Source organism: Maribacter thermophilus, assembly GCF_001020565.1.
Lineage (GTDB): Bacteria > Bacteroidota > Bacteroidia > Flavobacteriales > Flavobacteriaceae > Maribacter > Maribacter thermophilus.
In genome coordinates this window covers 3,108,607-3,166,277 of the sequence record NZ_LDAS01000001.1, presented here as the reverse complement: position 1 = coordinate 3,166,277, position 57,671 = coordinate 3,108,607, and the positions used below count along the sequence as shown (strand labels likewise).

General features: G+C 39.1%; 61 protein-coding genes and 1 riboswitch (2 of these 62 only partly in view). Of the genes, 35 read left to right on the top strand and 26 right to left on the bottom strand.

What is annotated here, in order from left to right; translation table 11 throughout:
• Positions 1 to 779: the 5' portion of a universal stress protein gene (locus AB657_RS13675; protein ID WP_047247001.1), read on the bottom strand. Its footprint begins 19 nt before the window's first position; 779 of the gene's 798 nt are visible here — the first part of the coding sequence; the start codon lies at positions 777 to 779; the stop codon falls past the left edge of the window.
• A gap of 51 nt (positions 780 to 830) precedes the next feature.
• Between AB657_RS13675 and AB657_RS13670 the strand changes: the two genes are divergently transcribed.
• The 6 genes from AB657_RS13670 to AB657_RS13645 all read left to right on the top strand — a co-directional run bounded on the left by AB657_RS13670 (position 831) and on the right by AB657_RS13645 (position 5,398).
• Positions 831 to 1,331: a GNAT family N-acetyltransferase gene (locus tag AB657_RS13670; protein ID WP_047247000.1), complete on the top strand. Its 501-nt coding sequence runs from the start codon at positions 831 to 833 to the stop codon at positions 1,329 to 1,331.
• 7 nt (positions 1,332 to 1,338) lie between these two features.
• A complete protein-coding gene (locus tag AB657_RS13665) occupies positions 1,339 to 2,673 on the top strand; it encodes an MATE family efflux transporter (protein ID WP_047246999.1) in 1,335 nt (444 codons plus the stop codon).
• 21 nt (positions 2,674 to 2,694) lie between these two features.
• Positions 2,695 to 3,468: an enoyl-CoA hydratase/isomerase family protein gene (locus tag AB657_RS13660; protein WP_047246998.1), complete on the top strand. Its 774-nt coding sequence runs from the start codon at positions 2,695 to 2,697 to the stop codon at positions 3,466 to 3,468.
• A 205-nt stretch (positions 3,469 to 3,673) separates the two neighbouring features.
• The gene (locus AB657_RS13655) at positions 3,674 to 4,099 is read left to right on the top strand and encodes a hypothetical protein (RefSeq protein ID WP_157491752.1); all 426 of its coding nucleotides are present in this window, start codon (positions 3,674 to 3,676) and stop codon (positions 4,097 to 4,099) included.
• Between the two features lie 57 nt (positions 4,100 to 4,156).
• Positions 4,157 to 4,606 (top strand): 6-pyruvoyl trahydropterin synthase family protein, encoded by a 450-nt coding sequence (locus tag AB657_RS13650; RefSeq protein ID WP_047246996.1) that lies wholly within the window; start codon positions 4,157 to 4,159, stop codon positions 4,604 to 4,606.
• Between the two features lie 27 nt (positions 4,607 to 4,633).
• Positions 4,634 to 5,398 (top strand): UDP-2,3-diacylglucosamine diphosphatase, encoded by a 765-nt coding sequence (locus AB657_RS13645; protein ID WP_047246995.1) that lies wholly within the window; start codon positions 4,634 to 4,636, stop codon positions 5,396 to 5,398.
• A gap of 238 nt (positions 5,399 to 5,636) precedes the next feature.
• Here the strand turns inward: AB657_RS13645 and AB657_RS13640 are convergent, their stop codons facing one another.
• Genes AB657_RS13640 through AB657_RS13625 form a run of 4 tightly spaced genes read right to left on the bottom strand, consistent with a single transcriptional unit; the run spans position 5,637 to position 9,423 of the window.
• Complete coding sequence (locus tag AB657_RS13640; RefSeq protein ID WP_047246994.1) at positions 5,637 to 6,908, bottom strand: MFS transporter; 1,272 nt, start codon at positions 6,906 to 6,908, stop codon at positions 5,637 to 5,639.
• 3 nt (positions 6,909 to 6,911) lie between these two features.
• On the bottom strand, positions 6,912 to 7,298 hold the full coding sequence (locus AB657_RS13635) for a VOC family protein (RefSeq protein ID WP_047246993.1): 387 nt from the start codon (positions 7,296 to 7,298) through the stop codon (positions 6,912 to 6,914).
• The gene (gene recJ / locus AB657_RS13630) at positions 7,295 to 8,983 is read right to left on the bottom strand and encodes a single-stranded-DNA-specific exonuclease RecJ (protein WP_047246992.1); all 1,689 of its coding nucleotides are present in this window, start codon (positions 8,981 to 8,983) and stop codon (positions 7,295 to 7,297) included. The genes AB657_RS13635 and recJ overlap by 4 nt, the downstream gene beginning before the upstream one ends.
• An 11-nt stretch (positions 8,984 to 8,994) precedes the next feature.
• Positions 8,995 to 9,423 (bottom strand): OsmC family protein, encoded by a 429-nt coding sequence (locus AB657_RS13625; protein WP_047248002.1) that lies wholly within the window; start codon positions 9,421 to 9,423, stop codon positions 8,995 to 8,997.
• A 59-nt stretch (positions 9,424 to 9,482) separates the two neighbouring features.
• Between AB657_RS13625 and AB657_RS13620 the strand changes: the two genes are divergently transcribed.
• The 6 genes from AB657_RS13620 to AB657_RS13595 all read left to right on the top strand — a co-directional run bounded on the left by AB657_RS13620 (position 9,483) and on the right by AB657_RS13595 (position 15,843).
• Positions 9,483 to 10,085 carry a carboxymuconolactone decarboxylase family protein gene (locus AB657_RS13620; RefSeq protein WP_047246991.1) on the top strand — a complete coding sequence of 201 codons (603 nt, stop codon included), beginning with the start codon at positions 9,483 to 9,485 and terminating at the stop codon, positions 10,083 to 10,085.
• Between the two features lie 149 nt (positions 10,086 to 10,234).
• On the top strand, positions 10,235 to 10,606 hold the full coding sequence (locus tag AB657_RS13615) for a hypothetical protein (protein ID WP_157491751.1): 372 nt from the start codon (positions 10,235 to 10,237) through the stop codon (positions 10,604 to 10,606).
• Between the two features lie 319 nt (positions 10,607 to 10,925).
• Entirely contained in the window at positions 10,926 to 11,849 is a 924-nt protein-coding gene (locus tag AB657_RS13610; RefSeq protein ID WP_047246989.1) for a hypothetical protein, read from the top strand.
• Between the two features lie 3 nt (positions 11,850 to 11,852).
• Positions 11,853 to 13,838: a TonB-dependent receptor plug domain-containing protein gene (locus AB657_RS13605; protein ID WP_047246988.1), complete on the top strand. Its 1,986-nt coding sequence runs from the start codon at positions 11,853 to 11,855 to the stop codon at positions 13,836 to 13,838.
• A gap of 48 nt (positions 13,839 to 13,886) precedes the next feature.
• Positions 13,887 to 14,750 carry an MbnP family protein gene (locus tag AB657_RS13600; protein WP_047246987.1) on the top strand — a complete coding sequence of 288 codons (864 nt, stop codon included), beginning with the start codon at positions 13,887 to 13,889 and terminating at the stop codon, positions 14,748 to 14,750.
• A gap of 70 nt (positions 14,751 to 14,820) precedes the next feature.
• Entirely contained in the window at positions 14,821 to 15,843 is a 1,023-nt protein-coding gene (locus AB657_RS13595) for a cytochrome-c peroxidase (protein WP_047246986.1), read from the top strand.
• 6 nt (positions 15,844 to 15,849) lie between these two features.
• On the opposite strand, the gene rsmI is transcribed toward AB657_RS13595, so the two are convergent.
• The gene (gene rsmI, locus AB657_RS13590) at positions 15,850 to 16,521 is read right to left on the bottom strand and encodes a 16S rRNA (cytidine(1402)-2'-O)-methyltransferase (protein WP_047246985.1); all 672 of its coding nucleotides are present in this window, start codon (positions 16,519 to 16,521) and stop codon (positions 15,850 to 15,852) included.
• A 66-nt stretch (positions 16,522 to 16,587) separates the two neighbouring features.
• Positions 16,588 to 17,271, bottom strand: a complete 684-nt coding sequence (locus AB657_RS13585; protein ID WP_047246984.1) for a hypothetical protein — start codon at positions 17,269 to 17,271, stop codon at positions 16,588 to 16,590.
• Positions 17,272 to 17,378: 107 nt separating this feature from the next.
• Between AB657_RS13585 and AB657_RS13580 the strand changes: the two genes are divergently transcribed.
• The 7 genes from AB657_RS13580 to arfB all read left to right on the top strand — a co-directional run bounded on the left by AB657_RS13580 (position 17,379) and on the right by arfB (position 24,640).
• Positions 17,379 to 18,023, top strand: coding sequence for a thymidine kinase (locus AB657_RS13580; RefSeq protein ID WP_047246983.1), 645 nt, complete (start codon positions 17,379 to 17,381; stop codon positions 18,021 to 18,023).
• On the top strand, positions 18,016 to 19,122 hold the full coding sequence (alr, locus tag AB657_RS13575; protein WP_047246982.1) for an alanine racemase: 1,107 nt from the start codon (positions 18,016 to 18,018) through the stop codon (positions 19,120 to 19,122). Before AB657_RS13580 ends, alr begins: the two co-directional genes overlap by 8 nt.
• An 89-nt stretch (positions 19,123 to 19,211) precedes the next feature.
• Positions 19,212 to 19,619 carry a large conductance mechanosensitive channel protein MscL gene (mscL, locus tag AB657_RS13570; protein WP_047246981.1) on the top strand — a complete coding sequence of 136 codons (408 nt, stop codon included), beginning with the start codon at positions 19,212 to 19,214 and terminating at the stop codon, positions 19,617 to 19,619.
• Positions 19,620 to 19,853: 234 nt separating this feature from the next.
• Positions 19,854 to 20,843 carry an aspartate-semialdehyde dehydrogenase gene (locus AB657_RS13565; RefSeq protein WP_047246980.1) on the top strand — a complete coding sequence of 330 codons (990 nt, stop codon included), beginning with the start codon at positions 19,854 to 19,856 and terminating at the stop codon, positions 20,841 to 20,843.
• A 90-nt stretch (positions 20,844 to 20,933) separates the two neighbouring features.
• Positions 20,934 to 23,090 (top strand): prolyl oligopeptidase family serine peptidase, encoded by a 2,157-nt coding sequence (locus AB657_RS13560; RefSeq protein ID WP_047246979.1) that lies wholly within the window; start codon positions 20,934 to 20,936, stop codon positions 23,088 to 23,090.
• 86 nt (positions 23,091 to 23,176) lie between these two features.
• Entirely contained in the window at positions 23,177 to 24,166 is a 990-nt protein-coding gene (locus AB657_RS13555) for an ABC transporter ATP-binding protein (RefSeq protein ID WP_047246978.1), read from the top strand.
• A 72-nt stretch (positions 24,167 to 24,238) separates the two neighbouring features.
• On the top strand, positions 24,239 to 24,640 hold the full coding sequence (arfB, locus tag AB657_RS13550; protein WP_047246977.1) for an alternative ribosome rescue aminoacyl-tRNA hydrolase ArfB: 402 nt from the start codon (positions 24,239 to 24,241) through the stop codon (positions 24,638 to 24,640).
• Between the two features lie 42 nt (positions 24,641 to 24,682).
• On the opposite strand, the gene AB657_RS13545 is transcribed toward arfB, so the two are convergent.
• The 10 genes from AB657_RS13545 to pdxA all read right to left on the bottom strand — a co-directional run bounded on the left by AB657_RS13545 (position 24,683) and on the right by pdxA (position 33,647).
• On the bottom strand, positions 24,683 to 26,011 hold the full coding sequence (locus AB657_RS13545; RefSeq protein ID WP_047246976.1) for a GntP family permease: 1,329 nt from the start codon (positions 26,009 to 26,011) through the stop codon (positions 24,683 to 24,685).
• 144 nt (positions 26,012 to 26,155) lie between these two features.
• A complete protein-coding gene (locus tag AB657_RS13540; protein WP_047246975.1) occupies positions 26,156 to 26,617 on the bottom strand; it encodes a GreA/GreB family elongation factor in 462 nt (153 codons plus the stop codon).
• Complete coding sequence (locus AB657_RS13535; RefSeq protein ID WP_047246974.1) at positions 26,607 to 27,203, bottom strand: hypothetical protein; 597 nt, start codon at positions 27,201 to 27,203, stop codon at positions 26,607 to 26,609. Before AB657_RS13535 ends, AB657_RS13540 begins: the two co-directional genes overlap by 11 nt.
• A 168-nt stretch (positions 27,204 to 27,371) precedes the next feature.
• Entirely contained in the window at positions 27,372 to 28,484 is a 1,113-nt protein-coding gene (locus AB657_RS13530) for an NAD(P)/FAD-dependent oxidoreductase (RefSeq protein ID WP_047246973.1), read from the bottom strand.
• 89 nt (positions 28,485 to 28,573) lie between these two features.
• Positions 28,574 to 29,926 (bottom strand): acetyl-CoA carboxylase biotin carboxylase subunit, encoded by a 1,353-nt coding sequence (accC, locus tag AB657_RS13525; RefSeq protein WP_047246972.1) that lies wholly within the window; start codon positions 29,924 to 29,926, stop codon positions 28,574 to 28,576.
• 71 nt (positions 29,927 to 29,997) lie between these two features.
• Complete coding sequence (accB, locus tag AB657_RS13520; RefSeq protein ID WP_047246971.1) at positions 29,998 to 30,483, bottom strand: acetyl-CoA carboxylase biotin carboxyl carrier protein; 486 nt, start codon at positions 30,481 to 30,483, stop codon at positions 29,998 to 30,000.
• A gap of 30 nt (positions 30,484 to 30,513) precedes the next feature.
• Positions 30,514 to 31,509 (bottom strand): beta-ketoacyl-ACP synthase III, encoded by a 996-nt coding sequence (locus AB657_RS13515; RefSeq protein ID WP_047246970.1) that lies wholly within the window; start codon positions 31,507 to 31,509, stop codon positions 30,514 to 30,516.
• 226 nt (positions 31,510 to 31,735) lie between these two features.
• On the bottom strand, positions 31,736 to 31,933 hold the full coding sequence (gene rpmF, locus AB657_RS13510; protein ID WP_047246969.1) for a 50S ribosomal protein L32: 198 nt from the start codon (positions 31,931 to 31,933) through the stop codon (positions 31,736 to 31,738).
• An 8-nt stretch (positions 31,934 to 31,941) separates the two neighbouring features.
• Positions 31,942 to 32,472 (bottom strand): YceD family protein, encoded by a 531-nt coding sequence (locus AB657_RS13505; protein ID WP_047246968.1) that lies wholly within the window; start codon positions 32,470 to 32,472, stop codon positions 31,942 to 31,944.
• Between the two features lie 128 nt (positions 32,473 to 32,600).
• Complete coding sequence (gene pdxA, locus AB657_RS13500; RefSeq protein ID WP_047246967.1) at positions 32,601 to 33,647, bottom strand: 4-hydroxythreonine-4-phosphate dehydrogenase PdxA; 1,047 nt, start codon at positions 33,645 to 33,647, stop codon at positions 32,601 to 32,603.
• 60 nt (positions 33,648 to 33,707) lie between these two features.
• Here pdxA and AB657_RS13495 point away from each other — a divergent pair, with 60 nt between their 5' ends.
• Positions 33,708 to 34,292 carry a riboflavin synthase gene (locus tag AB657_RS13495; RefSeq protein ID WP_047246966.1) on the top strand — a complete coding sequence of 195 codons (585 nt, stop codon included), beginning with the start codon at positions 33,708 to 33,710 and terminating at the stop codon, positions 34,290 to 34,292.
• Positions 34,293 to 34,313: 21 nt separating this feature from the next.
• Here AB657_RS13495 and AB657_RS13490 read toward each other — a convergent pair whose 3' ends face one another.
• Both AB657_RS13490 and AB657_RS13485 read right to left on the bottom strand, forming a co-directional pair.
• Positions 34,314 to 35,399, bottom strand: a complete 1,086-nt coding sequence (locus AB657_RS13490) for an acyltransferase family protein (protein ID WP_047248001.1) — start codon at positions 35,397 to 35,399, stop codon at positions 34,314 to 34,316.
• A gap of 14 nt (positions 35,400 to 35,413) precedes the next feature.
• Positions 35,414 to 37,225, bottom strand: coding sequence for a sodium:solute symporter family protein (locus AB657_RS13485; RefSeq protein ID WP_047246965.1), 1,812 nt, complete (start codon positions 37,223 to 37,225; stop codon positions 35,414 to 35,416).
• 91 nt (positions 37,226 to 37,316) lie between these two features.
• Between AB657_RS13485 and AB657_RS13480 the strand changes: the two genes are divergently transcribed.
• Positions 37,317 to 38,054 (top strand): sulfite exporter TauE/SafE family protein, encoded by a 738-nt coding sequence (locus tag AB657_RS13480; RefSeq protein ID WP_047246964.1) that lies wholly within the window; start codon positions 37,317 to 37,319, stop codon positions 38,052 to 38,054.
• Between the two features lie 101 nt (positions 38,055 to 38,155).
• On the opposite strand, the gene AB657_RS13475 is transcribed toward AB657_RS13480, so the two are convergent.
• Positions 38,156 to 40,771, bottom strand: a complete 2,616-nt coding sequence (locus AB657_RS13475) for a M14 family metallopeptidase (protein WP_052958711.1) — start codon at positions 40,769 to 40,771, stop codon at positions 38,156 to 38,158.
• A 267-nt stretch (positions 40,772 to 41,038) separates the two neighbouring features.
• On the opposite strand from AB657_RS13475, the gene AB657_RS13470 reads away from it, so the two are divergent.
• The 8 genes from AB657_RS13470 to AB657_RS13435 all read left to right on the top strand — a co-directional run bounded on the left by AB657_RS13470 (position 41,039) and on the right by AB657_RS13435 (position 48,756).
• The gene (locus AB657_RS13470; protein ID WP_047246963.1) at positions 41,039 to 42,127 is read left to right on the top strand and encodes a sensor histidine kinase; all 1,089 of its coding nucleotides are present in this window, start codon (positions 41,039 to 41,041) and stop codon (positions 42,125 to 42,127) included.
• Positions 42,128 to 42,129: 2 nt separating this feature from the next.
• Positions 42,130 to 43,455: a sigma-54-dependent transcriptional regulator gene (locus AB657_RS13465; RefSeq protein WP_047246962.1), complete on the top strand. Its 1,326-nt coding sequence runs from the start codon at positions 42,130 to 42,132 to the stop codon at positions 43,453 to 43,455.
• Between the two features lie 212 nt (positions 43,456 to 43,667).
• Complete coding sequence (locus AB657_RS13460) at positions 43,668 to 44,027, top strand: hypothetical protein (protein WP_047246961.1); 360 nt, start codon at positions 43,668 to 43,670, stop codon at positions 44,025 to 44,027.
• A 333-nt stretch (positions 44,028 to 44,360) separates the two neighbouring features.
• A complete protein-coding gene (locus AB657_RS13455) occupies positions 44,361 to 45,653 on the top strand; it encodes a Glu/Leu/Phe/Val family dehydrogenase (protein ID WP_047246960.1) in 1,293 nt (430 codons plus the stop codon).
• Between the two features lie 16 nt (positions 45,654 to 45,669).
• Entirely contained in the window at positions 45,670 to 46,089 is a 420-nt protein-coding gene (locus AB657_RS13450; protein ID WP_047246959.1) for a GreA/GreB family elongation factor, read from the top strand.
• Entirely contained in the window at positions 46,086 to 46,478 is a 393-nt protein-coding gene (locus AB657_RS13445) for a hypothetical protein (protein ID WP_047246958.1), read from the top strand. Before AB657_RS13450 ends, AB657_RS13445 begins: the two co-directional genes overlap by 4 nt.
• A gap of 58 nt (positions 46,479 to 46,536) precedes the next feature.
• Positions 46,537 to 47,382, top strand: a complete 846-nt coding sequence (locus AB657_RS13440; protein WP_047246957.1) for a universal stress protein — start codon at positions 46,537 to 46,539, stop codon at positions 47,380 to 47,382.
• A 120-nt stretch (positions 47,383 to 47,502) separates the two neighbouring features.
• Positions 47,503 to 48,756 carry a mechanosensitive ion channel family protein gene (locus AB657_RS13435; protein ID WP_047246956.1) on the top strand — a complete coding sequence of 418 codons (1,254 nt, stop codon included), beginning with the start codon at positions 47,503 to 47,505 and terminating at the stop codon, positions 48,754 to 48,756.
• 48 nt (positions 48,757 to 48,804) lie between these two features.
• On the opposite strand, the gene AB657_RS13430 is transcribed toward AB657_RS13435, so the two are convergent.
• Together AB657_RS13430 and AB657_RS13425 are read right to left on the bottom strand one after the other, a co-directional pair.
• On the bottom strand, positions 48,805 to 49,689 hold the full coding sequence (locus AB657_RS13430) for an SdiA-regulated domain-containing protein (protein ID WP_084696433.1): 885 nt from the start codon (positions 49,687 to 49,689) through the stop codon (positions 48,805 to 48,807).
• A gap of 226 nt (positions 49,690 to 49,915) precedes the next feature.
• A complete protein-coding gene (locus AB657_RS13425) occupies positions 49,916 to 50,593 on the bottom strand; it encodes a response regulator transcription factor (protein ID WP_047246954.1) in 678 nt (225 codons plus the stop codon).
• Between the two features lie 392 nt (positions 50,594 to 50,985).
• Between AB657_RS13425 and AB657_RS13420 the strand changes: the two genes are divergently transcribed.
• From AB657_RS13420 to AB657_RS13405, 4 genes are all read left to right on the top strand, one after another.
• Complete coding sequence (locus AB657_RS13420; RefSeq protein WP_047246953.1) at positions 50,986 to 51,372, top strand: MerC domain-containing protein; 387 nt, start codon at positions 50,986 to 50,988, stop codon at positions 51,370 to 51,372.
• Between the two features lie 71 nt (positions 51,373 to 51,443).
• Positions 51,444 to 51,701 (top strand): hypothetical protein, encoded by a 258-nt coding sequence (locus tag AB657_RS13415; RefSeq protein WP_047246952.1) that lies wholly within the window; start codon positions 51,444 to 51,446, stop codon positions 51,699 to 51,701.
• Between the two features lie 276 nt (positions 51,702 to 51,977).
• Positions 51,978 to 52,166, top strand: a complete 189-nt coding sequence (locus tag AB657_RS13410) for a hypothetical protein (RefSeq protein ID WP_047246951.1) — start codon at positions 51,978 to 51,980, stop codon at positions 52,164 to 52,166.
• Between the two features lie 24 nt (positions 52,167 to 52,190).
• Positions 52,191 to 52,514: a helix-turn-helix domain-containing protein gene (locus AB657_RS13405; RefSeq protein ID WP_052958710.1), complete on the top strand. Its 324-nt coding sequence runs from the start codon at positions 52,191 to 52,193 to the stop codon at positions 52,512 to 52,514.
• A 64-nt stretch (positions 52,515 to 52,578) separates the two neighbouring features.
• On the opposite strand, the gene AB657_RS13400 is transcribed toward AB657_RS13405, so the two are convergent.
• The 4 genes from AB657_RS13400 to AB657_RS13385 are packed head-to-tail and all read right to left on the bottom strand — an operon-like array spanning position 52,579 to position 56,147.
• Positions 52,579 to 54,540, bottom strand: coding sequence for a DUF2779 domain-containing protein (locus AB657_RS13400; RefSeq protein WP_047246950.1), 1,962 nt, complete (start codon positions 54,538 to 54,540; stop codon positions 52,579 to 52,581).
• Complete coding sequence (locus AB657_RS13395; protein ID WP_157491748.1) at positions 54,537 to 54,947, bottom strand: GIY-YIG nuclease family protein; 411 nt, start codon at positions 54,945 to 54,947, stop codon at positions 54,537 to 54,539. Before AB657_RS13395 ends, AB657_RS13400 begins: the two co-directional genes overlap by 4 nt.
• Before the next feature lie 32 nt (positions 54,948 to 54,979).
• Positions 54,980 to 55,435: a DUF6884 domain-containing protein gene (locus AB657_RS13390; protein ID WP_047246948.1), complete on the bottom strand. Its 456-nt coding sequence runs from the start codon at positions 55,433 to 55,435 to the stop codon at positions 54,980 to 54,982.
• Positions 55,436 to 55,448: 13 nt separating this feature from the next.
• On the bottom strand, positions 55,449 to 56,147 hold the full coding sequence (locus AB657_RS13385; RefSeq protein ID WP_157491746.1) for a hypothetical protein: 699 nt from the start codon (positions 56,145 to 56,147) through the stop codon (positions 55,449 to 55,451).
• A 577-nt stretch (positions 56,148 to 56,724) separates the two neighbouring features.
• Positions 56,725 to 56,816, top strand: a riboswitch (SAM-I-IV-variant riboswitch).
• 306 nt (positions 56,817 to 57,122) lie between these two features.
• On the opposite strand from AB657_RS13385, the gene AB657_RS13375 reads away from it, so the two are divergent.
• A complete protein-coding gene (locus AB657_RS13375) occupies positions 57,123 to 57,593 on the top strand; it encodes a hypothetical protein (protein ID WP_047246945.1) in 471 nt (156 codons plus the stop codon).
• A gap of 40 nt (positions 57,594 to 57,633) precedes the next feature.
• Positions 57,634 to 57,671, top strand: partial view of a hypothetical protein gene (locus AB657_RS13370; protein WP_157491743.1) — the beginning only. Its footprint extends 496 nt past the window's final position; 38 of the gene's 534 nt are visible here — the first part of the coding sequence; it begins with the start codon at positions 57,634 to 57,636; its stop codon lies off the right edge, out of view.

The window sequence follows — 57,671 nt, the reverse complement described above, 5'->3', positions numbered from 1 at the left end:
AATATCAAAACGGGGATGGGTACAGAAAATTCAGATTTTAAAATGGTGCTCTTTTCCCAAAGTTTTTTGAAGAAACCTCTCTTTCTTCTAAACACACATAACAAATCTGGTTGTTTTGATTGAAAATGTTCTAAAACCCCTAAATAGGTAGTCGCATTTTCAGAAATGGTAAGTTGAGAACTTATATCCATCAATGCCGTATTTACCTTTAGGTCGTCATCTGAATATCCAGGTGTTTTAACTAGTAATAAGTTGACCTCAGATCTATGTTTTCTTGTAATGGACACCAATGGATCCAGTATTCTCTTTCGTTTCAAAATACCCGATTTAAAGGCCACCAATACATTTTTAAAGGTGGTATATTTTGTGCCTTTTGGCACTACAAGTGTTGGTATGTTGGTTTGTTTTACAATTCGACCAGATGTATATCCTAAATACAGTTCTTCTTGTATATCATTGCTTCTAGGGGCCAAAATAATTAAATCGATACCTAGGTTTTTATCTATGTCCTTTAGCCCATCTACCAGCTCCCCGTTAAAAGAGGCTATTTTAATCGCTATTTTTTTAGGGTCTATCTCATTTATGACCTCTTTAAGACGTTCCTTACCGCTAGCTGCTAGTTTTTCTGAAACATTGGACAGGGTTCCTGTTTTTGCCGTAGCGTTAAATACTTCCATTACATACACATTTGCCCCAAAATCGGTTGCAAAATCAACAGCATATTGAAGGGTTGCTTTGGCTTCTTTAGATGTTCCTATTGGTACAAGAATATTCTTCATGATAAATTTGTTGGTTATTACTCTAAATTTACAATTTTAAAATATTATTTTATGATTAGGCCTGCAAAGTTGTCGGAAATTGAAGACATTTTATTAGTTACAGATGCATGTAGAAAACATATGGAGTCTAAAAACATCTACCAATGGACCACTTCATATCCCTCTAAATCGAAATTTATGATTGATGTTGAACGAAATGAACTATATGTTCTGGAACATGAAAACCAAATTATAGGGGTTATCGTAATCTCCACATTAATGGACGAGGAATATAAACATATCTCATGGTTGACCCCAAATCTTAAAAACATCTATATTCACAGATTGGCGGTGCACCCTTCTTTTCAAGGCAAGGGTTTTGCCCAACAGTTAATGACATTTGCAGAAGATTATGCAATAAAGAACAATTTTGTTTCTGTTCGGTTGGATACCTTTAGCCAAAATAAAAGAAACCAAAAGTTTTATGAAACCAGGGGCTATCAAAAACTGGGAGATGTTTATTTTCCCCAACAGAGCAAACACCCTTTTCATTGCTATGAACTTATAGTCTAGGCCTACATTGAAAACTACCGTAAATTTTAAAAACATAAACAACCTGGCCATACCTGCCACTATTGCGGGCATAGCGGAACCATTGTTATCGATCACAGATACGGCCATTGTTGGAAATATTCCCGTAGACGGACTGGAGTCTTTGGCCGCGGCCGGTATAGTAGGCTCTTTTCTATCTATGCTAATTTGGGTACTAGGCCAGACCCGTAGTGCTATTTCGGCAATTATATCGCAATACCTCGGAGCAGGCAAACTAGAGGAAGTAAAAACCCTGCCCGCCCAAGCCATTTTCTTGAACATTGCCCTGAGCATTCTAATATTGCTATCGACCGTTTTTATTATCCGTGAGATTTTCGAGCTTTTAAATGCTACCGGGAAAATTCTAGAATACTGTATCAGTTATTATTCCATTAGGGTATGGGGCTTTCCGTTAACGCTATTTGTTTTCGCCGTAATGGGTATTTTTAGAGGGTTGCAGAACACCTATTGGCCCATGGTAATTGCCATTACCGGTGCTGTATTAAATGTACTCTTTGACCTTATATTGGTGTACGGCATAGAAGGTTTTATAGAGCCCTTATATTTAGATGGTGCCGCTTATGCCAGTTTAATTTCGCAAGCGATCATGGCCATTATGGCCTTTTGGCTTCTATGGAAAAAAACGGATATAAGCTTGGTGCTTACCTTTCCGTTGCACCCAGAACTGGGCAGACTTGTTGTTATGAGCCTGAACCTTTTTGTACGGGCCTTGGCCTTGAATACCGCTCTTATCCTCGCTGTTAGAGAGGCAACGGCCCTTGGCGAAAAATATATCGGGGCACATACCATAGCTATAAACCTTTGGCTCTTTTCCGCATTTTTTATAGACGGGTACGGAGCCGCAGGAAATATCATGGGAGGAAGACTTCTTGGAGAAAAAAATTATGACGGTCTCTGGCTCTTGGCTAAAAAAATAGTGACTTATGGGCTTTATGTTAGTCTCGTATTAATGCTCACTTCATTTATATTCTACAAGCCCATAGGAGCACTATTTTCTAATGAAGATGTAGTACTAGAGACTTTTTATGGTATTTTCTTCATCATCATAATAGGGCTTCCGATGAATACCATTGCTTTTGTCCTAGATGGTGTTTTCAAAGGACTTGGAGAAATGAAATACCTTAGAAACACCTTATTGGCGGCCACTTTTTTAGGCTTTGTCCCCACCCTGTTCCTCGGTAAATATTTACATTGGGGGTTAACGGGTATATGGGTCGCTTTTACCATCTGGATGTTGATCAGGGGAGGCGCATTGGTCTGGAAATTTAGGAGAAAGTTTCGACCACTTTTACAAAACACTTAATTTTGAATAAAATAAAAGTACATGGGAACAGATAGAGATAACGGTAGCCTTTATACAAAAATCGAGGGTAAGGTGGCAACAATAGAATTTGGCCACCCTGCCAGCAATTCTTTTGTGTCCGAACTTTTGGACAGGCTTACAAAAGAATTTGAAAAACTATCTGACAATGAAGAAGTAAACCTAATTGTTCTTAAATCTGAAGGGGACAGGGCTTTCTGTGCCGGCGCCTCGTTCGATGAGCTTTTGGCAGTATCTACTTTTGAGGAGGCAAAAACATTCTTTAGCGGCTTTGCCCATGTCATAAATGCCATGCGCCAATGCAAGAAAATTATTGTGGGCAGGGTACACGGCAAAACCGTTGGTGGCGGAGTAGGCCTTGTAGCGGCTTGCGACTATGCATTCGCCAATGTAAATGCCTCCATTAAACTTTCTGAACTTAGTATAGGTATCGCCCCATTGGTAATAGCCCCGGCAGTTGAACGAAAAATCGGTGTAGCCGCCCTAGGAGAACTGTCACTTGCACCTACAGAGTGGAAAACAGCATATTGGGCCCAAGAAAAAGGTCTCTTTGCAAAGGTTTTTGAAACAACTCAAGAGCTTGACAAAGAGTTGGACTTCTTTACCCATAAAATGAGCAGTTACAACCCCGAAGGACTAATGGAATGGAAAAAAGTGCTTTGGGAAAATACCGATCATTGGCAATCGCTACTTACCCAACGGGCTGCTATCACTGGTAAACTCGCCTTGTCCGAATTTACCAAAAATGCCCTGTCTAAATTTAAAAACAAACAATAACCGAAACAGCTGGTCGTTCTGTTTCTAAATAAATTTTATGGAGTTCTTTCAATTTTTAAACGGTAATCTAGTTTTTCCTATTCTAGCACTTTTTGTTTTGGTCATCTACTTTGTAAACAGGATAAGGGCCAGACGAAAATATAAAAGGTAACCCGTGAACGTACGCAACTTTTTAAGTTTCGTGTATCTTTATATAAACAATTACATGTTTGCACGACTCTCCTTAACGCTACTTTTTCTATTCATAATGGCCTGCAATGGCCATAAAGAAACTGTGCAGGAAGAATGTGCAATGGTCGTATGCACAGAAATTTACGTTACCCTAACCGTTTCTATAAAAAACACCTCAGGAGATATTATTGCACTCGATAGTTTTGAAGTAATAGATACCACAACGGGCAAAAACCTCACGGTAAACCACAACGATTCTGAGTATCAATATTATAAAGAACAGGGACTCTACCCTATTTTTAGCGACAAGTACCGGGAGCAATATCAAAATTCGGAAACCACTATTTCTTTTAAAGGATATATTTCTAATAAAGTCGTTGTAGACCAAAATTTTGCAGTAGGTGCAGATTGTTGCCATGTAAAACTAATTTCAGGGCCAACCGAGATTGTTCTAGATTAACTTCTTCCCTATAAATCCTTTCAAAGTTTCGCTACCTTTGCCCCATAATTAAATGCTATGAGCAAGATTCGTATTACGAAGCAGTTCAATTTTGAGACCGGACATGCTTTATATGGTTATGATGGAAAATGTAGAAATGTACACGGGCATAGTTATAAGCTTTCTGTAACGGTAATAGGCAAACCCATAACAGATGTATCGCATGTAAAGTTGGGCATGGTAATAGATTTTGGCGACCTTAAAAAAATCGTTAAAGAAGAGATCGTGGATGTCTATGACCACGCTACCGTATTCAATAAGAACACACCCCACATAGAACTCGCCAAAGAACTTACGGACAGGGGGCACAATGTGATTTTAGCAGACTACCAACCCACTAGTGAAAATATGGTCATTGATTTTGCGGCCAAGATAAAAGCACGGCTTCCAGAGAACATTCAGCTTTTTTCACTAAAACTACAGGAAACCGATTCCTCTTTTGCCGAGTGGTTCGCCAGCGACAATTAAGGGTAACATTTGCTATCTTTATCCACCATGACTACAATAAAACTCCCAGAAGGAAAAAAAGTATATTTTGCCAGTGACAACCACTTGGGAGCGCCCACCATGGACAAAAGTTTTCCGAGAGAAAAAAAGTTTGTTGCATGGCTAGAGCAAATAAAGTACGATGCCGGTGCAATCTTTTTGTTGGGCGATCTTTTTGATTTTTGGTTCGAATACAAAACTGTAGTACCAAAGGGTTTTACCAGAACCTTCGGCAAATTGGCGGAATTGTCAGATGCAGGAATCCCTATTTTCTATTTTGTGGGCAACCATGATCTTTGGATGAACGGCTATTTTGAAGAAGAACTTAATATCCCCGTATTTCACAGACCACAGCAATATCTAATTAATGGAGTCTCTTTTTTTATTGGCCACGGTGATGGCCTAGGGCCCCATGACAAGGGTTACAAAAGAATGAAGAAAGTTTTTACCAACCCAGTCGCCAAGTGGTTCTTTAGGTGGCTTCACCCAGATCTGGGCGTACGATTGGCGCAATACTTCTCTGTTAAGAACAAATTGATTTCCGGTGATGAAGACGCCAAATTCTTGGGGGAGGATAAAGAATGGTTGGTACAATATGCCAAACGAAAATTGGAAACGCGGCACTATGACCATTTTATCTTTGGGCATCGCCATTTACCTTTAGAGATAAACCTTTCTCAAACATCAAAATACACCAATACCGGCGATTGGATACATTATTACACCTATGCCGAGTTTGATGGACAACAACTTCAACTAAAGAAATTCGAATAATGGCTTCCTAAATAAAGGCTTCATTTCAATCAAATAACTTGTAATCCTTTTCTTACAACATTTTCAAAGGCTTTCACAACATTAATGCTATAATTCACTATTTAGCATCTACCTTTAGGCTATCATAGAGTTATTATTTATACTTATTTAAAAAGTATTTGGTTATCCAAATCTTAAATTACCTACTTTAAAAAAAGACCCCTTAAAAAGGGGCTTTTTTTATGTTGCAAATATTTTGTTATTCCTCTGTCTCGTGTTCCTCTACATCTTTCTGTAAATCCAACTTTCTAAAGGTAGGCGAAGAAAAAGCGGTAATCCCCACAGTCAGCAAGGTCATGCTTCCTCCAAACACTACCGCGGTAACCGTTCCCATCAATTTGGCGGTAAGTCCACTTTCAAAAGCCCCAAGCTCGTTCGAAGATCCTACAAACATTGAATTTACCGAAGCTACCCTTCCTCTCATATTATCGGGTGTCTTTAACTGAAGGATCGTTTGCCTAATAATCATTGAAATGCCATCAACGGCCCCACTTATGAAAAGGGCCATCACCGATAACCAAAAATAGGTAGACAGGCCAAAGACAATAATACAGATTCCGAATCCGAATATGGCCCACAATAATTTTTTCCCGGCATTTTTATGCAACGGAAAACGGGTAGACCCTAACATGGTAATAGATGCCCCGACCGCAGGTGCTGCCCTAAGAATGCCAAAACCCTCGGAGCCCACGTGAAGTATATCTTGTGCAAAAACAGGTAATAAAGCCACGGCACCGCCAAAAAGAACGGCAACCATATCCAAAGTCAAGGCGCCAAAAACCGCTTTGTTGCTAAATACAAAATGGATCCCCTCACGTAAACTTTGAAAAATAGGTTCTCCTATCTTAGGGTTTAGAATTGGTTTCTTTGAAATTTGAAAAAGTGACACCAAAGCCAAAACAGAAAAACCAAAAATGACACACATAGACCAATGAACACCAATAATACTTATAGAAAAACCTGCGAGCGCAGGACCTAAAACCGACCCTAATTGCCATGTAGAACTGCTCCAAGTAGCTGCATTTGGGTATATTCTCTTAGGTACGATCAACGCTATCAAGGAAAAAATCGTAGGGCCAAGAAAAGCTCGTACAAATCCACCTAAAAAAACCAAGGCGTATATACCATACAATATTGTTTTGGTCTCCAATCTGGTATCCATAGAAGGCCAACTTAAGACAAACAAGCCAAAACTAATGACAGAGAACCCAAAAATACATTTTACTAACAGGTTTCGTTTTTCTTTCTGATCCACGATATGCCCTGCAAAAAGAGCCATACTTACTGCAGGTATAACTTCCATTAAACCGATGATTCCCAGAGAAAGAGGGTCTTTGGTCAATGAGTAAACCTGCCACTCTATCACAATAAACTGCATAGACCACGCAAAAACCATGGCAAAACGAACCAGTAAAAATATATTGAACTCTCTAAACCGTAAAGCCGCATACGGATCAATATTTTTATTCATATGCTAAATGGTAATTTCTATTCTGTTTGCTTCGGGATCCAGTACTACGCTTTCATAATAACCGTCACCTGTGGTTCTTGGGTTACCTGCTACAGTAAACCCATCGTTTCTTAATTGTTCCGTTAAGCTATCCACCCTTTCTTTAGACCCCACAGAAATTGCAAAATGGGCCAATCCAGACAGCTCTTTGTTCGTCTCTAGAGCCTTAAAAATGGAAGGTTTGTACATGAGCTCTAACCTTGCCCCTTTATCAAAAGCTAGAAAATAAGAGGTAAATTCTTTTTTACTGTTATGGTATTGTTCCCCGGAAATAGCATTAAAATACTTCTCATAAAAATTTCTCATCATCTCCAAATCCTTAACCCAAATAGCAATGTGCTCTATTTTCATTGAATATCTTTAAGTTTAAGCTGAATGCTTACATTACCCTGCCACTCATTTTCATCAATGGAGAATACGGCATTAAACGGTTTTCTGCCTGTTACCAATGGCAATTTATGCCCCAGATTAAAACCTATGGCATTTATCTTATGGCTATCATGTTGGGTGACCGATAATTTTAAGTGCGCCCCTTCTTGCCCCACTGTTTTTCCGTAACCTGTATCGGTCAAATTTTCCGCCATAAACACAGGAGACATATTTCCGGGACCAAATGGGGCGAACTGCTTTAAAATACGTAGTAGCTTGGGGGTAATATCCTTTAGTTCTATAATGGCATCTACGGTTATTTCGGGCGTAAGAAGAATAGGGTCTATGGTTTTACGCACTACTTCTTCGAACTTGGACTTAAAAACTTCGTACTGTTCTTCCAACAAAGTGAGTCCTGCTGCATATTTATGCCCTCCAAACTGCTCTATACAATCAGAACAGCCCTCAAGAGCATTGTATACATCAAAACCTTTTACCGAACGTGCCGAAGCTGCCAGCTTATCTCCACTTTTGGTAAACACCAAGGTGGGTCTATAGTACGTTTCCATTAACCGTGAAGCTACAATGCCTATAACCCCCTTGTGCCAGTCTTCTTGAAAAACCACCGAAGTATAACGCTCTTCTTCTTGGTTTTTTTGTATCTGGTGCAAAGCCTCCTCCGTAATTTCTTGATCTAATCCTCTTCTATCGGTATTGAATTTTTCTATCTCAGCCGCAAATTTTGAAGCTTGCAGCATATCTGTTTCGGTCAAAAGATTTACGGCATGTTGGCCATGTTTCATTCTTCCGGCCGCATTGATCCTCGGTGCAATTATAAAAACAACATCGGTAATCGTTAACTCCGACTTGTTTATTTGGTCAATAATGGCCTTAAATCCTGGTCTTGATTGCTGATTGATAACCTGTAGGCCATAAAAAGACAATATTCGATTCTCCCCAGTTATCGGAACTATATCTGCGCCGATAGCAGTAGCCACTAAATCAAGGTAATAAATAATATCATCTATTGTTTCGCCCCTATGGGCACCAAGCGCCTGAATTAATTTAAAACCGACCCCACAACCACATAATTCATTAAACGGATAAGTACAATCTTCCCGTTTTGGGTCTAAAACCGCTACTGCATTCGGTAATGTTTTACCGGGCCTATGGTGATCGCAAATGATAAAATCGATTCCTTTTTCCTTCGCATAGGCCACCTTATCGACCGCCTTAATACCACAATCCAATGCAATGATCAAGGAAAACCCGTTATCCTCGGCAAAATCAATTCCTTTGTAAGATACCCCATACCCTTCATCGTAACGATCGGGGATATACGTGGCCACATTGGGGTAATAAGATTGTAGGTATGAGGAAACCAGGGCAACGGCCGTTGTGCCATCAACATCATAATCGCCATAAACGAGAATATTCTCATTATTGGCTATTGCCTGTTCTATTCGTGTCACGGCAATATCCATATCTTTCATTAAGAAAGGGTCATGTAGATCGCTTAACTGTGGCCTAAAGAATTTCTTGGCTTCTTCGAAATTGGCAATTCCTCTTTGTAACAATAACTGCGCTATCAAATCATCAACCTGTAGCTCATTGGCCAAAAAGTCGATGTCCTCTTGTTTTGGTTTGGGTTTAATAGTCCAGCGCATGCAATCGACTACTAATTATGGTGAAAAATGGTCTTGATATCCAGTTCTGCAAATTTTCTGAACATTTCCATAACACCACAATATTTTTCTACGGAAAGATCTACAGCTCTCTGAAGTTTTTTCTCGTTCAGGTCCTTACCATGAAAATGGTATTCTATTGCCACTTTATCATAATATTTAGGGTGCTCATCGGTAAGATTGGCAATGGTCTCGATATGAAAATCTTCCACATCCAGTTTCATTTTCTTGATAAGCGCTGCCACGTCTAAACCAGAACAACCCGCCAGTGCCGATAACATCAGTGCCTTAGGTCTGTAACCACTACCATCCCCTCCGTCTTCTTTGGCTATATCTATTTTTAATGAATGTCCAGATGGGTTGTTGCTTTCAAAAGCCATGTTGCCCAACCATTTCGTGCTGATATGATTTGTTGTACTCATAATTTTTTGTTTCTTGTAGGTTACAAAAATACTACAAATACAATCTAAAAGCGCATAATATGGCATTGGTAACACCTCTAGACCCGAATCATGATCCAGAAACCAAGAAATTGGCAGAATTCTTTAACGAAACACTTGGGTTTTGTCCCAATTCTGTTCTGACCATGCAGCATAGACCTGCCATTTCAAAAGCTTTTATAAACCTCAACAAGGCGGTTATGGCGAACGAGGGCCGGGTTACTTCTGCCTTAAAAAGGATGATCGCATGGGTCAGTAGTAACGCTACAGGTTGCCGATATTGCCAAGCCCACGCCATACGGGCGGCGGAACGTTACGGAGCTGAGCAAGAACAGCTGGACAATATATGGGAATACAGAACGCACCCCGCGTTCTCAGAAGCAGAAAGGGCCGCACTGGACTTTTCTTTACAAGCTTCGCAAGTACCAAATGCCGTAGATGCAGAAATAAAAGAGCGCCTTTATAAATATTGGGATGAAGGTGAGATTGTTGAAATGCTTGGGGTTATCTCCTTATTCGGATACCTTAACCGTTGGAACGACTCTATGGGAACAAGCATAGAAAAAGGGGCCGTTGAAAGTGCCGACCAATATTTGGGAAAACATGGATGGGAAAAGGGCAAACATGACGGGTCTGTTTATTAGCCAAGTCAATATCCTCTTTTTACAGATGTTAATCTAGTCATAAAACCTGTTATATTCTGTTTTAGGCTACTTTGTTAAGAATCAATTCAAAGGCTATTATAAATCGTTTTTCATTAGGAAAATTTTAAAAAAATACAAACCTTTGTTATGTGAAAACGGCAGCGATCATATTGTCTTTATTCTTGTTCTCCAAGCCATTAATTCCATTTATGGAGTATGTCGCTTTCTACGATTACATTAAGAACGAACTTTGTGTAAACAGGGAAAAACCCGAGTTAGAATGTAATGGAAAATGCTATCTGATGAAAAAATTGGCAGAGGCTTCCGATTCCGACTCCGAAAAGGGCAATGAAAAAAATCATTCTATAGCTACGGAATATTCCATAGTTTACTTTCAAGAAATCAACTCTGACTACATTTCACCTTTCTTAAAAGAACAAAAGGAAAAAATAGCATTTCCGTACAACGAACTGTACAAGTTCGATTATATGGGCTTTGTTTTTCATCCCCCCCTCATTTAATTCCTATTCAGAAAATAGAAGTTTTACAAGCCGCCGTAAATGTGTTTTGCCGAAGATTACTTTTGGTCATATGCGCTTATATACGCTTGTGATAGGCATGTATTAAAAATATATGTATGGTAACCAGACCATAGCGTACATCTGCTTAAGTTTTATGGTGACTCTTTGTAGATTTTCTATTTCCATTTTGTAGCGGTAAAGACAGTATTTTCAATCATTGCCGTCGAAAGGCCCGAACATCCCATTTATTTCTAAATGGGCACTGTTCCCGCACTTAACGCTACCTTTTTTTCAACAGTTTTAATTAAACAGGCAATAGATGAGACTTTTACACTTGTATGTAATTGCAGTGTTTGTTGTGGTTGCTTCTTGCACCATAGACAAAACGGATTATGAGGCTGAAATAAGTACAGAAACCACAGAATATATTGATTTTAAAGAAGTAACCTCTATAACCAGTGGAGATTACACCATTAGTATAGAGGCATTGAACGGTTCTTTATATAAGGGCTATAACGAGATTCACTTAAAGATTACCAATACACAGGCCAATGGTGACCTCGAAAATTCGGAGGTTACTTTTTTACCCATAATGACAGATGTCAACGGCAATAAGGTCTCTTGTCCTCATGAATACAATTTGCCCTATGATGCAACAGAGGAATATTACAAGGGGTATGCCGTGTTTACCGATGAGAGCGATTCAACGGTAAGTTGGCAATTGTACATTGGCTTTGTAGACAATGATCAATCGTACATGATCGATCATACCATCACTGTTGAGGAACAAACGAACCTGAACCTGAACATGACGGCGTTTACGGGCAATGACAACGAGCAATATTTTATTGCCCTGATCTCGCCCCAAAGCCCAAGTGTTGCAGAAAACGACTTGGTTGCCGGTATCTATAAATACAACCCACCCACGGATCCCGCCGGAACTTTTCCCGACCCATCGCAGTTTTCATATTCCATAGTACAAAACCACACCTTACTGTTAGATCCTAGAATGCCGGAACCTTCGATGGGCAACCATTCTTCGCCCAACAATGTGGACCTAACACAACAAAGTGATGGTTTATATCACGGGGTCGTGAACTATACCATGACAGGAAACTGGACATTGAACTTTATTCTACAGGATGAAGATGGACAGACCATCAAAGGTACCGAGGTTTCTACCGAGTTTACTCCAGGCATCGAGGGAGAGAAAAGTGAACTATATATCGACATATTATTTTAAGCAATGAAACGAATAATACTGGCTATATTTTTATTGGGACTATTCGCAAATGCTCAAAATACGCCGATAAAAAAGGACACCTTGAATGTGGCCTTAGATGAAGTAATTGTTATTGCCGCCAAGAAAAAGAAAATTGAAACGGAAATGAAAATGGCCGTTTCGGTCGATGAATTTTTGGCGTCTTCCGACAACATAAGCTTTATTAAACGCGGTGCCTATGCGTGGGAACCATTATTGAACAACATGAGTACCGAGCGTTCTACCGTGACCATTGACGGTATGCATATTTTCGGGGCCTGTACGGACAAGATGGATCCCGTAACCTCGTATGTAGAAAGTAACAACCTTTCCGATATAGACATAAAGTCTGGTCAAGAGGGAAGTATGCACGGGGCGACCGTAGCAGGAAGTATCAACCTTAAAAGGAAGAGTACTTCATTTGGGCTCAATAAAAAATGGAACGGTGGCTATCAGACCGGTTATGAGTTTAACAACGACCAATTTTTTAACCTTGGTAAACTCTCCTACTCTGGCGATAAGCTGGTTGTGGACGGTAGTGTCTCTTACCGAAGGGCGCAAAACTATACCGACGGCAACAACGACGAAGTAGAGCACTCTCAATACAAAAAATTCAATGCGTCGTTGGGGGTGGCCTACAAGACGAGCCCATTGTCATCTGTAAGGGTAGATGCCATTTTTGACAAGGCCAAAGATGTTGGTTACCCTGCACTACCAATGGACCTATCGCTATCAAGGGCGCTTATTACCTCAGTGGCGTATAAGCGTTTTTATGAGGACGGACCTATAAAGGTTTGGGACACCAAAATCTATTTCAACGCCATTGAGCATTATATGGACGACACCACACGGCCAGAGAACCTTGTGCACATGGACATGCCAGGATGGAGCACCACGTACGGCCTTGTTTCCAAGGTCAACTTCAAAAAAGACGATTATGCCTCTGAAGTACAATTAAACGCATACAACAACTTGTCTATCGCAGAAATGAGGATGTACCCTCAAGACCGAAGCGAGCGCACCATGTTCGCCTATAGCTGGCCTTGGGTTACAACAAGTTATGCCGGTCTTTCCATGAGCAATTCACTGGATGTCTCCAACATAAGCCAGTTAAATTTTGGTGGTACCCTTGGGTTAAATTACAACTATTCGAAATATGTGGAATTCAATTGGATTTTTCATCCGGGCGCTCCACAAAAAAAGACCCGATTTCTACCAAATATTTATGCCAGCTATCAACTGAATATGAGCGGTTTCGACTTTTCTGTCGGTGGCGGATACGGGCATAGGGCACCTTCGGTATCGGAGGGGTACGGTTATTATATCTACAACAGTTTTGACCGTTATGATTATATAGGTGATCCGGACCTGAAAAATGAGGTTTCTTACGAAGTAAATGCCAGTGCCGGTTTTAAGAACAAAAGAGCAAGTATACAGGCCAAGGCAAACTATTTCTATATACAAGATTACATTATAGGAAGAATTTTAAGTACAGGTAGCCCCATGAACTACCAATCGGTGGGTGTAAAAGGATACACTTCTTTAGACCACGCCACATTATTCAATTTTTCACTGAACGGTAGTTACGCCATTTTACAGGATTTGCACTGGAAAGGAAGCTTAACCTATGCACGGGGGTTGGATGAGAACAAAAACAACCTACCCTTTATACGCCCGCTAAGCTACCAGACTTCCCTACATTTTTCTTATGGAAAATTCGGGTTTCTAACCTCCTTGAACGGCGATTTAAAACAGGTAGACTACAGTCCGGAATATGGGGAAGATGAAACCCCGGCATACACTAACTGGAATGTGTCGGCCGATTATACTTTTCACATCAAAGATCATAAAACCGTACTACAGGTAGGTGCCGAAAATATATTCAATACTTACTATAGCACTTATGCAGACTGGGGTAATATCCCAAGAATGGGGCGTAATGTTTTTACATCCTTAAAAATCGATTTATAAACATAGATAACAAAAAAGAACAATTATTAACAATTAAAAATCAAAACAATGAAAAACTCAAGAAGGTATCTTTTAATATCCCTTATAGTGCTCGGCTTTATGTCTTGTAGCGATGATGATGTTCCGGTTGCCAATAATGTAACCTTGGAATTCAACAACACTTTTGAGGATAATACAATCGTTCTGGGCGATGCCACTTCATCAGAAGCTACCGTACACACTTCCGATGCAGGTCAGGTACACCACTTTTCAGAATTAAAATATGTAATAAGCAACATTCGTCTTATAAAAGAAGATGGTACCGAAATACCTTATAACGTAAACGATTTGGATAAAGGTGCTACTGTCGTTGACCAATCTAAAGAGGCCACGTTGCAATATGTTTTAAGTGATATTCCTTCTGATGAATATGTTCAGATAAAATTTGGATTGGGTGTAAAAACCGAGTTAAACAACTTAGACCAGGCCAGTTTTCCCGATTTTTATGCCGTTGCCGGAGCGAACGATACCCAAATGCACTGGGAATGGGGAACAGGGTATCGTTTTACAAAAATTGAAGGGTTTTATGACACCGACAACAAAGAACTTTCTATACATACCGGTAGTACCATTGAGGGTGAAGAAGGAAGTTATACCCAAGGTGTTGATGCTTATAGGGACATTACCTTGGATCTTCCTACAAACGCTATTGTAGGTAGTGGTTCTCCCAAAATTAAGATCAAAGCGGATTTTGATTATTTGTTGAGCGGAAATAGCTATACGATCACATTGGTTTCTACAACCGATATTACCAACAATGCCACCCCAAGTGCACATACGGCCACAGAGATGATGAAGTTTGTGGACAACATAGGCGGTAACGGTGATACTGATATTACTGGAATGTTCTCTATAACCGCCGTAGAAAACTAAATATAAATGAAGGCCGTTATGGGCTAAGCTCATAACGGCTCTTTATAGTGGTTTCCAAAATAGATACCCAATGAAAAATTTAATAAGGACTGTTGCTTTTGTATTACTATTGGCATCTTGTAGCAATGATGACAATCTTGAGCTTGTTGCTTTCGACAATCCAGAGGTGTCATTGAATATTCCGTCCGATTTTCCGGAACTGAACAGTGCGGTATATAACAATCTACCAACACAATATGGAATTGAATTGGGCGAGAAACTATTCTTCGACAATAAATTAAGCGCTGACAATACTATATCGTGTTCTACATGCCATATACAGAAAAACGCCTTTTCGGACCATAATAAAAAAGCCATCGGAATCGAAAACAGGATAGGCCTAAGGAATGTTCCCCCTATCCAAAACATGGCGTTTATGCAATTTTATAACTGGGACGGAAGTAAACTTAAGTTAGAAGACCAACCATTGGTACCCATTATTACGCACGAAGAAATGGATTCTTCCATTCTTGAAGTGATAGGCAAAATTGAAGATGATGAAGATTATATTGAATTATTCTATAAGGCCTTTGGTGACGAAGAGATTACCCCTGATAGAATCTACAACAGTATTGCCCAGTATGAATATACATTGATATCTTCCAATAGTAAATATGACAAAGTAAAAAGGGGAGAAGGTGAAACCTTCACCGAAGAGGAAGCCCAAGGGTATGCAGTTTTTAAAGAAAAATGTATCAGTTGCCACAGCACAGAACTCTTTACGGACCAGAGCTTTAGAAATATTGGTTTTCCATTAAATTCGAATAGCGAAGAGGCTGGTAGAAGCAGGGTTACAGGAGACATAAAAGATTATATGAGTTTTCGGGTACCTTCATTACGCAACATTGAGTATACGGCCCCATATGGAAGTTTTGGACAGTTCGCTACCCTAAAAGATCTGTTGGACTATTTAAGCAATGGTGTTCTCGAGGCGGATAATCTTGACCCCATTCTTAAAGATAACGATAATAGAATATCATTAACGGACGAGGAGAAAAATAACCTCATCTCATTTTTGAAAACATTGAGTGATAAAGAGTTTATTGGTCAATAACAATCTTTACTTATTTCCCCCAACAACGATTACTATTTCTCCTTTTGGAGGCTTTTCGGTATAATGTTTTAAAACCTCTCGTACCGTTCCCCTAATTGTTTCTTCATATAATTTGGTCAATTCCCTTGAAACGGAAATAGGACGGTCCGCACCAAAATACTCTTCAAAATTGGTAAGTGTCTTTACCAACTTATGTGGAGATTCGTAAAAAATGATGGTCCGAGGTTCTTCCGCCAATAATTTTAATCGTGTCTGACGTCCTTTTTTTACCGGTAAAAACCCCTCAAATACAAACTTATCGTTGGGTAATCCACTATTTACCAAAGCAGGCACAAAAGCAGTGGCACCAGGAAGGCATTCTACCTCTACATCGGCTTCTACACAAGCACGTGTCAATAAAAATCCAGGGTCGGAAATAGCAGGTGTACCAGCATCTGAAACCAAGGCAATGGATGCGCCTTGTTTTAGTTTATTTACGATATTGGCAACCGTTTTATGCTCATTGTGCATATGATGACTTTGCATGGGAGTACCAACGTCAAAATGCTGAAGAAGTTTGCCGCTGGTTCTTGTATCTTCCGCAAGAATTAGGTCTACTTCTTTTAAAATACGTATGGCCCTTAAGGTAATATCCTCTAAATTGCCTATTGGTGTTGGCACCAAATATAACTTACCCATAGTCTTTTGCTAAAACTAAAAGCCCAACACTTGGTGTTGGGCCTATTTATATTCAAAACTTATACCCTATAAGAACCTCCGTTCTATCAGTTCCATAAAACGTTGTTCATACTCTTCTTTGCCTTCCCAATTATTATAATCGGGCTTAACCATGTTCTTTATGAACGCGACAGAACGCTCATAAGTATCTATGGTATTTAACTGCGATAATACCCGGTTATAATCTTCTGTACTGCCGTTGAACAAATGTTTAATAAACCCTAAACGGTTATTCAAGTCTATCTTTAAATCTTTGTTTACCAAACGGTCGTTCAAAGATTTGGGAGTTTCTGTTTTTACATCTGCCTTACTGGGCGTAAAAAGCTCTTTATCGTTTTTTATCAGCTCAGGTTTGCCCATAAACTCCGTCAACACCTCTTCTAAATTATCGGTACTTGGCATTTCTGACACTATATCCTTAATAGTATCCATACCTGGAATAATAATATCCTCCTCATGCGGATTGCTTTCCGGAACGGTGGCGTTTTCCCTTAACACGGCATTCGCCATTTTTTCAAATTTATCGGCAATTACACTCTTGGATACATCTACTTCAATGTCGTTCAGCTCTTCCTCAATAAATTTAAGAACCGCAATTTTCTCATACAGCCCTTTAGCGGCCTCGTACAGTTTAGCAATGTCACTAATGTCTTCGGCGGTAATTATATCAGTCGACATTTTAACCAATTCAGCCTTCAATTTTTTCTTCATACCTACAAATTAGTTTATTCATCTCTATTTCAACACCTTTTTTCAATAACTTTAAGATTCTATAAAGAAGAACGAAAAAACCTCTTATTTTCGTCTAAAATTACAAAATGTTTCTCGAAAATACCGTTAACCATAAGGAACAATTCGGCTGGATAGAAGTCATTGCCGGCTCTATGTTTTCCGGTAAGACAGAGGAATTGATTCGGAGATTGAAAAGGGCTCAGTTCGCAAAATTAAAGGTCGAGATCTTTAAGCCAATGGTAGATACCCGTTATGATGACGACATGGTCGTCTCCCATGATGCCAATGAAATTAGGTCTACCCCTGTACCTGCGGCTGCCAATATAAGGCTCTTGGCAGACACTTGTGATGTTATTGGTATTGATGAGGCCCAATTTTTTGACGATGAAATTGTTACTGTCTGTAACGATCTGGCCAATAAGGGCGTGCGCGTTATAGTGGCTGGCTTGGACATGGATTATAAAGGAAACCCATTTGGCCCCATGCCCGCATTAATGGCCACGGCGGAATATGTCACCAAAGTACACGCCATCTGCACTAGAACCGGAAACTTGGCCAATTACAGTTATAGAAAATCAAATAACGATAAATTAGTAATGTTGGGAGAAACCAATGAATACGAACCCTTAAGTCGAGGGGCCTTTTACAAAGCCATGCTAAAGGAAAAAGTAAAGGGTATGGATGTTGATGCCAAAGAAATAAAAAACACCAAAGAAGATTCAGATGCGTAAGGCCAAGGAAACAGTTCTGGAGATAGATTTAAAGGCCTTGGAACATAATTACAATTATCTACGTTCTAGAATACGCCCGGAGACCAAATTTCTAGGTGTGGTAAAAGCCTTTGCCTATGGTAGCGATGCGGCCACCGTTGCCCTTAAATTAGAACAATTGGGCATTGATTATTTTGCCGTTGCCTATGTAAACGAAGGTGTGACATTACGTAATGCGGGCGTTACCAAACCTATTTTGGTATTGCACCCCATTGCGGCCAATTTCGAGACATTGGTCAGCAATCGGTTAGAGCCCAGTATCTATTCCCCCTTTATATTAAGTCAGTTTACGGAAACTGCCCAAAAAATGGGTGTGAAGAACTACCCAATTCATATAAAATTCAATACCGGTCTTAACAGATTGGGTTTTACCGAGAATGATATTACCTATTTAGGGGAACAGTTGTTAGGGCAAGATCAACTGAAGGTGGTTTCCATTTTATCGCATTTGGCAGCTTCCGAAGACCATAGCGAGGCCGAGTTTACTAAAAAGCAAATTTCTTCCTTTGATAAAATTGTTTCCCGGTTTTCTGAAGTCTTTAAGTATAGGCCTATTTGCCATATACTTAACACTTCCGGTATACTGAATTATCCGGAAGCACACTACGATATGGTCAGAAGTGGTATAGGTTTGTACGGTTATGGCAACGAAGCTAAATTTGACGCTCAATTAAAACCTATAGCTACGTTAAAAACCATTATCTCTCAATTGCACAAATTGGGACCAAACCAGAGTATAGGCTATAACAGGGGTCATATTACCCAAGAAAATACTGTAACCGCCACTTTGCCCATTGGACATGCAGATGGTATCGGAAGACAATATGGAAAAGGGAAAACATATGTAATGCTCCACGAACAAATGGCTCCTATAATAGGGAATGTTTGTATGGATATGATAATGATAGACGTTACGGGCATTGAGTGTAAAGAGGGCGACGAGGTTATTGTTTTTGGTCCTCAACTATCCGCTCAAGAACAAGCCGAAACGGCAAATACCATTTCATATGAACTTCTTACGGGCATTTCGCAACGTGTAAAACGAACATATATAGACTAAAAACGTCAATTAACATTTCATTAAGACTCTTTTTTTTTCTTACATTGCGACCACATATTAATTTTAATTTTTTTTTAAAACACTAAATCATGTTAAAAGAGTTTAAGAATTTTATTATGACCGGAAATGTCATTGACTTGGCAGTTGCGGTAATTATGGCTGGGGCCGTAGGTCTTGTAGTCAGTGGTTTTGTCAGTGATATTATGATGCCTATCGTAGGTCACTTTGCAGGTGGTCTTGATTTTGCCGATATGAAAATTGTATTGGACGAAGCAGTCTTGGCAGCCGATGGAACTGTCGAGAAACCAGAAAACGCCATCATGTACGGTAAATGGGTAAACGCTATAATCAATTTGATTACAGTAGGTTTTGTTCTGTTTATGATCGTAAAGGCTTACAACAAAACAAAAACTCCACCAGAACCAGTAGAAGAAGCTCCAAAAGAACCTACTGCCGAAGAATTATTGGCAGAGATTAGAGATGCTTTAAAAAAGTAATTTAAAACATACCCTTTCCAAGGGAACCGTTGCACTGCAACAAATTTCAACTTAAACCGTCAACGCTGTTTCGCTAACAACGTTGACGGTTCTTTTTTAGTTCAAAATTGAATAAACCCTTAAATTGTTATTTTTATAACTTTTTGTTATATTTTATTTATTTTGTTGTTTTTATCTTGTCCAACAGACTGTAATAGCTATTTTTGTCCTCAATTTAATTTTAACCATAAATAGATGAAAGTAGCAGTTGTTGGTGCCACAGGAATGGTAGGTGAAGTGATGTTGAAAGTGTTGGCCGAACGTAATTTCCCCATTACGGAGCTATTATTGGTAGCTTCGGAACGCTCCGTAGGTAAAAAACTCTCTTATAAAGACGAAGAACATACCGTTATAGGCTTATCGGATGCGGTTGCCGCTAAACCTGATATTGCCATCTTTTCGGCAGGTGGTGACACTTCCTTAGAGTGGGCGCCAAAATTTGCAGAAGTAGGTACTACGGTTGTAGACAATTCCTCTGCATGGCGAATGGATCCTGAGAAAAAATTGATCGTTCCAGAAATAAATGCGGACTCCCTCACCCCCTCGGACAAAATTATTGCCAATCCCAATTGTTCTACCATTCAGATGGTAATGGCATTGGCTCCATTACACAAAAAATATAAAATGAAAAGGGTAGTTGTTTCTACCTATCAATCGGTATCGGGGACCGGTGTTAAAGCTGTGCAACAACTAGAGAACGAGATTGCCGGAGTTAAGGGTGAAATGGCGTATCCTTATCCAATAGGTAGAAACGCCCTACCTCATTGCGACGTTTTTCTTGAAAACGGCTATACCAAAGAAGAAATGAAATTGGCGCGCGAGCCACAAAAAATATTGGACGACCGTTCATTCTCCATCAGTGCCACAGCCGTTCGTATACCTACGGCAGGTGGACATTCAGAATCGGTAAATGTTGAGTTCCATAACGATTTTGAACTGAACGAAATACGTCAAATATTGAACAATACACCAGGGGTAACGGTACAAGACAACCCAGATACCAACACCTACCCTATGCCCATATATGCGCATGACAAAGACGAGGTTTTTGTGGGCCGTATACGAAGAGACGAAACGCAGCGCAACACTTTAAATATGTGGATCGTTGCCGATAACCTTAGAAAAGGCGCTGCTACCAACGCAGTTCAGATAGCGGAATATTTAGTGGATAAAAATTTGGTATAAACCTCTTATCCATGAATGTTAAAACCTTCAAAACAGGTCTGTTTTGAAGGTTTTTTTATGGTATTTTTATAGTCACCAATTAAAAAGACCATGAAAAGACCATCTTTATACGCGCTTATTGCAATAACTGTAATATCGTGTGAAACTAAAAACAACAAAGAAACTATTACCGTGAATTACCCAACTACTGCCAAAGTTGATACCGTAGACACCTATTTTGGTACCAAGGTCAGCGACCCTTATCGTTGGTTAGAAGATGACCGAAGCCCAGAAACCGAAGCATGGGTAAAAAAGCAGAACGAAACCACTTTTGGTTATCTAGAAAACATACCTTTTAGAAACGACCTTAAAAACCGATTGGAACAACTTTGGAACTACGAGAAATTAGGAGCTCCCTTCAAAGAAGGAGATTACACTTATTTCTATAAAAACAACGGTTTACAGAATCAAAATGTACTCTATAGAAAAAAGGGTGACGGAGAAGAAGAGGTTTTTCTTGACCCCAATACATTTTCAGAAGATGGTACTACCTCATTGGCCGGCCTACGTTTTACCAAAGACGGTTCATTGGCCACGTATCTGATATCTGAAGGAGGAAGTGATTGGAGAAAAGCTATTGTAATAGACACGAAAACCAAAGAAGTAGTTGAAGATACTTTGGTAGATATTAAATTCAGTGGTGTTTCATGGAAAGGAAAAGATGGTTTCTACTACTCTAGCTACGACAAGCCAAAAGGAAGTGAGCTTTCTGCCAAAACAGACCAGCACAAAGTTTACTATCATAAACTTGGTACGCCCCAAAAAGACGATCAACTCATTTTTGGCGGCACTCCTTCCGAAAAACACCGATATGTTGGCGCCAGTGTTACCGAGGACAATAGATATCTTATCATCTCGGCATCGGTATCCACTTCGGGCAACAAGCTATTTATTCGCGATCTAGAAGACCCTAACGGAACTCTAGTTCCGGTTGTTGAGGATACAGAATCTGACAACTCCATCATAGAGAATGTAGGTTCAAAATTATATATTGTCACTAACAGAAATGCCCCCAACCAAAAAATAGTTACCGTAGATGCCAAAAATCCTACACCGGAAAACTGGGTAGATTTTATCCCTGAAACGGAAAACGTACTGAGCCCCAATACAGGAGGCGGCTATTTCTTTGCACGCTATATGGTAGACGCCATCTCTAAAGTTTTTCAGTACGATTATGACGGTAATCTAGTTAGGGAAGTAAAACTTCCCGGGGTAGGAACCGCCAGTGGTTTTGGCGGCAAAAAAGAAGATAAAGAATTCTATTTTTCGTTCACCAATTATAACACCCCTGGATCTTCTTACAAATACAATGTAGAAACCGGCGAATATGAAGAATATTGGAAACCGGATATAGATTTTAATTCGGACGACTACGAATCTAAACAGGTTTTTTACTCTTCAAAAGACGGTACCAAGATCCCTATGATCATTACCCATAAAAAAGGCTTGGAGCTCAACGGTAAAAATCCTACTATCCTATATGGCTATGGCGGTTTTAATATTAGTCTTACCCCATCTTTCAGTATTATTAATGCCGTTTGGATGGAACAAGGTGGTGTTTACGCCGTACCTAACTTAAGGGGAGGGGGCGAATATGGTAAAAAATGGCACGATGCAGGCATCAAAACAAAAAAACAAAATGTGTTCGATGATTTTATTGCAGCGGCCGAATACCTTATAGAAAACAACTATACCTCTAAAGAATACTTGGCCATACGTGGTGGATCTAACGGCGGCCTGTTAGTAGGTGCCACCATGACCCAAAGACCCGATCTAATGCAAGTAGCACTGCCGGCCGTTGGTGTAATGGATATGTTACGATATCACACTTTTACCGCTGGTGCCGGTTGGGCCTATGATTACGGAACCGCCGAAGACAGTAAAGAAATGTTCGAATACCTTAAGGGCTACTCTCCTGTACATAATGTAAAAGAAGGGGTCTCTTACCCTGCTACTTTGGTAACTACCGGTGACCATGATGATCGTGTAGTACCTGCACATAGTTTTAAGTTTGCTGCAGAACTGCAGGCAAAACAGGCAGGTAATATGCCTACTTTGATCAGAATAGAAACAAATGCAGGTCATGGAGCAGGAACCCCGGTCAGCAAAACCATTGAGCAATATGCCGATATTTTCGGGTTTACCCTTTATAATATGGGCTTTGAGGAGTTACCAAATCAGTCCGTTCTCAAAGAATTCAAAGATTAAGGTTTTTACACATCAATAAATAATTGAAAAATCCGTTCCTGTTTAAGAACGGATTTTTCTTTATTTTAATCCTTCAACTTTTCTTTATGCTTAGAGTAGAAAATGTTTCGTTTACCTATAATAAGACTCCGGTACTAGAAAATATAGACCTAAGGATTCAACGAAGGGAACATGTTGCCATTATAGGAGAAAGTGGATGCGGTAAAAGTACTTTGCTGAAAATCATATATGGACTCATGGATTTGGAACAAGGAGAGGTGTTTTGGGAAGACGAGCCTGTACTCGGACCCGCTTTTAACTTGGTGCCCGGAGCTCCGTACATGAAATATTTGTCCCAAGATTTCGATTTGATGCCTTTTACCACGGTATCTGAGAATATAAGCCAGTACTTATCGGTTTTCTATCCAAAGGAATTAAAAGAGCGTACACAAGAGCTTCTAGAAATGATAGAGCTTACCGAATTTGCCGACAAAAAAGTGAAAACCTTAAGTGGGGGACAACAACAACGTGTTGCCTTGGCCAGGGTACTTGCCCAAAAACCTGAAGTTTTATTACTGGACGAACCATTTAGCCACATAGATAACTTTCTAAAAAACAGCCTACGAAGAAACATTTTCAAATATTTAAAGGATAACGGTATTACCTGTATCGTAGCCACCCATGATTATAATGATGTACTGCCATTTACTGACAAGGTGGTCGTTATCAAAGAAAAAAAAATTATTGCACGAGGACGGCCTATAGACCTATATAAAAACCCAAAAAGTCTCTACGTTGCGTCCCTTTTCGGGGAGGCGAATTCCATCGCCATCGACGTTCTAAAATCATACGCAAATACCAAAAGAAAAATAATCGTCTACGCACATGAGTTTAAGGTGTCGGAAACTTCGGGTATTCCTGTCACCGTAAACACTTCATACCCCATGGGCAGTCATTATCTGGCACAAGGTATAACGGACGATGGGGAATCTATTTTCTTTCACTCCGATTCAGAACTGGCATTACATAAAAAAGTTTTTCTGAATGTTTCTTTAGAAACGATCAACCAAAGAATACAACACTCACCAACCATATAATATCAAAGCCTACTATTATCTTGTGCAAGCTTCCCCTATACTTTACTTACCTTTGGGAACAAAGCATTACCATTGAACAAAGAAATTATACTTAAAGAACTTCAATTCAAGGCCGTTAGAAGCAGTGGCCCAGGAGGCCAACATGCCAATAAAGTATCTTCTAAAGTAGAACTCAACTTTGATCTCTTCAATTCCAAAGGTCTTTCGGACACAGAAAAAAAACGGATTTCACTTAAACTAGGCTCCAAACTTACCAAAGAAGGTCTTCTATTATTACAGTGTGATGATGCCCGCAGCCAGCATAAAAACAAAAGTTTGGTGATAGATCGCTTTTTTGATCTGTTGGACAAAGCATTACTTGTTCATAAAAAAAGAAAACCCACCAAGCCCTCCAAATCAGCTATTGAAAAAAGACTTCGGTCCAAAAAAATGTCCGCCGTCAAAAAAGTAAATCGAAGAAGGCCCGAAATCTGATTTGTAAATTAGAACACGATAGCATTAGATATATAGGTAGGCTTAGGCGAAAAAAGAATAAAAAACAAAGACCGTTAAAGCCCCTACCGCACCCAAAACTCCACATCCAAGACTAAACAACCTATACCCGGTTTTAACGTTCATTCCGCTCATTTGGGTGACTACCCAAAAAAAGCTATCGTTAGCGTGGGAAACAACCGCAGACCCTGCACCAATTATCACCACGACCAAGGCTTTTTGAATGTCGGTCTCAAACCCGAGCGATGACATCATGGGCATGATTATGGATGCTGTGGTCACCAAAGCTACCGTAGAGGATCCTTGGGCCGTTTTTAATGCTGCGGCCAGAACAAAGGGTAAAAATATACCAATGTTATACTCTGTCAATAATTGCCCTAAGGTGTCCGCTATTCCTGAATTTTGTAGGATTTTCCCAAAAATACCCCCAGCTCCGGTTATCAAAATAATCGAAGCGGCATCTTTTATAGCCTTACCTACCCAACCCGACGACGAAAGCATATCGTAATTCAGCTTTTTAGGCAACAACAGGCACAAAAAAACACCTATCAACAAAGCAATTACAGGTTCGCCCAAGAAACCGATAAGATCCACAAAAGAATTGTCCAGACCCGTTCTTTTGGGGTTTAATACCGATTTAAGTACAATCAAAAGAATAGGAAGCAATATGGGAACAGATGATTTTAAAGCACTTGGAGCATTTATCAATTCCTTCTCAGCCTTGAGGGCATCCTCCACATCAGGTTCTATTTGCGTTTTAGAGGCATATTTTTTAGCGAAGATAATACCGGAGATCAAGGCAATTATACTTGCCGGAAAACCAAATGCGATTACCAACCCTAGATCCGCATCTAAAATACCGGCCGCGGCAATAGGTCCTGGAGTTGGCGGTACCATAGTGTGCGAGGCCATTAAGCCCACACCCAAGGCTATGGCCGGGCCCGCAATTGAAATACCCGCCTTTTTAGACAAACTTTTATTTAAAGGATGAAGCAACATAAACCCACTATCGGCAAACACAGGAATGGATACCACATACCCGATAATTCCCATAGCCGTGGTAACTCTTTTTTTACCGATCAGTTGCAACACCTTTTCCGCAATGGCAAACGCACCGCCCGTATTCTCTAAAAATGCACCGATTATGACCCCTAGAACAATGATCAACCCTATTTTTCCCAAGGTATCGCCAAACCCATTATTTATGGAAGAAATAATCTCTTGGTAAGGCATACCTGCAAAAAGACCATATAAAATAGAAACAATAAAAAGAGCGATAAACGCATGCACCTTTAACCGGGTAGTCAAATAAATGATGGCCAATACGGCGACCAATAAAAATAATAACTCCATAACCTATCGTAAAACCTTTATAATTTTTAGTCAGGTACAATCTTAAAGCCAAGGCCTATTAATACAAATACCCTTAACCCGTACTTTTTATCAAACTATTTGTACACCAAATGTTTAAGGTAACCAAAAAATTGGAAAACGTGTTCAATAAACCGCTACGATACGGTGGGTCTTGCCGTTAAAGGTAAATTCATCATCTTCCTTTTTGCCCAAAAGTAATTTCCCTACAGGGGTCACTGGAGAAATACAATATACCACCTCGTTACCCATCTTGAATTCACCTGCGGATATTGCGATATAATACTTAGCCTCGGTGGTATACACCAAAGCCCCTAAAGCAATGGAAACTGTAGGGGAATCTAAACGAACTTTGTTCAGTAAACCTTGCATATTTTCGGCATTGGCGAGCTGAACCCCGATTTTCTCCCGTTCTAACTGCAACATGGCCCTACCAGTTTCATGTTTATCTCCTGCACTACTTTTGGTCTCGGATGTAAGTGCCGTCTCTATCTCGGATATTTGCCTTTTTAAACGAGATATTCGACCAAAAACAAACTCTTTGCAATAGGTAAAAGCGGCTTCTTTAATTTCTTTATTATTTTTCAACGTGATATAAATCGGCAAGTTTATAGATCAGAAAGTTAACCATTTGATCCTTACTCTCCCCATTACCATACATTTTTTGAATTGCTTCTCTATTTTCCTTCTTAAAATATGCTAGGTCACCTGACCGGTTTTCACTAAAGATATTCCAAGATTTTAATCCGCTGAGCATTGCTTTATGGGCTTTATACTTTCTTACAACCTCTTCTTTGTAGTTCTTGGATGATGTATCGTCAACAGAAATTTCTTTCAACATATTATATTCTGCGGTAATGCGCGCATCGAGTTTTTCAGCCTCTGTAATAATCTTAAAATATGCCCTGGAAACTAGGGAATGGTACTGTTTTTCGAATACTACACCATTATTAACAAAAGAGTTTTCAGGTTCCAATACAATGGCGTCATCGGCACTCGCATACATAGTGTTATAAACACCTTCTTTTTCGTTGTTCAAAGATTCTTTCCAAACTTGAGATTGAATAATCTCTTTCCATATATCATTATATCTAAGCTGATATTTTGTTTTGCCACTGGAACAAGCTGTAAATAAGATAAATAAAAAAACAAAACTCCCAAACCTCCTTTTCATATTGTATGCTACTCGTAATTAAACACTTTACAAGCAAAGAAGTAGGAATAAAAATTTCAAGGTCTGGGGAACCTATCTTATAAATAAGAAAAACAATATAGGAAGAAAATAGCGGTCTATATATTGTTTTAACATAATGGTTAGAAAAATTGAAAAGAGCAGATTTTTTTAAAAAATATCCGCCAATTGCTCACCCACCGAAGCTCCTATGGCAACACCCATGCCACCCAGTCGAACCCCGCACGCCACATTGTTGGACAGTTGTTTTATGATTGGTCTTTTCTGTGGCCCAACGCCCATTATGCCACTCCATCCATAGTCAATTTTAAAAGGTGTACTTGGCAATATCAATGTAGATAACAATTGTTTTAACTTGTGCCTTACCAAAGAGGTCTGACCAAATTCAAAGGTTTCTTCGGTCTTAAAGTCAAGGTTTCGGCCACCTCCCAATAAAATTCTATCATCTATATTCCTAAAGTAATAGTATCCTTCCTCTAAATGGAACGTCCCTTTTATATGTAGGTTCTTTATAGGTTTGGTAATGATTACCTGTGCACGCGCCGGTCTTACATTCTCTTTAAACAGCTGTTGTGCAAAACCATTGGTAGCCACCAAAAGTTTATTTGTACTAAATTGAAAGCCCTCACATCTGACCTCCACACTATTTCCCGTGTCCAAAAAAGATTCCACCACGGTTGAGTTCAAAATATTGATATTGGCCTTCATTGCTTTCTCCAATAAAGATTTCATCATTCTTCCCGTATCTATTTGTCCCTCAAAAATATGGGTGATATAGTGCTGGTTAACTCCCTCAAAACCAAATTTATTATTAGAAATCTTGAAAGGTTCTTTCTGAAAAACGGGACTCAACAGTTCATTTATGTCACTTATATTATCGTAGCAGTATTGAAAACGATTTTCGTCCTTTTGTAAAAATATTTCATGTCCCCCATTATTTTGATACCCAATAGTCGTGTCGCCCAATAAGCTTCGAAGTAATTGAATCCCCTTCCATCTTTGATCTACCAAACGTACCAACTCCTCTTCTGAATGCTCTTTTAAATCCGCCAAGATTTCTGAAATACTTCCAAAACAAGCAAAACCGGCGTTTTTAGTACTTGCCCCTTGGGGCAATACTCCTTTTTCCAATACCAAAATACCTGCCTTCGGATACTTCTGCCTAAGCCTTAATGCAGTAGTAAGGCCTACGATACCACTTCCTATTACAGTATAATCAACATTGGAAAACCACGATTTATATTCCCAGTAACTTAAATTCATTCCTCTCTTAAAACAATTAAAGGTAAAATAAGTATTATAAAGGTTGTTTAAAACAAAGAACCCTAACATTTCTGTTAGGGTTCTTTGTTTTATTCTTTAGGTGGAGGATCCATCTTAAAATCGTTCATAAAGGCAGTGGTATAATTGCCTGCCAAATAATCGGGATCGTCCATTAACTGTCTGTGAAAAGGAATCGTGGTTTTTATACCCTCGATTACGAATTCGTCCAAAGCGCGTTTCATCTTATTGATGGCTTCTTCTCTTGTCTGTGCCGTTGTGATCAACTTGGCTATCATAGAGTCATAGTTTGGCGGAATACTATATCCGCTATACACGTGTGTATCCATACGCACCCCATGGCCTCCCGGTGTGTGCAAAGTAGTTATTCTACCTGGAGATGGCCTAAAGTTATTATAAGGATCTTCGGCATTGATCCTACACTCTATGGAGTGCAGTTTAGGCAAATAATTTTTTCCAGAAATCGGAACACCCGCGGCCACCAATATTTGTTCACGTATTAAATCGTAATCTATGACCTGCTCTGTGATGGGATGCTCTACCTGAATACGGGTATTCATCTCCATAAAATAGAATTTACGGTGTTTATCCACTAAAAACTCGATTGTACCGGCACCTTCATATTTTATATATTCGGCCGCCTTGACCGCAGCTTTCCCCATTTCTTCCCTTAATTTATCGGTCATAAACGGAGAAGGAGTTTCTTCGGTCAGTTTTTGATGGCGTCGTTGAATAGAGCAATCACGTTCAGAAAGATGACACGCCTTGCCATATTGATCACCAACGATCTGTATTTCTATATGCCTAGGCTCTTCGATCAGTTTCTCCATGTACATGCCACCATTACCAAAAGCAGCAGTTGCTTCTTGTACGGCACTTTCAAAAAGCTCTTCCATCTCATCTTCGCCCCACACGGCACGCATGCCTTTTCCCCCTCCACCGGCAGTGGCTTTGATCATTACGGGATAGCCCATCTTTTTGGCCACTTTTTTAGCGTCTTCAACATCTTTCAACAAACCATCGGATCCAGGAACGCAAGGTACCCCGGCCTTTTTCATGGTTTCTTTTGCCGTAGACTTATCCCCCATACGATCTATTTGATCTCCTGAGGCACCAATAAATTTTATGTCGTGCTCTGCACAGATCCTAGAGAATTTTGAGTTTTCAGAAAGAAAACCATATCCAGGGTGTATGGCATCGGCATTGGTAATTTCTGCCGCAGCAATAATATTAGGTATCTTCAAATACGATTCACTACTTGGAGCTGGCCCTATACACACGGCTTCGTCCGCAAAACGTACGTGAAGACTTTCTTCATCTGCCTTACTGTAAACAGCTACGGTCTTTATCCCCATTTCCTTACAAGTACGGATAACACGTAAAGCGATTTCTCCCCTATTTGCAATCAATATTTTTTTAAACATCTCTTGATATTTTAGTGTAAATCTTAAATTCTGGACATTGGCATATGACCAATGATCTGGGTTAAACCAATTTAAGCTGGGTCTACCAAGAATAATGGTTGATCAAACTCTACAGGCGAGGCATCATCGACCAAGACTTTGACAATAGTACCAGAGACTTCAGATTCTATATCGTTGAATAATTTCATTGCCTCGATAACACAAAGTACATCTCCTGATGAAATCTTGTCACCGACCTCTACAAAGGCAGGTTTGTCAGGTGATGGTTTTCTGTAGAAAGTTCCAATTATAGGGGATTTGATAGTTATATATTTGGAATCGTCCTCTTTCTTTTCCGGCTCAGTAGATTTGGCTGGAGCCGAAGGTGCCTCTTGCGGAGGAGCTGCGTGGGCTACCGGAGCTTGGGCCATAGGTATAGATTGAACATAAGTTGGCTCATTATTACCAAGACTACCCGTTCGTATGGTAATCTTTATCTCATCGGTTTCCAATTTTACTTCGCTGGCTCCAGATTTTGCGACAAATTTAATAAGGCTTTGTATTTCTTTAATATCCATGGTTAAATATGTTTTTCGTTGGTTGTCTAATTAATTATAGGCCCATTTTAAATAAATGGACCCCCAGGTAAAGCCACCTCCAAAGGCAGCAAAAACAAGATTATCTCCTTTTTTTATTTGGTCTTCGTAATCGTTCAACAATAAAGGTAACGTTGCCGAGGTAGTATTACCGTAACGTTGTATGTTCATCAATACTTTAGAATGGTCGAGTCCCATACGGTTTGCCGTAGCGTCGATAATACGCTTATTGGCCTGATGCGGCACCAACCAAGAAACATCTTCATCTGTTAAATTGTTTCTTTTCATTATTCTTTCTGCAACATCCGCCATATTGGAAACAGCGAACTTGAACACTGTTTTGCCATCTTGAAAAATATAATGCTTTCTATCTTTTACGGTCTGTTCGGTTGCCGGCATCAAAGAACCTCCTGCTTCCATACCTAAGAACTGCCTGCCCGATCCATCTGACCTTAAATATTCATCTTGAAGCCCTAGGCCTTCCGTATTCGGTTCGAACAATACTGCCCCTGCACCATCTCCAAAAATGATACAAGTGGTACGATCCGTATAATCTATAATAGATGACATTTTATCCGCTCCTATCAACAAGACTTTTTTGTACCGTCCGGACTCTATATAACTGGCCGCCGTGGACATGCCAAAAAGAAAACTGGAGCAAGCTGCCAATAGATCATATGCAAAAGCATTAACAGCACCTATCTCTGACGCTACAAAAGCGGCCGTAGAGGCAACCATGCTGTCTGGTGTTGCCGTTGCAACCATAATCAAATCTATTTCTGCCGGATCTAATTTCTTTTTTTCGATTAATTGGGTAGCAGCCTTAATTGCAAGATATGAGGTACCTTCCCCTTCTTCCTTTTTTAAGACTCTCCTCTCTTTAATACCCGTTCTGGTAGTAATCCATTCATCATTCGTTTCTACCATCTCCTCCAACATTTTATTGGTGAGGACAAACTGGGGAACATAGCCTCCTACAGCTGTAATCGCTGCCGTAATTTTGGTCATATTTTAATTGCATTCAGGTGAAAACGTTCAAAAACACGTCAAAAGTGGTGAAAATTAGTGATTTTAGTCGACTTTTTTCCTCAAAACAACGGGTTTTTGAAAAATTTAATCCCTTTATGTTAAAATTGATTGTAAAATTTAATGGTCGCCCTATGGCTAGATATAGGTGAAAAAAAACTCCCTACTTCTTGGAAGTGGGAGTTATATATAAGGTCGTGAAGCTATATTAAGCTTCTATTTCTTCGGTTTTATCTACCAATACTTGGCCTCTGTAGTACAATTTACCTTCGTGCCAGTGTGCTCTATGGTATAAATGCATTTCACCTGTCGTTGAATCAGTAGCCAATGTAGGTGCAACTGCTTTATAATGCGTTCTTCTTTTGTCTCTCCTAGTTCTGGAAATCTTTCTTTTAGGATGTGCCATTTATAACCTTATTTATCCGTTAATAGTTTTTTTAATTCGTCCCACCTGGGATCGTTATCGTCTTTATTATTTTTTTTGTCCTTTGGTTGAAGCTCATCAAGCTTGTTCAACGCTTCTGATTTTAATGTGCCATCTAAAATACCGGGGTGAACTCTTTTTTGGGGAACCGCCAGTATAATCATTTCATAAATGTATTGGGCAATGTTCACCTGATGTTCGCCATGCGGCAATATTAATATCTCATCATCATCATCATTGTATTCCTCACCAAACTTTACTACCAACTGAAGCGTTCCACTTATAGGTTGGTCGTACGGTTCGCTCGTAAGATCACAATTAACGTTCACCGTTCCGGCAGCGTCAAAATCTAGCTCCATCATGGTGCTGGTTTTGTTCAGCACAACGTTTAGCTGTACATCTACTGCATCAAATTCGTCGTAACCAAAAGATTCAAAGAACTTATTCTCGATTTTATAATTAAAGTCGTGCTTCCCCTGTTTCAATCCCGAAAAAGGAATGTTGAACTCCTTTTGCTTCATCACTTACAACTCTTAATTTTAAATCATTACCATAAAAGGCGGGTGCAAAGATACTATTATTTTAATAACCGCCAATAGTTATCAACTATTTATCTTCATAACTTATTTTGCAAAGAAATAAAATGGTATTACCGTTTTACCCGTTGCTTTTTTAAGACATTTTTCGTCAGTTCCAAATATTCTGTCCTGTTCTTATAAATTTTTAAGGCCATAAACACCGCTTCTTTAAAAGAGCTATGGTCGGCCTCCCCTTTGCCTGCTATCTCGTAGGCCGTGCCATGGTCTGGGGAAGTTCTCACTTTGTCGAGACCTGCCGTAAAATTAACTCCACGACCAAAAGAAAGGGTTTTGAACGGAATTAAGCCTTGGTCATGATACGCGGCCAATATGGCATCGAAGTTCTTATAGGCATCCGAACCAAAAAAGCTATCGGCCGAATAGGGCCCGAACACCAAATGTCCTGTATTTGCCATTTCTTTGATGACCGGCTTCAACACCTCATCATCTTCTTTTCCGATTACACCATTGTCGCCACTATGGGGATTAATTCCCAATAGCGCAATTTTTGGTTTTCTAATACCAAAATCCATCATCAAGGATTTTTCTATGGTATTAATTTTGTCTCTCACCAATCTGGGCACGATGGTCTTAGATACATCCTTTACCGCTACGTGGTCGGTAAGCAAACCAACCTTAAGTGTATCGGTTACCATGAACATCAGGCTTTCGCCTTCAAGTTCTTGCGCCAAATAATCGGTATGGCCCGGAAAGTTAAATTCTTCCGATTGAATATTGTTTTTATTTATCGGCGCCGTTACCAAAACATCTATATCTCCTTTTTTTAAAGCGTCAACAGCGGCCTTTAAAGACCGTATGGCAAATTCGCCCGCTTCTTTCGTCGCTTGGCCAAATTGAATTTTAGGTACTTGCTTCCATACATTTGCAATGTTCAGCTTGCCCTCTACCACCTTTGATGCATCATGTACTCCATTAAAGGCAATATTAAGTCCCAAAGCCTTTTGTTGCCCTGAAATAGTCTTGTTGGAAGCAAAAATTATTGGAGTGCAAAAATCCAACATTCGGGCATCCCCAAAAGTTTTCAATGCTACTTCACAGCCGATACCGTTCAAATCCCCGATGGAGATACCTAACCTTATTTTCCCTTTTTCCTCCATTATATCTTGTACCTTTGTAATCAAATTTCAATCATCAAAATTACTTAAATTAAACGACACATGTTCACCGGTATCATTGAAACATTGGGCAAGGTTACTTCTATTGAAGCCCATGGAGGTAATTTGGATTTAACTATTGAAGCCTCTATTACCCCAGAACTCAAAATTGACCAAAGTATAGCCCATAACGGTGTTTGTCTTACGGTAGTTGCTATATCGGGCAATAATTATACGGTTACGGCAATCGACGAGACCTTAAAAAAAACCAACCTTGGAAATTTAAAGCCAGGAGACCCGGTAAATCTGGAGCGTGCCATGATCATGGGGTCCAGACTGGATGGTCATATTGTACAAGGTCATGTGGACCAAACAGGTGAATGTATTGGAATAAAAGAAGAAAACGGAAGTTGGATCTTTTCTTTTAAGTATGATGATGCTACCGGAAACCCCACTATCGAGAAAGGCTCTATTACTATTGATGGTACCAGCCTTACGGTAGTAAATTCAGGAAAAAACACCTTTGATGTAGCTATTATTCCGTACACTTACGAACACACCCGATTCAACACATACAAAAAAGGTACTATCGTAAATCTAGAGTTTGATGTCATAGGCAAGTACGTTGCCAAATTAATGCAACGCTAGGTATACAAAACTTTTTGGTCTCTACACTTTTATAAAGATCTTTTTCTTATAAAGTACATAGGCCACCAAACTATAAAAGGCCACGACGGTCAAACCATATAGCAACGATGACAGCTCCATTGAAATGGTATCGTGCACATATATAGTTTTAAAAAGCCATCCGTGCAACGACGTATCCCCCACTTTTATCTGCCCCATTACCTTGGCAATAAAACTAGAAAGAAAGTATACCACAATGGCATTGGCCCCGGCATACCTGAAAATACTTCCAAACTCTATTTTTCTTATATCCGTTAAATAATATATCAAGGCAAGTATAAGATTGGCCCACCCTGCAGTTACCAGCACAAAGCTGCTGGTCCACAATGCTTTGTTTATTGGAAACACCATATCCCACAAATGCCCTATTATTAAAAAACTACCCCCAATACCCATTAAAATGGTAGCTTTTTTTTCTTGTTTTGAGGTCAGTATCAATCCAGTAAAAATTCCTAATAAAGAACTTACGATAGAAGGAACGGTGCTTAGCAAGCCCTCTGGGTCGTAATCGGGCTTATAGTTATGTGAACCAAAAACCTTAACATCCAACCAATTGGCCAAATTATTAGGGGCTCTTTCCAAAGTGGAAGCGACACCATCCACTGGTATCAATGTCATTAATATCCAATATAAAATTAGTAAGGTAATGGCAATACCTATTAGTGTTTTCCATTTAAAATTGATAAACAATATAGAGGCAAAGAAAAAGACTACCCCGATTCTTTGGAGCACTCCCGGAAAACGTATGCTCTCCCAAGCTTTTATAAAAGGAAACCTTATTAAAAAGGCCCCCAAGAAAAGTCCTAGCCCAATTAGCTTTAGGGTTCTAATGAGAATCTTTTTATAAGTATCATACCCAACCTCCCTATTTTGATAAGAAAATACAATAGAGGTGCCAACAATGAACAGAAAAAACGGAAAGACCAGATCGGTAGGCGTGTATCCATGCCAATCGGCATGCAAAAAAGGAGCGTACACATTAGACCATGTACCAGGTGTGTTCACCAATACCATTAATAAAATGGTAGCTCCCCTGAAAATATCTACGGATAGGATTCTTTCTCTCATCACACAGACATTTATTATAGGATATCTTCTTTCATTCTGCCCCAAGCCTTAATGAGCAAAAAGCCTGACACCAAGGCTATTGCCGAAAGAACCAAGGCACTGGTGGTTCTTCCATAAATCCAATATCCGGTTGCGAACATGATGGAATAAATAAGTGTAACCCCCAACAGCATGGCCGAGACACCGGAGGGTACGCTCCATTTTTCCCCAGGTTTTACAATTTCTTCCTGTGCCTTTTCTGCATCGGACACTACTTTTTGCCAACCCGGGCCTCCCGGTTGAATTTTTCTATAAAAAGACCGTAGGGTCGCATCGCTTTCCGGAGGGGTTAAAAATGTTGCCAACATCCAAATAGCCGTAGTTACCACCACAATAAACGGGTAGTTTGCCCACTCGGGAAACACCCCTGTTTCCGGTGCAAAAAGCATATCGCCTAGGCTTGTTTTGGCCAACAATATTACAATAATCCCCGAGGCGAACATGGCCGTAATTTCACTCCAGGCGTTTATACGCCACCAGAACCATCTAAGAATAAAAACCAATCCCGTACCTGCACCAAACTGTATCAACAGATCAAATACCTCAAAGGCATTTTGCAATGTTAGTGCGAACAGGGCACTCAAAACCATAAGTACCACCGTAGATATTCTACCCACGGCAACCATTTGTTTTTCCGTGGCATTCGGATTTACCTGTCTTTTATAAAAATCGAAAACAATATAAGAGGAACCCCAATTCAATTGGGTAGAAATTGTACTCATATATGCCGCTATCAAAGAAGCCAAAACCACCCCTAAAAGACCGCTCGGTAATTTTGTCAACATAGCGGAGTATGCAAGGTCATGGCCCAATTTACTTTCTGCAACATTTGGAAACGCCTCTGCAATACTGGCTATGTCCGGATATACCACCAAAGAAGCCAAGGCCACCAAGATCCATGGCCATGGACGTAATGCGTAATGCATAATATTAAAAAAGAATGTGGCCCCAATGGCATGGTTCTCATCTTTAGCGGCCAACATACGTTGTGCTATATACCCGCCACCACCGGGTTCTGCTCCTGGATACCAAGAGCTCCACCACTGTACTGCGATAGGGATAATAAATAGGGTTATCAATACTTCGGTATTATCAAAATCGGGCAAAATATTAAGCTTGTCCACCACATTTTCATTTGCCATTAAAGCATGTATACCACCCACCTCAGGAATGTTTACCAAATAATATGCAGCACCCACCGCACCGGACATCGCCACAAAGAACAGTAAAAAATCTGTATAAACCACACCCTTGAACCCCCCAAGGGCACTAAAGATAACGGTTATTAACCCTGCTCCGACAACAGTTTCCCAAGGTTCCAGACCCAACATAATACCTCCTATCTTAATAGCTGCCAAGGTAACCGAAGCCATGGTAATTATATTAAAAAGTGCCCCGAGGTAAATGGCCCTGAATTTTCTTAAAAAACTGGCGGGCTTGCCCCCATACCGCATTTCATAAAACTCTAAATCCGTATTTACGTTCGATTTTCTCCATAATTTGGCATATACAAAAACCGTAAGCATACCGGTAATTAGAAAACACCACCATACCCAGTTACCGGAAACACCATTGCTTCTTACAATATCGGTAACCAAATTGGGAGTATCGGTAGAAAAAGTTGTGGCCACCATGGACAAACCCAACAACCACCATGGCATGGTTCTTCCAGAAAGGAAAAACTCCGATGAGTTTTTTCCCGACTTCTTCGACACATAAACGCCTATTCCTAATACAATTGCAAAAAAGACCACAATAAAACTGTAGTCGAGGGTACTTAATTCCATCGTTTGGTTGTTTGTTAGCTTCTAAAGATAAAATAAATTAGGATATTTTTGTTCTTTCATGACGAAACCTATTTCGTCTTTAACAATATAAATGGAAGTTTCTCTCACATCTTGGATATTGGCAAGCTTGGCCGCATTTGTCATTGGTATGTCCAAGGCCGGCATTAAAGGAATCGCGGTAATCAATGTTACTTTTATGGCCTTGGCCTTTGGTGCCAAAGAGTCTACAGGAATGGTGGTACCCCTACTTGTTTTGGCCGATGTATTCGCGGTGATCTATTACCATCGCCATACACAATGGAGCTATGTATTTAAGGTATTGCCATGGATGGTCGTTGGCTTGATCATTGGTGTGTTTACAGGAAAAGACCTTCCAGAGGACGTTTTTAAAATTGGTATGGCCACCATCATTATCATTACCGTATTTATGATGTTTTGGTGGGACAGAAAAAAGGTTAAAACCGTACCTTCACATTGGACCTTTTCAAGTTTCATAGGTATTATTGCCGGATTCACCACTATGGTAGGAAACCTGGCCGGTGCTTTTTCCAATATTTATTTTTTGGCCATGCGATTGCCAAAAAATCATTTTATAGGTACGGCCGCTTGGCTATTTCTAATCGTTAATATCATAAAGCTTCCCTTTCATATTTTTGTTTGGGAAACCATTTCACAGGAATCGTTGGTTCTAAACTTGAAATTGTTGCCCGGTATATTTTTAGGTTTTTTTGTAGGTATCCGTATCATTAAGTTGATAAATGAAGTCTTTTTTCGCAAAATGATTTTAGCCCTTACCGCTTTGGGTGCCATATTGATCATGACAGGATAAAACATTTTCAAATTTTCGCAATAAAAAACCCATCAGCTCCTGATGGGTTTTTCACTAATATAGTAGCAACAAGATTTTTTTAACCTTGATCCTATTTGTTCTTACTCTGCGGCACCTTCGTAGATTGTATTAAAAATTAATTTATACGTGCCTCTAGGCTGTGCCCTAAACTGTGGCCTAAAAGCAAAAAGTACTACGGAGCCTTTTCCGTATTTTGCCTTCACCATGGCAGGCTTTTTGGCTATGTATTTGTTTTCACCCATAGCCCATCCGCTCATTAATAAGTCTTTGGGTGCGTAAGTGGCTATTACTTCTACCTCTGGGGCAGGGGCATCTTTAATGTCCTCGTCTCCACCTTCTCCTTTTTTACGCTGTTTATCTATAACGAACGCACGACTTTTGTTGAACGATACGGCAACGGTATCTTGCATACCAAAAGCCAACGGGTGAGAGGTGTCTATTCCCGTTTTGATCAATGAACCGGGAATAAAGAAACTTTTACTGCCAACCCCTTCTGTTGCATCTTTTAATGGCAATCCAAACTGCTCTATTACATAGTTGCTCGCCTCGTCAAAAGCCATTAAAAGCCCTCCGTTCTTCACATATTTGCTCAAAGCCAAAGAACCTTCCAGGCCTATGCCTCCCGTAAACTTTTCCGGCATTTGTAGTACAGAATGGCCGTGCAGTATAGATTTAGCTCTCTGGGAAGGAAGTATGATTACATCGTACATAGACAGATCTGCCGTTTGAATGTCCCTATCGTGCAAAGTATCCATCTCAAAGGCATATTCATCCATTACAAAACGGGTCCAGCCTTCATCCATATTGGCGACCCAAGATTTATAAAGACCCACCTTTGGCATGTGTAATTTTGTCAACGCTGCCTCTGGTTTAGATGATACTCCCTTAAACTCAAGACCATACTCCTCGGAAAGTGACTCTATTAATTCCTTATCTCCAGAAACAATAAAGGATCCGGCAGCAAATGTTGTTTTGCCTACCTTAAAAGATTCTTTACTCTTATAAGCAGTACCACCGGCCTTGAGTATTTTATTGGTCGCCGCTACCGAAGCATTGGTATTTACACTAAGGGCATACCCAAAAGAGGCATTTCCTGCCACTTCGCCTTCATAGTAATCTGCCAAGGAGGTTACTTTTTCAGTTGAGACATTGAACGAGTCGCCTATTTTATCTACAGAAACACCCATTTGCATAGGTAATGTCCAACCTGCCAAATCGTACGGTGTGTCCGGTGGACCTCCAGGATATTGAAAGCGGGTAGGATAATTTTGCTTTTCCAACAAATCCATCAGATAGGGTCTAAAAGCCTGACCTCCATATATGATATAAGACCCTTTTTCGTACTTCTTGTCATTTACTGTAAAGCTTTTTGTAGCCTTTTCTATCTCTATTCCACCTTTTAGTAGAACATTTACCAAGTTTACGGCCTCAAAAGAATCCCATTGATCCTTTCCGATTATATAGGCAAAAGGACCTTCGGTCTTCGCTTTTTCAATTGCGGAGGCACCCATTTTATATATGTTGTACAAGTAGTTGCTTTTTCTATCAGCGGCCAGATCCAATGTCGCCCAAGTAGCGGTAAGCATATAATCTACGGCATCCCTAAAATGAGATTCACCACCCTTCCATGGGTCTGGATACATAATATCTGTGCCATCCGTAGGGGTACCACCAGCTACTGTTTTTGGTAGCTTTTCGGGGTCATAGAACCTTGGGGTAGGCGAAGTATGTCCTGTTTCCGTTAGAATACCGATCATGTTATGGTAATAAGGAACCGTACGCCCTCCACCGTTCCAGAACATGGTGTAGAAATTGTCGGCTATGGCGCCTGGCATATTCTCCAAAGAAAACCTTTTTGTCATCGCAGAACCAACCTCACTTACTCCTGCTGTTATTGCTGGGTGAATTCTTGGGTTTACGGGATCTGCGTATGGTGGCAATGAGATTTTGGTCCATGATGGTGAAGATTGGTGATGGTTATAAACAATCTGTGGGTACCACTCATTATACAGTATCTTGGTAACATGGTATGTCTCTGGCATGGTATTCATAAACCAGTCCCTGTTGTTATCATGTCCCATATAGTAATGGTACAATATGGGGGGACGAGAGGTTTCATAAGGAGTCCCAAGATTTTTTTTGTACCAATCCACAACAATATCCAACCCATCGGGGTTCATTACCGGCATTAATATGGTAATTACGTTTTCCCTGATTTTTTTCATTTCGGTAGACTCCGATGTAGCCAAGGTATATGCCAGTTCAGAGGTCATTTGGCCATGCGCCAATTCGGTAGAGTGCATTCCGCCATCTACCCAAACAACTGCTTTGCCTTCTTCCGAAAGTTTAACCGCTTCACTATCTGAAACTTGAACCCTAGCAAGTTTGGTGCTTATATCCTTCCATTTATCGAGTTGGGCCAAGTTATTCTCGCTTGAAATGAACAACACGTACATCTTTCGTCCTAGAACCGTTTTACCTATTTCAACCATTTTTACCCGATCAGAAGCTTTGTCCAGCTTTGTCAAATAATCCTCGATCTGCGAATAATCGGCCAATTTGTAATCGTCTCCTACCCTAAAGCCATACACATCTTTTGGGGAAGGAACTTGTTGCGCCCAACTCATATGAACGCATGCGAATGCCATCACAAGAGCCACAAGGGCCACCTTGTACCTTTTTGTTTTTGAAATCATTTTTTTGAATTAGTTTGAATTTGATAGAAAATTAAGCAATAGTCAGGAAGAAAATAAATTCTAAGCAAAAGAATTTAGCGTTCGAATATTTTTTTATGAGTTTATAAATTGTAGATCCAATTATCATTGATTTGTTAATATCAATGGTTGGTCAAAACAAATTAGGGTTAACATCATTCACTTAATTATTACTCCTATATTTTTGATACCAAAAATTATTTAAGATCTTGCCTAGCTCAAGTTTTATATACCAAAGATGGATCTACCATGAATTCTACCGAAGATAAACTTAAGGAACGCATCAAAGAGTTGACCTGCTTGTACGATGTTACATCGATTATTGTAAACGCCGATTACAACCAATTGGAAACCTCGTTGCGAGCAATTGTACAATGCTTAAAAAAAGCTTGGTTACACAAAGATGATGCCGAAGCTTATCTCTCTTGCAATGCCTATGAAGTAAAAACAGATGCATATAAACCCACTATGGTCTCTTTAAAATCGGACATTAAGGTGTTCAATAAAATAGAAGGGTACATCAAAGTGGGGTATCCGAAAGAAAAATACTCACAATCCGATTTTCTGGAAGAAGAACAAATACTGCTGGCAAGTGTAAGTTTAGCGGTAGGCAATTTATTGGAAAGAAAACAAATACGGGATAGCGAAGCTGCCGTAAAACGGCAAATGGAACATACGGACAGACTTTATATACTGGGTGAAATTACCGCTGGTATCGCCCATGAACTAAATACACCCCTTGCCAATATTTTAGGTTTTGCTGAACTATTAAAAGAGCGGATGGTAGATAAACAGGCCATACAAGATCTTGAAAAGATAGTGGACAATGCCATTTTTAGTCGTGAAATTGTAAAAAAGCTAATGTTCTTTGCCTGTGAGATGCCACAAGAAATGCATTCTTTACACGTAAATTCGAACGTAGAAAGTGTTTTAGAACTATTGAAACCCTCGCTACATGAGAAAAACATAAAGGTAAATACATCTTTCAGCCACGACGACATACAATTAAGGGCCGATACCGTACAACTTACTCAAGTGCTTTTTAATATGATTATGAACGCCATCTATTATTCTCCAGAAAATGGGGTCATAGGCCTAGACATACAGGAAAAGGAAAAAAATATAGAAATCAGTATTTCTGATCAAGGAAAGGGAATAGACCCCGAAAACGAAACCAAAGTATTTGAGCCTTTCTTCACTACTAAACCCCATGGCGAAGGTTCTGGTCTGGGCCTTAGTGTGGTACATGGTATTATTACCAGTCATAAAGGAACCATAACACATAGGCCCAATACTCCAAAAGGAACTATTTTTATCATAGATTTTCCTAAATTATAAACATGGCCCTACATAAAGAAAATATTTTATTGGTAGATGACGACATCGATATTCTAGAACTCTTGCAAAGGCATTTGCAGTCTATGAACTACCATACTTACAAGGCCGTTTCGGTAAAGGAAGCGATCTATATCTTAAAGGATACTTTCATCGACTTATTGATAACCGATATTCAAATGCCGGAAGTAGACGGACTTCAATTGTTAAGGTTTGCAAACGAACATTATCCAGAAATGCCAAAGCTGGTAGTCACAGGCTACCCATCGGTAGGAGGGGCCCTAGAAGTTATTAAGTCGGGAGCTGCCGATTATTTAACAAAACCCTTTACCAAAGAAGAGCTTAGACAAGCGGTACTCAAGGCTTTTGAACTCGGTGCCAAACGAAAATCAAGAACATATGAAACAACGGCGGCTAAACCCAATTTATATGCCGATATGGTCGGGGCATCGGATGCTTTTCGAAAAGTCACCAATATCGTTGATAGGGTTAAGGACAATAAAGCTACCGTTTTGATCAAAGGGGAAAGTGGAACCGGAAAAGAGCTTGTGGCAAGGGCCATTCATTACTCTGGCAAATACTCGCGTGCCCCTTTCATTGCCGTAAATTGTGGTGCCATTCCCGAAAATTTACAAGAGGCCGAGTTGTTCGGTTACCTCAAAGGTGCTTTTACCGGGGCCAATGAAAATAGAAATGGTTTTTTTCAGGCGGCAGAAGGCGGTACCTTGTTCCTAGATGAAATAGGAACGGCTTCCTTGGCAGTACAGACAAAAATGCTCCGCGCACTGCAAGAAAAAGAGATTACCAGAGTAGGTTCTAGAAAGACCGAAAAAGTGGACATCCGTATTATTGCCGCCACCAATGCCGATTTGTTGGAGGACATTAAAAACAATACATTTCGCGAAGATCTTTATTACCGTCTCACCGTGGTGGAAATTAATGTTCCCCCTCTGCGTGAACGCAAAGCGGATATCCCGCTCTTGGTAGAAAAATTTATACGCAAATATGGTGTCGAGTACAAAGATCGATTATTGCATATATCACCGGATGCCCTTCAAATTTTGACCAATTACCACTGGCCCGGTAACATAAGGGAGTTAGAGAACGCCATACAGCGTGCCGTTATCATGAGTGATGGCACCATAGGGGTGAAAGACCTTCCTGAGCACCTTAAATTTCAAATAGATTTTCCCGATTCGGAATTTAGGACCTTACAGGAAATGGAAAAGGAATATATTCAACGGGTTCTTAACCATACTCAAGGAAACAAGAGCAAGGCAGCAGAAATACTTCAAATAGATAGGAAGACCCTACGATCAAAATTAAAATAAAGTGCCGGACAATAATTACTCACTTGGGTAAATTTTCCCCAATTGCCAAAATACACTTTCACTACGCTTATATTTAACTTACTGTATATCAGTATATTATAAATTTTATCTTTTCTTTAAGAATTATGGGCATGTCATTTGCCTTAATGGCACAAAGCTTTTAAGGATCGCGATCCCTAAAGCAAAATTGTATAACTATAAACATTTAAGATATGATCAAATACGCAATTACCTTACTGTTCTCATTAAGTACATTAATGGCTCAAAACATTGACCAGACATCGAAGAATGTACAAGTGGGCGATGTTTTTGAAATAGGAAAGCCCGAAGCAAACAAATACAAGCATATAAACTTCCCTAGGGCCAATTTTATTATCAAACGGGGAGGAATAGCAAATTATAAAAGTGTAGAAAAAAATACGGTGGTGGTCACCTCGGTAAAAGAAAAAAAGGACGGCAGCACAGAAGTTAAAATAAAACGTAAAGATGGAGGTAGGTTTTTTGGAAGCCATACCGTAGTCTCGGTTGATTTTGATGAAGCGCTACAAGCTGGGGAACTTCAAGAAAAATAAAAATTTAGTTGGTTGATGTAAATCTGCCTGGCTTCCAGAAACTCTAGGTTTGTTCAATGTTTGGGGATAAGGGTCAGGTAGGTTTTACTCGTTTTATAGGTCTTATTCCATTAAGAGATGATTTATCCAAGAAGCATTTGCAGTACATGTAAACATCGCATAAAATGCGTGTTGACTACCGACAAAACAAGAATAAGTTCTTGTAGCGAGTATCATCATATTTATGATAAAAATTCGAATACCCTAAACTACAGGAGGTCAAAAATACCAAATTATAAAAGTAACCGTTAAAAAAAGAAAATTTAAAAACGGTTTCATTTTAATACCAAAACTATGATTGCAAAAACATCTGCACCCAAAAAACAAAGAAAGCAGGGCATGTTGGATAATGTCATGAGACAATTTGACAATGCGGCTGATATAATTGGGCTTAATCCTAATATTAGAAAAATATTAGAGGTAACAAACAATGAGCTTGTAGTTCATTTTCCCGTACGTATGGACGATGGTGAAGTGGAGATCTTCACGGGCTACCGCGTACAACACAATAACTCTTTAGGCCCCTACAAGGGTGGGCTTCGTTACCACCCTACGGTAGATATCGATGCTGCAAGAGCCTTGGCCATGTGGATGACATGGAAAACTTCTTTGGCAGGTTTGCCCTATGGTGGAGCTAAAGGTGGAATACAGCTAGACCCCACAAAATATTCGGATGCCGAGCTAGAACGTATTACCAGAAGGTTTACCTATGCTCTTGGTGACAATATAGGGCCAGAACTGGATATTCCGGCTCCGGATGTAAACACCAATCCGCAGACAATGGCATGGATCCTAGATACTTTTATGTCTACAAAGTCTCCATCAGAACGTTCTACCAATATGCATGTGGTTACAGGTAAACCCATTGGTGCAGGGGGGTCTCAAGGTAGGGACAGGGCCACAGGATATGGGGTTTTCTTAAGTATAAAATTTTGGGCCGAACACAAAAACATTGACCTAAAAGACAAAAAATTTACGGTACAAGGTTTTGGTAACGTTGGTTATTGGGCCGCTCATTTCTTAGAGCAAGAGGGTGCTATCATGACCGCGGTGCAAGATGCTTACGGTAGTATTGTTAACGAAGAAGGTATTTCTGTAGAAAACCTTTTGGAATATACCAAGGCCAACAAAGGTAGTATTGTGGGGTTTGCAAAAGCAAGGTCTATAGACAACAGTGAATTTTTTGGGTTGGATTGCGACATCTGTATTCCTGCAGCCTTGGGCAACCAAATTACCGAAAAGAATGCTTCTAAGATAAAAGCATACCTCATTGCAGAAGGTGCCAACGGACCTACCGATGTCAAAGCAGAACAAATATTGCTTGAAAAAGGGGTGGAAATTATTCCTGATATACTTTGTAATTCTGGCGGGGTAATCGGTAGTTATTTTGAGTGGTTGCAAAACAGAAACGGAGAAATCTGGCAATTGGAAGAGGTGATGGCAAAGCTGGAAAAGAAACTTAGAGAGTCTTTTAACAAAGTCATGGAAACTTCTAAAAAACGAAATGTAGACCTAAGGTCCGCCGCATTTATTATTGCAATAGAAAGATTAGAGGAAGCTTATGTACAACGTGGAATTTTTCCATAATTAAAATCTGGTTAAAATGAAATATGGTGTATTGGTCATAGAAAAGAAAGAATATGTACTCTTAAAAAAGTTAATGAACCTGTCGGGGTACTATAAAGATAGTACCCTTGGCAAATCTGTTCAAAAACTTGTGGGCGAAATGGAGACCGCCAAAATCTATGACGAAGCCGATATGCCTGCCGATGTTATTCGTTTTAACGCTACCGTAACCATAGTCTCTGAAAATGGTTGGCGGAAACAGTTTAAGTTGGTAATGCCCAGCGATAGTGATGTAAAAAGTGACAGAATATCTATTCTCACCCCTATGGGGGCCGCAGTAATAGGTTATAGCGAAGGAGATACCATTGTTTGGGAGTTTCCTTCCGGAGAGCAAAGACTCACTATTGAAAAGGTAGATCAAGAGAACGAGCGTATCAATTTAAATATGGTCTTATGAACGGGCTTACACCTTTTTATAACCATGAATCCGACGATAGAATCATGGTGAAAAAAGATACGTTGGAAGTCCGTAGTTGGACTCATGATCTAGAGTATATCAACGAAGAGCTCGATTATTTACTGGATATTGAGGATTGTATGCTCAATAACATTGAAATATACGTACAGTTACATACTATACGAAGAGAAAATACTATAAGATTAGCAACGTTGTACCGCTACCAAGGCACTATTAAAAATGCCATGGAATGCGATACCCTTCAATGCGATTCTTATTATCTAAACACTCACGAAAAAAATCGTGAAGCTTATATCTCGCATATTCAGAAATATCGAGATATAAAATCAAAGGTTTTATCGAAAATTTTATTGCATGCCAAAAGATAATGAAACAACATAAGGTCTAGGACTCATAATGTCGGCGGCCATAAACTAAAACTAAGCCATGGGAAAAAATATATTATTGCCGACGGATTTTTCAAGAAGTTCATGGAGCGCCATTCAATACGCCACAAAACTTTTTGAAGATTGTGATTGTGATTTTTATATATTGAATACCTATGCAAAAGAAACCCACGGTCTAGACAACTTAACGCTTTTAGATCCTGATGAGGCTTTCAATAAAATGTCGGAGAAAAAATCAAAAGAGGGGCTGGGCAACACCCTGGCCCGTCTTACCTTGTCAAACAACAACATAGACCATCGCTTTCACGTATTATCTAAATCTAACTTGTTTATAGATACCGTTAAAGATGTTGTTCATGACCTTGCCATAGACATGATCGTAATGGGTGCCAAGGGCGCTGGTAACAGAAGGGGAAACAACTATGGTAAAAACACCTTGGCGGTTATAGAGAACATAAGAAAGTGCCCTATTCTGGTGGTTCCGAAAAATGTTTCGTTCAACTCTTTAAAAGAAATAGTTCTGGCCACCGACTTTAACACCAATTTTAACCGTTACGAAGTAAAATGTTTGGCAGAGATTGCCAAATTAACGAACGCAAGTGTGCAAATATTAAGTTTGACGGATGCCAAAGAACTCTCTTTTGAGCAAAGAAAGAACAAAATTTTGTTGCGAAAATTTCTACACGGTATAGATCATGCCTTTAATGTATTGCACAATGTTGAAATGCCTACGGCCATAAGTTGTTTTATAGAGAGCAGAAAAAGCAACATGGTAAGCTATATCGACAAAAAACCTTCTTTCTTCAAAAAACTAGGTTTCGGCAAGCCTACCTTGGGCAAACTAGGGTTTTATAAGCATGTGCCCGTATTGGCCCTACATGCATAGAGCAAAGATTGTCCCTTTTGCCGCCACATTCCCTAATTTTATGTTATAACTACCGGTAATAAACTATAATTGCCGTTCTTGATGTAATTTTGCGCTTTGTTAAGTTCAAAACAAACCACCATGAATAACGGACTGTCGCGACTTTTATATCACTATCTTTTGGAAACAGGTATGAGCGAAAAGCTTGCTTCATACTTGAACCTATTGGTTTTATTGGTTGGAGGTTTAATTTTAGCCTTGTTTCTAGACCTGGTCATCTGGAAAGTTTTACGATCTGTATCGCTGCGATTGGCCAGAAAATCTAAGACCAATTATGATAATTTTTTAGTGACCAACAAGGTACCCAGATACCTAGCCCATATTCTTCCGTTGTCTATCTTGTTCGAGTTGCGCCCTTACACGTTCATAGATTTTGAATATGCCGGCAACATAGCAAATAAAATACTTCAGATTGCCTTTGTGGTATTGACCCTTTTGATCGTTAAAAGTGTTTTTAGAAGCACCAACGACTACCTAAAGACCAAACGTAGGTTTCGCGATAAACCAATGGATAGCTACATACAGGTGTTCATGATCTTTGCATGGTTCATTGGCATCCTAACCATTATTGCCATCATCACAGAGGTACAGATATGGAAATTTTTTACCGCCCTAGGGGCGGGCTCGGCCGTAATTCTACTAATATTCAAAGACTCTATTCTTGGGCTCGTGGCCAGTATACAGGTAAGCATCAACGATATGGTACGCATCGGCGACTGGATCACTTTTGAAAAATATGGTGCCGATGGTGGTGTGATCGAAATTACCCTTGCTACGGTAAAAGTGCAGAATTTTGATATGACGATTACCACCATACCTACCTATTCGTTAATATCCGACTCTTTTAAAAACTGGCGGGGCATGCAAGAAGCAGGGGGAAGACGTATTAAACGCGCCTTGATTATTAGCCAAAAGAGTGTCCGGTTTTTAACAAGCGAAGATGTGGAGAACCTTAAAAAAATTCAACTTATACAACCCTATCTTACCACAAGAAACGAACAGATACAATCGTATAACACTACAAACGAAATAAATAAAGAATTGGAGATAAACGGTAGAAACCTTACCAATATAGGGGTCTTTAGAAAATATGTGAACGATTATCTACAGAGCCATTCTGCGGTTAACAAGAGTATGACCTTAATGGTACGACAATTGGCACCGACGTCGCAAGGTATACCCTTAGAGATCTATGCCTTTAGTTCCGATAAAAGATGGGAAAATTATGAATATATCATGGCCGATATTTTTGACCATCTTCTGGCGGCATTGCCTTATTTTGGACTAGAAGTTTTTGAACTACCTACTTCTTTACCCAAAATACCACAGGCCTAACCATTTATCTTTTAGACAGGGGGGTAACGGCGGTAATACAACACCTGCTCAATGGGCCGATTGTAGTTCTGTAATGGTACCTACACTGTTCTTTCCTCCTTCACTAGATAGGTACAACGTACCGTTGGGGCTGAACGTAATACCTTCTGGCTGCGGAAATAATGTATCGTCTAATGTATATACGCTTTTTGCTTTTCCGTTTTTGTCTAAAATCAGCAATTTTGCATCCGCCCCGTCTAACAGATATATTTCTTTAGTTTGGGGATGAATGGCCATATCAGAAGGGCGAAAGGTTTTGTGAAGTTTCTTTTTTCTGTGATGTTTTAAGACCTCATCGGCCATATCGATCTTAAAAATCGGTTTTTCATCAAGTACTTTATCCTTTAAAGAAAAGGCATAGACCCCTTTATATCTATCCGAATCAACTCCGCGCTCTTTTGGTATTACCAACAACCGGTCGTGTTCGTTATCAAGCTCCAAACTCTCCATATCGTTCTTTACACTAAATATGGTTTTATACTCCGTTAGTGTTCTATTCTGGCTTTTGTAATTCTGGATGATAGAAATTTTACCATTGCTCTCCAACACAAAGGCGTTGTTATCGTTAATCGCCAAGCCTTCATAGTCACCGGCACTTCCAAATTCGATTTCCTGCACGACCTTTTTTTTAAGTAGGTCATAAATAAAAATGATCCCTTCCTCATCTTGTACCGCGGCAATACTAGTATCATTCAGCCATTCTATAGCGGAAATCTCTTTAAGTTGTTCAGGCAGTTCCCAACGGCCCGCCACTTCATACCGTACTTTGTCCACCGCATCATCGGGGCTCAAACCCTTAAAGTTCGCATAAAGAAAAACCGACCCTATAAGTAGTGAGGCCAAGGTCCAAAACTTCACTTTCACCATATTCAAATTATAGCATTTCTCGTTCATTTTTTAATCTTTTGAATCTTCTGTGCAGGTTGGTTGACTTAAAATTAGGCTCGAAATCTGTAAAGACTTTGGAATTAAGTCAAGAAGTAGCCTTTTATCACATTTTTAACCTATATGAACCTAAGGCAGAGCCCTAAAAAAGCCCTTTTTATAAAATTTATAGCGCTGGGTCAAAGAATAGACCATCCCGGTCTCCCCTATAACGGTAGACACCGTATTTTTCTTTTTAAATGCCCTGTAGTTTATACCCTACCCCATACACCGCTTCTATTTCAATGGCGGCCCCGGCATCCGAAAGTTTTTTGCGAAGGTTCTTTATTTGAGAGTATATAAAATCGAAACTATCGGCCTGATCTATATGATCGCCCCATACATGTTCTGCCAAGGCCATTTTAGTTACCAAGCGCGTTTTATTAGAGATCATATACAGTAGAATATCATATTCTTTGCGGTTAAACATGGTTTCTTTACCACCTATGCTTACACTCCTACTCTCAGGATCAATAACCAGATTGCCTATTTCTATATGTTTATTGCCTTCAAAACTACGTCGGCGTACAACCGCCTTAACGCGGGCATGTAACTCGGCCATATGAAAAGGTTTTGGCAAGTAATCATCCGCCCCTAGGTCAAGGCCCTTTATGCGGTCGTCTAAAGAATCTTTTGCAGAAACAATAATTACTCCATCCTCTTTTCCAAGACTTTTTAGTTGTTCTAAAAGGGCCAATCCATTACCATCGGGCAGGGTAATGTCCAATAAAATACAATCGTAATCGTACACCCCTATTTTTTCTTGGGCCGTAGTGTAATCAGAGGCGGACTCCACAATATACTTTTCTTGCTCCAAAGTCTGGCGCATATTCTCTAGCATCTGTGGCTCGTCTTCAACTATCAAAATCTTCATCGGTATCCCGTTTTATGACAAAAGTAGGATAGAAATCTAGAAAAAAATGGGAATCCCTCACTTTAGCCAAATGAAAGAACACCCAAAATGATTGTTACCGATAAAAAAATCCTGAATAGACATAAACCAACCTACATTAAGGTGTATGTACTCTTTTTATAAATTATTAATGCGATATTGTTGCAATAAGAAAAATTCTTCTTAAGTTTGACAAATCTATTTAAGACCGGATGATAAAAAATTGGAAAGAAATTTATTCCCCAACAATAAACAAAGTGCCCTATACATATAAAAAGGCGTAAGGACTTTGTTCTCAAAATAAGACACAGCCTTCGGACAAATACCTGTCACGCTACCCAGAAACTTTTAGTAAGAATACATTAAACATAATAATGAAGATAAAAAATCAAACTTTTGATATAATTGCGTTAACCAGTTCGTTCATTTGCGCCGTTCATTGTGCGGCAGTGCCCATTTTACTCTCGTTTTCATCTTTATCGGGGCTACATTTTTTGCACGACCCTATTATAGAGTGGTCGTTTATTGCGCTGGGTATATTGTTCGTCTTTATTTCTCTTTGGCCAAGCTACAGAAAAACACATCGCAGATCCAGCCCTTTGGTTATTGCTGCCGTTGGCTTTATTCTAATTGCCATAAGCAGGTTTCATTTTAGTGAAACCTGGGAAACCGTAAATACGGTAAGTGGAGCACTATTGGTTTCATCGGCCCATTTTGTAAACTGGAAACTATTACGCTCTAAAATACATCATGGACATTGATTTTATGTTCGATTCTGATTACCCACGTAAAAAGCTATCATAAACATAATAATGGCTAATGTAATTTTATAATGACGAACGACCCCCAGTTGACCATGAATCCGTTATTCGTTAATTGGTCAGAAAGTGCCGAACCGTCCTCCCTAGAAAGTGATGGTAGCTCTTATTTAAAATCTTTAGAGCTGGCAACACCCTATAAAGAAGAGGTTGAGCAATTATTTGTTTCCAATCGCATTCTTTTTCAGCAGTTGAAATTTAGTAAGCGCCAACAAGCGAAAATAAGATTTGCATTACAAACCCCTAAGGGACTCATTAAATTTGGGAAATGAGGTGTGAAGGAGGTGGTTTGTTATTTAAATGGCTGTTGTAGTTCTTTTAAGATACTCCGGCTTTTGGTTGAGCAATTCGAATATTCGTTTAAAAAGCCATTTCCAACTATAACACTCCTAATAGTCTCACATAGGAATATTGTTAAAAAATGTTCACAACTGATGCTATACCCTCCACAAAAAAGATATTACGGCATTGCAAAAAGATATCAATCTGATTAAACTTTTACTAAAAATTAGAACTCTTTAACTTAAAAATAGTCCTTAAATCTAACGATGGAAAACTCTTTTGAAATTATAGATAAACGATTAGAACGTATCGAGTTATTGCTTGAAAAACTGTTTCAAAACCAACAACAAAATAACATATCAGAAAAAACTGATTGCGAAACTAAAATGCCTAGCCAAGAGGAAATGGATGCATATATTCTGAAAAGGTTTTTTAGCGATAAGAAATATGACTAAATACAATTTTATTAAAACATAATTATGGAAAATCCTTTCGAAATTATTAATGAACGGCTAAACCGGATTGAAGCATTGCTAGAAAAGCTAGTATTACAGCAAGAAGGAGATATAGACAAAGCCCGAAGTAAACCCATGACAAGTTTAGAACTCAGCACTTATTTAAATCTGTCAGTTTACACCATTTACGGTCTTGTGCATAAACGTTCCTTACCTTTTATTAAAAAGGGTAGGCGTTTATATTTTGAAAAGAAAGAAATTGACAAATGGTTAATGCAGGGTAGGCAAATGACTAAAGATGATCTTAACCTAAAGGTTGATGAGTATCTAATGAGAAATCCTCGTTAAGGAATTACCACCATATTAATGAAATAATCTTTTTACTATACTCTTCTATGTAAAATGTGAAGTTTCATACACAAAGATCATACTTAAAATGCTCATAGATCATGACCATGGCCAAAGTATCCAATTCGCAATATTTCAACAAGGCGTTGGTGATTTCATCACGTTCTTTTTGGTCCATGTCGGTGTATTGTAATTTGGCATAAGCCGTTAAAGCCGCACCACCATCGGCAATACCTTCCAATTCGGAAATGGTGTCATCCAATTCGAGCATACTCCAACCCTCAAACAAAGGAGGTAACATTTTATACGGATTAACAACTCCCTCATTGTTTTTTTGGAGCCAAACATGATCCGGTTGAAAATTGGTACTACCGACTCCTATTGTTCCAATAGGTTGGCTATACTTTTCCTGTAAAAAAGTACTGGTGTCCAAACTAGCGGGCAAAACGGCTTTAATGCTATTTGAGCCTTTGGTCAACGGATTGTAATAATAGTCTTTGACCACTTTGTTCAAATCCACCATGCTTCGCCCACCGACCCATTGATCCACATTGTTTTTAGTCGAAGTAGAAATGGATTTTAAAAAGGCAATTAATTCGGTGGCGTCTTCCTCTGTACCTGCCTGTAATTGGGATATAATAGCATTGACAATTGTGTTTTCATGAGCTGCGAACCTGAAAATTGTCCCTTCATCTTCGGATAGGGCTTTTTTCAGAGCACGTGCAAATTCGAAATTGGGAAATTCCCCAGGGGTGTTATTGATGTATTCATTTCTATGCTCAATACTTCCGTCTTCGCGTAATTGATGATGGGAGAATTGGAAAGCTACTTGCTCATACGGATTTCTATCTTTGGTGAAAGGCAAGGCTACGGTACTGGTTTCAAAATCTATGAAATGCAATGGAAAATTCCATTTAGCCATTTCTTCTTTCAGTTCCTCTCTTAAAACAAAAATGGAATCGTCCTTTTGTTGGGCTTTTTCAATTTGGACCCACTGCCGTTCGGAAGATGATAACCTTCCCGCTTCCACTTTTATATTGATGTCTTCCTCGGTAAGTTCATCCATCAGCAGGCGGTTTTCTTCAACAAGGTTCTTGCCCCTAAAATTCCATATCTCAAATGCATTGGATTTTTCAAAGTCCCGATCCTGCCATTGATGTTGTTTTTTAAAGCAATATTTAAAACCGGATTTCAACCCCTCCCTTTCCTGCTCTGGAGTGGTTTTAAATTCACAACCTTTACAACTGCTGAAATTCGTAGGCCAATTTAAGTACTCATTATTTTGGTAGGCGTCTTTAAACAAAGTAATGGATTCCAAAAAAGAAAGGTTGTCAAAATAAGGGTGTTCGTTTGCAATAATACCATTGATTAGGGCATCCACATTGATTTCCGAAAGCACGGAGCCCCCAATTTCGTCTATAGTAGATATACCACTAACCACATCGGTTCTTGGATTTCCCTCTTTGGGTATCCTAAATAATTGATTTAGGCCATTCACTTTGGCGGTTTTTGTTTTGTCCGCCATCAAGAGATAGGCTTCAAAAGTAAATTGGGGATACGCTTTCTGTGCCACATACTTTTGAAAAGCCAAATCGAAAAGGTATGATTTCCATCCTTTATTGATTCCCCCTCGTTTTCCCAAGAATAAATATTCATCATTGGGGTCAAATGATTTAGCCTTTACCTCAATGAGCTTAATATGGTTTTCTCTTTTTGAAAGAATGTCCGTTCGGATAAAAAGTCCTTCGTGTTCAAAGGCCGCTTCGTATATGGAAATAGCATCTTTTCCCAGTTGTTCACGGGTAAGATTTATTGCCCGGTCATATTCATGGTTTTCCGTATCAATAAATACGCCTTCCGGGTAATGTAAACGCGCCAAAGCCTCTACCTGAAATCCTCCTTTTGCCAATGCCAACAAAAACGAATCGTCAAGACTTTGATTCGCATATTCTTTTTTTGATGTAAAATACAGTTTGTTAGGGCATTCCAGTCCAAGTTTAAAACGTGATTTGGTTAGGGGTTTCATACAGATTTAATGACCTTTCTTACATTTAGACATGGCTTCATTTTTTGAATATAATCAGTTTCTATTTCTTGAAGATTATCCGTTTCAAAAACCTTGCATTCAATCGAAAAGTTAGAGCATATGAACTCTTTGGTTTTTTCCCTTAAAATTTTATTTTTTTTATCTTTTACATCAAACCCCAAATACAAACCTATCTTTCTAACAAACGTAGCTCCTTCAAAATTTGACCAGCCCATTTCTTGCCTTGCTCTTTTTCTTAGATCACTTGTTTTTGTTAGGTTGGCTTTTCCTATATAGGCGATATTGCTGGAATATCTATAATCCAAAACCGAACAAATATCTTTCAAAACTTCTATATTTAATGGCTTAATGAGATAGATTCCTTGCTTGTTTTTAAAATTAGACAAGTATAATTCAATAGATTGTTCCATGCCTAGTCTTAGTTGCTTTTGAATCTTGCAATTTCAGTATTCAGAAATTTTAATCTTTCTCCTATTCTTCCATTAAGTATCATCGATTCCGAGCTAATCTTACTGGAAAGAGGGAGAAAGTATTCTTTTCCACCAAGTATCAATATTTCATGCTTTTTAAAATCTGTATATTTGGACAGTTGCTTTAATACTATTTTACCCCATTCTTGTTTGTCTTTTGAACTCAATATTTCTAAAGAAGGGTCTTTCTTACTAACATTGCTAAGAGTCGTATTGTAGGGTTCGATAATGTCATCAAGCTTTACTAAATGATGTTTAGCAGAAAGTATAAAGATATGTTCAGGGTTCAAGAGTTTAGCATATTCAAGACTCTTTCTAAACAATGGGCTTATATAAAGATTTTCTGCCTGAGTAGCAACTTTACCCTTCTTAGAAGAACAGGAAATCAGTATAATTTTTCTCATAATTTATTAGTATTTATTTTAAGGTTAAACTCTCCAAAACCTCTTGTAATTGTCCACTCCAGAAGAATTGTTCGCCATCTTCTTTTCTATAAAGTGAAAAACCCATTAAGAGGTGTTTTTTATAATATAATTTAGTGACCCTGAAATCTTTCATGGCTACCACCGTATTCCATTTTTTTGAATACCCGTTTTTTATTCGTTTAAAATAACGTGTCTCACATAAATGATATAATCGCAGGTCCGAAAAACCAGAACTATCAATGCAATACATATTTTCCATAAACGGCATATCATTTTCAGTGTTGGAAAATCCGTTCAAAATTTCAAATTCCTTGGGGGAGATAATGGAATTTTTTTGTTCTATGATTCTCTTCACTACTTTATGAACTATAGAAATAGAAATTTCATCTGTATACTTAATTGTAGTGGCCTTCTGAATCAGTTTTTTATAGAACGGTTTCATTTTTAAATTTAGTACATGGTGCCCGTATAAAATTCCTGCTAATCTTTCATTTTCAAAGATTACATAAATGTTCCTTATCTCATTTTTATCATGCAGGTCTTGTATACCGAACAAATGGATGAGCATTTCTTTAAAATCTTGACCGATACCTCCGTTTTCTTCAATAAAACGTTTGGTATTCGCTTGAGTGATATCTTGAAAATCAATAACCTTAATTTCTTTTAAGGAGTCGTATAATAATTTCCACATGTGGTTATTTTTTAAGTTTATAAATAACATAAACCAGAATAATTGGCCATAATAAAATATAAACGACTCTGTCGCTATTTGTTATTTCTATATCATCATCTTCATCATACGAGGGCATATCATTGATTTCAGAAGTCAGAATAGTCAAAGACAAACCAATAATTAAGTAAATAGAGAAAATTTGCATAGGGTATCTATATTAGGTTAATATTCAATTGTTCGGAGAAAATGTTATCCTATGAAAATGAATATATTGGAAGGTTTTTAGATAAAAAATACATTATTTAAAAAATAGCTGAAAAAAATATTTTATGTTAAAAATTCGCGCGTGTTATCGATAAATCACCTGTCGAAAGACATTATTAAAATCTAAAAACAGCTATTTTATTTCCCATGAAAGGTATGTCTGTGAAATACTTAAATTTTTAATTTCCCGTAAATTTTTATGTTCACAGGATATGGGTTTATGGTTTAATTCAAAGTTCTATTTAAAAGGAATAGATTCTTATTACCGAAAAAACCATCCTTAAATCGAAGAATTTTGGAGCTGGGCTACCCTATTCCTATTTTCGCTTCAGAAATACATCAAGAACCCTCAATGGGTGCCAACCGAGCACAAAAGCCGCGGTGGTTCAGAATGTGGACAGTCTGTCAAAATAAATGATTTCAACTTCATTTATATTCTGATCATGATGCATCAACCTTAAAAAGGATGTGTTATGTACTATTTGTTTATTTCTCCAAATGGAAGCTCTGAAACTTTTAAAAAGTTCATAGAAGGTCCTAAATCGCTACTTATCAAAACTTCACTTGCCCGACATATCGGACAAGTTGATATTTATACTATCGACCTAAGAATGCAAATCTTAAAACTCCTGGTTCTTCGAAAGACATTTTTATAGTACGGAAGTATTTTACCCATATAGCAATCAGGATTAATGATCATTGGACATACATAATTAAACATACAGGAATATGAATGCAATAAAAGAAAAAAGTAAAAATGGTCTTCAAGAATATTTTACGGTCGGGACCACAAAAACTTTCCAGATGGATATGGACAAGGCCCTAAAAACCATGGAACCTACCGAGGTGTTGCAAGTGCTTTTAAAATATGATATCGCTTCTAAACCCGAAGGAAAGGAGTTCTTGGAAATTTATTCCGAAATGATGAGCGGGTGGCAGAAGGAAAACCAAGGGTCAAAGGTGGTTAGTGAAGTAACAACATCCAAAAGTCGATGTAGTGCCTGTTTCTTAGGGAAATGTATGACCGTATATGAATTTGAATACAAACATTCAAAAGCACACGTACCCTATAACCGTGTCATTTATCGTTATGATTTCGGAATGATGTACGATGTTCGTGATGGCATATTGTACGATCTTACCATCTGCAATTCCTTTTTATCAAAGGGTGAGTTGCAGGAATTGAATAAACCTTGCTAAAACAAATAAAATAGTTATCCTAATCATAAAACCTACTACTATGTACAAACAATTGTTTTTCCTTTTAATAATCCTAAT

Excerpts from the sequence above, each read along its gene's own strand:
- AB657_RS13620 (WP_047246991.1), top strand. The coding sequence starts at position 9,483 with ATGGCATTGGTAACACCTCTAGACCCGAATCATGATCCAGAAACCAAG.
- AB657_RS13450 (WP_047246959.1), top strand. The coding sequence starts at position 45,670 with ATGAAATATGGTGTATTGGTCATAGAAAAGAAAGAATATGTACTCTTA.
- AB657_RS13375 (WP_047246945.1), top strand. The coding sequence starts at position 57,123 with ATGAATGCAATAAAAGAAAAAAGTAAAAATGGTCTTCAAGAATATTTT.
- AB657_RS13455 (WP_047246960.1), top strand. The coding sequence starts at position 44,361 with ATGATTGCAAAAACATCTGCACCCAAAAAACAAAGAAAGCAGGGCATG.
- AB657_RS13485 (WP_047246965.1), bottom strand. The coding sequence starts at position 37,225 with ATGGAATTAAGTACCCTCGACTACAGTTTTATTGTGGTCTTTTTTGCA.
- accB (WP_047246971.1), bottom strand. The coding sequence starts at position 30,483 with ATGGATATTAAAGAAATACAAAGCCTTATTAAATTTGTCGCAAAATCT.
- AB657_RS13660 (WP_047246998.1), top strand. The coding sequence starts at position 2,695 with ATGGGAACAGATAGAGATAACGGTAGCCTTTATACAAAAATCGAGGGT.
- AB657_RS13625 (WP_047248002.1), bottom strand. The coding sequence starts at position 9,423 with ATGAGTACAACAAATCATATCAGCACGAAATGGTTGGGCAACATGGCT.
- AB657_RS13415 (WP_047246952.1), top strand. The coding sequence starts at position 51,444 with ATGACGAACGACCCCCAGTTGACCATGAATCCGTTATTCGTTAATTGG.
- AB657_RS13420 (WP_047246953.1), top strand. The coding sequence starts at position 50,986 with ATGAAGATAAAAAATCAAACTTTTGATATAATTGCGTTAACCAGTTCG.
- AB657_RS13645 (WP_047246995.1), top strand. The coding sequence starts at position 4,634 with ATGACTACAATAAAACTCCCAGAAGGAAAAAAAGTATATTTTGCCAGT.
- AB657_RS13435 (WP_047246956.1), top strand. The coding sequence starts at position 47,503 with ATGAATAACGGACTGTCGCGACTTTTATATCACTATCTTTTGGAAACA.
- AB657_RS13515 (WP_047246970.1), bottom strand. The coding sequence starts at position 31,509 with ATGACCAAAATTACGGCAGCGATTACAGCTGTAGGAGGCTATGTTCCC.
- AB657_RS13545 (WP_047246976.1), bottom strand. The coding sequence starts at position 26,011 with ATGGAGTTATTATTTTTATTGGTCGCCGTATTGGCCATCATTTATTTG.
- AB657_RS13405 (WP_052958710.1), top strand. The coding sequence starts at position 52,191 with ATGGAAAATCCTTTCGAAATTATTAATGAACGGCTAAACCGGATTGAA.
- AB657_RS13640 (WP_047246994.1), bottom strand. The coding sequence starts at position 6,908 with ATGAATAAAAATATTGATCCGTATGCGGCTTTACGGTTTAGAGAGTTC.
- AB657_RS13530 (WP_047246973.1), bottom strand. The coding sequence starts at position 28,484 with ATGAATTTAAGTTACTGGGAATATAAATCGTGGTTTTCCAATGTTGAT.
- AB657_RS13430 (WP_084696433.1), bottom strand. The coding sequence starts at position 49,689 with ATGAACGAGAAATGCTATAATTTGAATATGGTGAAAGTGAAGTTTTGG.
- AB657_RS13460 (WP_047246961.1), top strand. The coding sequence starts at position 43,668 with ATGATCAAATACGCAATTACCTTACTGTTCTCATTAAGTACATTAATG.
- AB657_RS13560 (WP_047246979.1), top strand. The coding sequence starts at position 20,934 with ATGAAAAGACCATCTTTATACGCGCTTATTGCAATAACTGTAATATCG.
- AB657_RS13595 (WP_047246986.1), top strand. The coding sequence starts at position 14,821 with ATGAAAAATTTAATAAGGACTGTTGCTTTTGTATTACTATTGGCATCT.
- AB657_RS13465 (WP_047246962.1), top strand. The coding sequence starts at position 42,130 with ATGGCCCTACATAAAGAAAATATTTTATTGGTAGATGACGACATCGAT.
- AB657_RS13400 (WP_047246950.1), bottom strand. The coding sequence starts at position 54,540 with ATGAAACCCCTAACCAAATCACGTTTTAAACTTGGACTGGAATGCCCT.
- AB657_RS13650 (WP_047246996.1), top strand. The coding sequence starts at position 4,157 with ATGAGCAAGATTCGTATTACGAAGCAGTTCAATTTTGAGACCGGACAT.
- AB657_RS13440 (WP_047246957.1), top strand. The coding sequence starts at position 46,537 with ATGGGAAAAAATATATTATTGCCGACGGATTTTTCAAGAAGTTCATGG.
- AB657_RS13390 (WP_047246948.1), bottom strand. The coding sequence starts at position 55,435 with ATGAGAAAAATTATACTGATTTCCTGTTCTTCTAAGAAGGGTAAAGTT.
- AB657_RS13655 (WP_157491752.1), top strand. The coding sequence starts at position 3,674 with ATGTTTGCACGACTCTCCTTAACGCTACTTTTTCTATTCATAATGGCC.
- AB657_RS13580 (WP_047246983.1), top strand. The coding sequence starts at position 17,379 with ATGTTTCTCGAAAATACCGTTAACCATAAGGAACAATTCGGCTGGATA.
- AB657_RS13635 (WP_047246993.1), bottom strand. The coding sequence starts at position 7,298 with ATGAAAATAGAGCACATTGCTATTTGGGTTAAGGATTTGGAGATGATG.
- AB657_RS13445 (WP_047246958.1), top strand. The coding sequence starts at position 46,086 with ATGAACGGGCTTACACCTTTTTATAACCATGAATCCGACGATAGAATC.
- AB657_RS13425 (WP_047246954.1), bottom strand. The coding sequence starts at position 50,593 with ATGAAGATTTTGATAGTTGAAGACGAGCCACAGATGCTAGAGAATATG.
- pdxA (WP_047246967.1), bottom strand. The coding sequence starts at position 33,647 with ATGGAGGAAAAAGGGAAAATAAGGTTAGGTATCTCCATCGGGGATTTG.
- AB657_RS13490 (WP_047248001.1), bottom strand. The coding sequence starts at position 35,399 with ATGAGAGAAAGAATCCTATCCGTAGATATTTTCAGGGGAGCTACCATT.
- AB657_RS13385 (WP_157491746.1), bottom strand. The coding sequence starts at position 56,147 with ATGTGGAAATTATTATACGACTCCTTAAAAGAAATTAAGGTTATTGAT.
- alr (WP_047246982.1), top strand. The coding sequence starts at position 18,016 with ATGCGTAAGGCCAAGGAAACAGTTCTGGAGATAGATTTAAAGGCCTTG.
- AB657_RS13555 (WP_047246978.1), top strand. The coding sequence starts at position 23,177 with ATGCTTAGAGTAGAAAATGTTTCGTTTACCTATAATAAGACTCCGGTA.
- AB657_RS13480 (WP_047246964.1), top strand. The coding sequence starts at position 37,317 with ATGGAAGTTTCTCTCACATCTTGGATATTGGCAAGCTTGGCCGCATTT.
- AB657_RS13585 (WP_047246984.1), bottom strand. The coding sequence starts at position 17,271 with ATGAAGAAAAAATTGAAGGCTGAATTGGTTAAAATGTCGACTGATATA.
- AB657_RS13410 (WP_047246951.1), top strand. The coding sequence starts at position 51,978 with ATGGAAAACTCTTTTGAAATTATAGATAAACGATTAGAACGTATCGAG.
- rsmI (WP_047246985.1), bottom strand. The coding sequence starts at position 16,521 with ATGGGTAAGTTATATTTGGTGCCAACACCAATAGGCAATTTAGAGGAT.
- mscL (WP_047246981.1), top strand. The coding sequence starts at position 19,212 with ATGTTAAAAGAGTTTAAGAATTTTATTATGACCGGAAATGTCATTGAC.
- AB657_RS13470 (WP_047246963.1), top strand. The coding sequence starts at position 41,039 with ATGAATTCTACCGAAGATAAACTTAAGGAACGCATCAAAGAGTTGACC.
- AB657_RS13605 (WP_047246988.1), top strand. The coding sequence starts at position 11,853 with ATGAAACGAATAATACTGGCTATATTTTTATTGGGACTATTCGCAAAT.
- AB657_RS13600 (WP_047246987.1), top strand. The coding sequence starts at position 13,887 with ATGAAAAACTCAAGAAGGTATCTTTTAATATCCCTTATAGTGCTCGGC.
- AB657_RS13505 (WP_047246968.1), bottom strand. The coding sequence starts at position 32,472 with ATGAAGCAAAAGGAGTTCAACATTCCTTTTTCGGGATTGAAACAGGGG.
- AB657_RS13475 (WP_052958711.1), bottom strand. The coding sequence starts at position 40,771 with ATGATTTCAAAAACAAAAAGGTACAAGGTGGCCCTTGTGGCTCTTGTG.
- AB657_RS13535 (WP_047246974.1), bottom strand. The coding sequence starts at position 27,203 with ATGAAAAGGAGGTTTGGGAGTTTTGTTTTTTTATTTATCTTATTTACA.
- AB657_RS13670 (WP_047247000.1), top strand. The coding sequence starts at position 831 with ATGATTAGGCCTGCAAAGTTGTCGGAAATTGAAGACATTTTATTAGTT.
- AB657_RS13565 (WP_047246980.1), top strand. The coding sequence starts at position 19,854 with ATGAAAGTAGCAGTTGTTGGTGCCACAGGAATGGTAGGTGAAGTGATG.
- rpmF (WP_047246969.1), bottom strand. The coding sequence starts at position 31,933 with ATGGCACATCCTAAAAGAAAGATTTCCAGAACTAGGAGAGACAAAAGA.
- recJ (WP_047246992.1), bottom strand. The coding sequence starts at position 8,983 with ATGCGCTGGACTATTAAACCCAAACCAAAACAAGAGGACATCGACTTT.
- AB657_RS13610 (WP_047246989.1), top strand. The coding sequence starts at position 10,926 with ATGAGACTTTTACACTTGTATGTAATTGCAGTGTTTGTTGTGGTTGCT.
- accC (WP_047246972.1), bottom strand. The coding sequence starts at position 29,926 with ATGTTTAAAAAAATATTGATTGCAAATAGGGGAGAAATCGCTTTACGT.
- AB657_RS13495 (WP_047246966.1), top strand. The coding sequence starts at position 33,708 with ATGTTCACCGGTATCATTGAAACATTGGGCAAGGTTACTTCTATTGAA.